The organism is Niabella drilacis, from assembly GCF_900101395.1.
Taxonomy (GTDB): Bacteria; Bacteroidota; Bacteroidia; order Chitinophagales; family Chitinophagaceae; genus Niabella; species Niabella drilacis.
Window position 1 is genome coordinate 1 of record NZ_FMZO01000018.1, and the last position, 57671, is coordinate 57671.

The following is a 57671-nucleotide window of genomic DNA, read 5'->3' on the forward strand; positions in this document are numbered from 1 at the left end:
CTAGTGTTACGACAATTTAATTTAGAAACATTGTTTATATTTGTGTTGAACAACCCCATTATTATGTCAACACAAGTAAAGTTAAGCGCAAAGGAACTTTCCTATTTAGATGAGCAAAAGCGATCAGGCGATTCAAGTTTACGCCGTTATAATCGGATCAATATTTTGTTGCTGCTAAATAAGGGAAAAAAGAATACGGAGATAGAAGATTTTCTGGATGTAGATCGGGTAACGATATGGCGAACGAAAAAGCGTTATTTAGAAGAAGGTATAGAAAAGGCATTGGAAGAAGATGCGCGTAGTGGCCAACCGGCTAAATACACAACCGACCATGAAACGGAGTTAGCGGCATTGGCCTGTGGCCCTTGTCCCGACGGAAGGAAGCGTTGGACAGTACGGTTACTGACAAAGGAAATACAATCAAAACGCGGTTTTGAGACCATCAACAGAGAATCAGTAAGATTGGCGTTAAAAAAAATGAATGTAAACCTTGGTTAAAGAAAATGTGGTGTATACAGCAAATAACTCCGGAATACAGAAAACGGATGTATCGTCTATTGGATTTGTATAAAGAGGGTTATGATCCTCTCCATCCGTTAGTTTGCATGGATGAGAAAAGCAAGCAGCTATTAGCAGACAATAGAAAACCCATAGCGGCACGCCCGGGAAGCCTTGAGAAATACGATTATGAATACAAAAGGAAGGGCACTTGTAACATTTTTATGGCAATAGTACCCAAAGAGGGCATGCGGTACACCAAAGTTACCGATACAAGGACGAAGCGGGATTTTGCTTATTTTGTTTTGGATTTGGTTGACGAGCATTTTTCCAAATCCGAGTATATTCAGTTGGTAATGGACAATCTTAACACCCATTTTGAGGGATCGTTAATTGAAACTTTTGGCAAACAGGAAACAGAAAGGCTGATGAAAAAACTGCGGTTTATCTATACCCCCAAGCATGCCAGTTGGCTTAACATGGCAGAAATAGAAATCAATATAATGGACAGACAATGTACCGGTACAAGAATTGAAAGCAAAGAAAAACTCGCAGAAGACTTAGAAAAATGGACAAAAGAGAGAAACGAAAATAAATGCACTATCGAATGGAAGTTTACAAGACAAGACGCTGACAAAAAGTTATCAAAACATTACGTTTCATAACTAAATTGTCACAACACTAGGGTACTCAAAGCTAAATTCACAACCCCTTCTCTTACGACCAAACAAGTGAACTTTAAACTACGAGGTGAGTCTTTAGCAAACTTCCATTGACTTATAGTAAGTAGATGTTTTATTTCTCGAACAATTTTTTCCAGGTAGATATTTTTATTATTGGAGGCAATACTTCGAACTTTCCCCCTATTATTGAAGTTCACTCTCATATTGACATAATATGAAACAGAATCGCCATTATCATCAAAAAAATTTAATAGAGATGGTTTAACTATCTTTTTGATTTTATTACAAAAATCAGAGTTGACTATTACTGGAAGAATCAACACTTTTTTATTTGGTATAATCTTAACACTTTTAAGCATCCCAGTATCATTTGATTGAGCTTCTATATTTGTAAAAAATAATATGCCAAATATCAAAAAAACAAATACCTTATGTAAATGCATATAGATTATTTAAATTCTACAGGTGACCCTGACAAATTTACTATAATATCCTTCACAGATTGAATCGCATTTGTGGGTGAATATTTTATCCAACCTCCAGGATACTGTCTCGTTCTAATAGTAAGTGCCCCCTCTACAGTAAATCCTTTGGGAGAAGCATAGCCCGACCCCGCATTAGGATCATCATATGACATCAAAGCAAAGCCTTTACTCAAATAGAAGTTCAACCTATTATCCGATAAATCCTGTAATGCAGCACCCATTCTCACTCCAACTCTATTATTATCAGCTAAAAAACAAGCCGCAAAAATCGCATTACCCCCATCTTTCACACTCCCTAACATTTTGCTTAAATATCCAATTTGTTCGTTCACCGCAGCTTTTTTCCCATCGTTATACGATTCTATATTTTCCGAGTATATATAAGGATCCTTCGATAGCGCTATCGCCTCCGAATATCGAAATCCACTTGAAACTGTTTTACCTGACTCTGTCATTTCAGTTCGCCCATGAGTAGAAACAATTAGGTTGTCTAAAGATTTAGATCCAAACTGGGACAGCGCACGAGATGCTAAAGAAAAATTCTTAGCACCAAATACAGCCCAGTTCCCATATGAACCTGCTTCATACGACTTTTTGGTTTGATCGATTACTTTTTGATTACCCGTAATACCAATAAACACATTAGTTGCCCTACGCGTTAAAAGAGCAAAGGCAGCCTGCGCATCACCTTCAGTAAAGCGAATGCCACCATTAATCTCCTCAATTGCCATACCATCGGGATCAATAAATCTTAAAGGATTGTTTATTGCAAAATTGTAAATAGAATACCGCCTAAACTTGTCACTTAAAGGGTCTCCTACATGCCATCTTCCGATCTGCGCATCATAAAATCGTGCTCCATAATCATAATGATCTAAACCTAAATCATTTTGCAACTCCTTACCATTGTACAGATATTTGTTCTGTAGGCTGGCCGTAATATTTTGCGTGGAGATACCTTTCATTGTCAAGCCGAACGGATAATAATGTGTCTCTTCCAATAAAGTTTTATTCTCATCTATCATCGACCGCACATTCCTCAAATGGTCCTTCAGAAAATAATCTGCGGTAAAGGAACTGCTATTGGGCCGGAAACGCCCTTCCTCCATCGCTACATGCTGCAATACATTGTTTTCAAAGATCATTCCATCCCAGACCAAAGGAAGCGGATAAACAAGTAACGGGATAGCACAGGTCAACTATCGCACCCAACTTCGCTACAGACCTACGCCAGAGGGAGGGGTCATAAGTTAAAAGACGTACTTCTTATTAAGCCCCCCTGACGTGGCTTTGTTCCTTAATGTATGGGTTTATCATTATCACCCTTCTTAGAATTATACTCAATACTATCTTGTTCAATCTTATTCTTAAACTCTTGTAATTCTTTTTGCTTAGCGTTTACTGCAAATACAAGGTATAGATAAACAAGTGTTATTACAACTATCAATACTATTACAACCCTTATGATTTTTTTTTTCATTGTTCTTAGTTGAAATTCATAAGCGCATCTGCTTTTAATTTTTCGGTATAGTCATTCTGTTGTTTATTATAAACAGCCCTCTGCTCAGGTGTCATGTTCCTGACCTTAATAGCCTCTTTAACCTGCGCGTGCGTACTTCTGGGTCCTCCGGTTACTGGCAAATTAAGTTTTGTATTAGTATTAAGAACCTTCATTGTGTTATGTGTGCTATTGTTTTTATAAAGATTGTATTTCTCTTTCCCATTCGCAAAATCTGCTTGCGATTGAATAGCGTTTGCTGCAATCATTTCATCTTGCTTTTGAGTTGTAGCGAGAACTACAGGATCAGAAATGTTCGCATTTCCTAACTTGTTCCCTGCCAAAAATTCTGTAATTTGGCCAGACGTCAGTACGCCCTCTGGCAAACCTTTAAAGTTTTCGGCCGTTAATGCTGTTATCGTCACTTCCCCTGAACCAGTTCTACCCGAAACCATATCTGCACCTTTTTCATCTTTTGCTGCCCCCATACTATAAACAAACCAGTTTTTGTCTTTATCTTGATAAATAAGAACCTGATGACCTAATCCTAATGCTGATCTATTATTAATGCCTAAAATGGCTGTATCTCCTAAAGGATCGTTGTATCTGATTGGATTATTATAACCAAAGGCATACAAACTTATAGAATCGGTCGGTTTTGGATCCATCTGCCAAAATCTTCCAATCTGCGGGTCGTGTGTACGGTAAATACTCTCATATAAATTCACTCCCAGTTCCGCAGTTTCTTCATAGCCGTTAAATTTCCTTTTATTTTGTAATGAAGTAGTTGTATTCTGATAGCTAATACCTTTCATCGTCAACCCGAACGGATAATAATGCGTCTCCTCCAGCAGTGTCCTATTCTCATTGATCATCGACCGCACATTCCCCAAATGATCCTTCAGAAAATAATCAGCTGTAAAAATGCTACCATTCGGACGGAACCTGCCCTCCTCCATCGCTACATGCTGCAATACATCATTTTCAAAGATCATCCCACCAACATAGGTGGTTATTTTCTGGGTGCTCCCTTCGCTGACCGTCTTACCCAGTTTGTTACCCGAAGCATCATACTGGTAAACGATCGTCCCTTTACCGGTCACACTGATTTGCTCCGGTAAATTTAAGATATTATACGTAATGCCGCTGATATTCTTGTTCTCATCTTTGGTAAGGTTCCCGTTTACATCATAGGCATAATCATCCCCGCTGTTGGTGCCATCATTAAAATCCCCCAACTGATAGCTGCGGGTATTACCCGCCTGGTCTGTTACCTTTGCCAGCTTGTTGCTGCCCGGCTGGTAGCTGTACACCAGCTGATCCATCAGCAGGGAGCTGCTGCCGGCCAACCCCTGCTGCGTCATGGCTTTAATATTACCATTGTAGTCATAGGCACTCTCCGGGTTGCCCGGGTTGCCATCACCCATCCGGCTGTTAAAGGAACCACTTGCCGTATAACTGCTCCCGCTGTACTCCTTAAAACCCGCATTCATCAGCCGGTTGGCAGGATCATAGCTGAAATCATATCTTCTTATCGGGGCACTCCTGTTCTGCCCCCGCCAGCTCATACCGGATATATTGCCGTTATAAAAAGCCGCGGCATAATTGTTCACTGCCCCGTTGCTTTCTGACGTCTTGTTATTATTGGTCTTGTCATATGCCAGGTCAAAACCAAAAAAGTTGGCCGTAGCGGCGGTAGCGCTGTTGACATAACCCCGGTTCATCCCCAATAGCCAGCCCCGTACATTGTATTCATATGCCTGCGTTTCAGCACCGCAAAGAATAATCAGTAACAATGCTGCACAGGTCATCTATGCACAAACCTGCTACAGACCTGCGCGAGAGGGGGAGGTAGCTGTAAGTCAGTTGGGCACTCTAACAACAGCAAAACAGGTAACCCCTATACTCTTTTAAATACATTTCCCTCCCGAATGAATTCTGAGCCAATCTCAGCGTTTAAATAGGGGATAATAGAGGGGTCATAATTTGCAATGGTATTGACATCATAAATCATTAAATTTTCAGGGTTATCAAGATACTCTTGTGATTCAGTCCCAGACAAAAAGCGCCAACCGCTGTCTTTCTCAAAATTTCCTTCCTCACGATACATATACTTTACAGGCAAACCTTCAACAGTAATCATATCTGACGCATAACACCCCCCCATGGGTGAGATAACTTTTTTTATATCTTCTTTTTTTATCCTAAATATTTTATTGTTCATTAAATTGAAGTTTAATTATCTTTTTTCTCGTATTTATGGCCTCGATTGTTACTCCGACCCTCATACTGATATAAGTCAGGATCATTTTCAGCCTCAATGACTTCTTTTCTTGAACTGCCCCTTTCTTTATGCATTTGCTGCCGCTTCCTCCATTCGTTCCCCGGCTTATGTCCTAAATCTGTCTCACCATCTACTAATGGTTCCCCCGTATTGGGGTCAACCATCTCACCAGCATCATTCCTCGGTTGATTTTCATTAACCTTCTCAAGTGTCTTTTTTCTCGGTTTTACTCTATTATAAGTATTATCCTTTTTTTCTTCTAAAATTTTATTCTCCTTTGGATCTTTACCTCCTTCTTTTACTTCACCTTCCAATGCTTCCTGCATAAGAACAACCATCGTCGTGCCTATAAGCAATATTCCTCCAGCAGCTAACCCCACCGGGCTTTTTGTTGTCAATGTTAATCCTCCCGCAAGTTTTAGTCCTTTGTCAAACGTCCTCATTGCGCCAGATCTTGCCCGTTGTGTTGATCGTTGTGCCGTAGCTTGTTGATTAGCTCTTACTCCCGCTTCATTGTATGAATAAGTCATGTACTCTAACCCTTCTAACTCTACACCATTTACAACTCGGTTTTCTGAAAACGCATATGTGCTATTATGCGGATAATCGTCTGCAAGCGGATCAAGCTGAATAAATCTCCCTATCTGCGGATCATGATTGCGGTATTTAAAACTGTAATAATTTACCCCCAAATCATCGTCGAACTTCTGCCCCTGGAATGTTTTATCCTTATTATGTAATGAGGGCGTAGCGTTCTGCGTAGAGATACCTCTCATCGTTAATCCGAACGGATAATAATGCGTCTCCTCCAGCAGGGTTCCATTCTCATTGATCATTGCCCGCACATTGCCCAGGTGATCCTTCAGGAAGTAATCTGCGGTAAAAACGCTGCCATTCGGGCGGAACCGCCCTTCCTCCATTGCTACATGCTGCAATACATCATTTTCAAAGATCATCCCACCCAGGTACGTGGTTACCTTCTGACCCTGGCCCGTCTCATCAACCGTTTTGCTCAGCTTGTTACCCGCTGCATCATACTGGTAGCTGATCGTGCCCTGGCCCGTAACATCGATTTGCTGAGGTAAATTTAAGATATTGTAGCTGATGCCGGAAATATTCTTGTTTGCATCTTTGGTCAGATTTCCGTTGGTATCATACGTATAATCATCACCACTGTTAACCCCATTATTAAAATCGCCCAATCCTGCTGTGGAGACTCCTCCATCCGTTACGGCAGCCAGCTTATTGCTTAAGCCATTTTCTTTGTACGTGTAAGACAGGTTGTCTATTAACCGTTTACTTCCCTGGTACAGGCCATACTGCTGCATGGTTTTGATATTACCGTTGTAGCCATAGGCCTGTTCAGGGTTAATACCATTTCCCATCTTTATATCAAAAGCGGTATTATTGGCGGTGTTTGTAAAATCTTTAAAGTCGCCTTTTAATATCCTGTTGGCGGCATCATAGTCATAATCGTACCGCCTTATCTCTGCACTGCCTGTTTTGCCCCGCCAGGTCATACCGGTGATATTACCGTTGTACATACCTTTGGTGTAGTTCGCTGTTCCGGGCAAATTATTGATCTTATCATAGGCCAGGTCGAATCCGAAGCTGCTTGTGTTTTGACTGTTGTTGACATAACCCCGGTTCATCCCCAATAGCCACCCCCGTACATTGTATTCATATGCCTGCGTTTCAGCACCCGCCGTACCATTGGCATCCGTGGCGCCCAGCGTCTTGCCCACCAGCTGCCCCAGCTCATCATATTTGTTCACCGCAATGATCTTATCCCCACTGCTCAGCCCGGTGCTGCTGCTTACATTCTTCGTCGTCTTTACCAGCCGGCCTAATACATCATAGGTATTTTTGGTGACCGTGGTTACCGCAATGGCCGCACCACTGGCCTTACTCTCCCTGCTCACGATCGTCAGCGGCTGGCCGCTCCAGCTGTATTGCGTCGTTACCAGGTCGATCCCCGTTGTTTGGTTTTTTGTCTTAACCTGGATGGGGCGTGCCTTATTGTCGTAGATCGTTAACGTATAGATATAATCGGGGGTACCCAGTATATTTACCCGCATACCGGTTACCAGGCCTTTGGTTCGGGTATCTTTCGTGTTCTTTTGTTCGTAAGGAAAATTGGGATTGTCTGCAGCGGCCAGGTTTCCCGCATCCAGGCTGTTATCATAATCGGAAAAGCCGGAAGGCAGCGCCGCGGAATGCGGACTTTGGGTTACCCAGTCGTAGCCATCATAAAACGTCTCTGTTAATACCGTCGCATTGGTCAGCATGCCGGCTTCGGGATACTGTATTGCCGAATTAGTATCACCCGTCTTGCTCATCGCTGCAGTCCAGTGGGTATTGGGAGTACTGCTGCCCAGGTTCACCAACCCCGTTCTTACCGGCCGGTTCAGGTTGTCGTATTGTGTATAGTTCCAGTTGCCCTGGCTCCGCAGGTTCCCGTCCTGGGTCATTACCAGCCGGTCCCGCACATCATACACCATTACAACCGCCCCTGCCCCCGGCACCTGTTTTACGATCATGCGCTGCCAGCCGTCATACTCATAACGGAAACACTGCTCAGCCAGGAGGGTGCTGGTGAGTGTCCAGCTTGCGGCATCGTTCATCGTCTTTACTCCCTCCGGCTGGATCACGCATCTTAAATTGCCCAGGTCATCATAAATATAATAAGTACATAACCAGCCGGCGTGGCCGCTCCCTGTGCCATTGTCTTTGGCTGCCGTAAGCTGTACTTTTTTCAGGATCACCTGTCCTTCTTTATCTTTAAACGCTATGACCTGTTTGCCCTGCTCATCTGCTGTTACATTCTTATACAGCATTCCGGCAAGATATGTACCGGAAGTGGTATAACTGCTGCTGATCGTTGATCCGGGCGTTCCGTTAGCTACCGTCCAGATCCTGACCGCATCGGCGGCCGTGTTGGCCCAATATTTATTTTTGATGCTGTGACGCGTCTCCTCCGTACTTCCCTGGTAACTGCCGGCCCAGCTCTTCCCCGGTGCAAACTGTTCCATTACCCGGCTTAAGGGAGAAGCTTCAAAGACCGTCTGGCTGTAATAATTATCCTCCCCCTGGCTGCCATATCTTCCTTCCATAAATTGCTGATGCTGCGCAAAAGGGTTTAGCTTGAACTGGCCATCGGACAGCGAAGTATTGCCCCCGGCACTATTTGCCGCAAAAGGCGCAAATTGATATTGCTCCCGCCCAAACGCATCATAGAGTACCGGCGTTACCAGGTCTTTAGCCCCGGAGGTATCCTGTATATCGGATCCATTCGTTGCCAGCGCCCCTTTCTTTAGCACCGTTTGTAACGGGCGCCCCAAACCATCAAAATACTGTGTGGCTTCCTTAACCTCGTTGAGCCCTTTTAATGGCAGGCCCGCAGCATCTGTTGTAGGTGCCGTGGCCGTCCAGGTGCGGATATAGTTGACGGGTGTAGATGAGTTGTAGACAGGCAAATTTGTGGGCTGCTGGGCGTATGTCTCCCTACTGCCCAGCAGCAGGAGGACTAACATATATATGTAATTCCGGTTTTGCATAATACAGTTTTTTGTTTTAAAACGTGTTTGCTTAGTTACAGTTTACGGGCTGACCGGCATAATTGTAACAGATCTTTTTGAGGATCCTGCCATTATCGTCTTTCACAAGGTTTAACCGGCCAAAGCTATCATACTCGTAATAAATCGTCCGGCCAGAAGGATCCGTCTCTGAAGTCATGCCTACCAGGGGCATATAGGTATAGGTGGTAACAAGTGCATTTTTAGTACGAGCGTCTATGCGTAATGTATTTAACAAGGTTCTCAAAGTTTGATCATTATTTATAGCAGCATCTATCTGGGCCTGAGTTATCACCGTCCCCACAATAGCATTATCACTGCCCACTATCTTCGCCACCGGATACAGGCCGTCATAACCCCATAAATATACTTCCCTAACATTATTGGATTTTTGCTGTTCGAGAATATTACCACGCGTATCATATTGATCAAATGATACCCGTTGCCTGTAACGATTATCTTTAACAACCGTACCAGAGGATACAGACGCTGATGAAAAATTTACAACCGGAACAACAAATTCGGCACTATAGATTCTATCCGGCTCCAGGTTTGACGCATTGTAGGAGTTAAATACAGAACTAACCGTGCCTATGTCGGTTTGGTTCACTTTCTTTCGAACCTCATGCTCTATCGGCCTATTCAGCGCATAAGCGTCTTGCAGAGCTTTTATACCCGATGATATTCTATCAACACCAGTTACTCCATTAAAGTCATTAGGATACTTTATCAGCATTACAGTAGTACCTGTAGAATTTGTAACAGTGGTTTTAGAAGGTTTTAAATTCTGTTCGTTGTATTCATATACCGTACTTGTCATTAGAGTATTATCCATATCATCTATTTCTTCTGTTACAACGGAAGACAATAGATCATATTCTGATTCGAGGTGGTACCGGCTGTATCTGAAGGCATCAAATTCCGGTACAGTAGCGGTAGAATTTTGACAGGAAACATAATTTTGATGCCGCGATGCAAATGAATAGCTTGCGACGAAGCCATATGTAACACCAGGTTTTTTTACATAGGTATAGGTAAATTTTTGAGATCTTATTTTTTTATACCCCCCAGTACTCTTTTTATATTCTTCAATTCTCAAAGGCTTACCTCGATGTGCAGCATTGCTTAATATCGGCTCCCAGGGATATTTATCGCTCCCAGATAGAAAAAAATAACTATTTCCCGCAAATGCAACATCTGCTCCTATCAGGTAATCCTGAAGGTTGGTATATTCATACAAAGTATACCCAAGGTCATTATTTTGGTCATCAACAGTTCTTTCAGTTACTTTAGAGTAGCCTATGGTATTATTTTGATTCGAACTTAATGGATAATTGGTAGTAGAGTTAACCGTGAGGTATTTACCAGAGCCTTCATATTGCCCCGCCCCTCCCACTTGACTTATACAGTAGCTATGCCAGCTAACATAATCGTTTCTGAATTTTGAGTAGGGCAGCGACGAACGTCCGGTAGAGACTTTATTACCATTTATCAGCTCCGTATAGTCATATAATTTATATGTTCTTTTATCTGCAACAGGATCATAACTGGTAATTTTTTTTACACGTAATCCCCCGTTATCATAATTAACCTGTGGCGTCGGCAGATCACTCCATGGTCGTATCTTTATGGTATAAGTGCATGGAAAGGGCGCGGGAGCATAGGAGAAAAGTCTGTACGATCCTGAACTTAAAGAAAAACTCATCTCTCCAGAGGTCTCAGACATCACCTGATTAGCAGAGACAACAATGGTATTACTATTCAGATCTTTTATATAAAATCCCACGGAAGGACTATTAGGCCCAAATATACATTTGGTAACCTCAAAGGATAATGTAACACTTTGTGTTCCGTTGTTTATTAAGATATCATCAAGCGGCTGATCCGAATTTGACCCGGATGTCGTATATGTTTTTTCCGGATGAAAAACTCTGCTGGGACCATATGTTGTAGGCAATGAGTTCAACTCATATTCAAACTCAGTATATCCTCCTGTTGGATAGCTTATTTTCTTTAATGATCCCTGTTTTGCATGTAAGAAACTGGAGGAACGCCCGTAAATATCACGACGGTTTATATTGTCAATTCGTTCATCGGTTATGTACAAATTTTGTAACAATGAGCTATAGCCATTTCCATTGTAAAAACCCCACCAATCCTGCTCCGACGAAAACCGATTAGGCAATCCAATTGAATTTTCATACTCAAAAGTGTAAGAGCCTAATTTATTATTATTCTGACCTATCTGATCCACAGCCACTAAAAACAATCTTCTATCCTTGTATGTGTTGGGAGACATATATCCTGGATACATTGCAGGTTCTGGCTCAGAAGAACAATCCACCTGTTCTGGAAGATAACTATTATTGCCAATAAAGTATTTATATCGCAGTATAACTTCCTCGATTTTTGCACCATTATTATCTTCCACAATAATTTTATCCAAAAATTTATCACCATATATATCACATCGACTAGCACCTGTGATAAACCGGATAGTGCCACCAGGAAAATCTATCGACTGCAGGCGTCTCCCCTGCGTTGCTTTCTGTACTTGATAGTTTTTCATCTCACTTACAGGGTCAACTGAGGGGGTAACGCCCCCCGGACAGGATTGTGATGCGTCCTGAAAGGTTTTCGTATCTGAATTATATATGTGATCTACAAAATAGCTAGATTCATAATTAAAGTAAATAAAATCCCCGTTGGTCATTTTTATCTTAGTCAACAACCAACTCTTCGGAGTCCCTGAAGGAATATCTCCTGGCGAACCATTATCAAGCACTGTCGCGCCACTTACTCGTCTGCTCCAATTTGTCATTTGTTCCTGCTCTTCGAAAATATATTGCGTGCCATCTAAGTCAGTAATTATCCAACTTGAAATATCAAGCGTAGGAACACCTGCAGTTGTTATTTTCAGCTTTTGATCATACATCTGTTGTATGCTTCTGGAATCGTCAAAAAAGAACTCACCAGACTTACCATTAACATTGAAGTAAAATATATCTGGCTCGCTATCCAAGCGACCATCGCATACAGCTTTTAGCTCACAGGCAGATGGAGTAATTAAGGCGTTTGTATTTGAAGGACTTGTATTAAACCTGCCATTGATAGATAAGTCACTAACACCACGAATAGATTGGCTTATGACTCCTCCAGAAACTAACGCCCAGGACATACCTACCCATGACGCGGCCTCTGTAACCTTAACCCCCCCGCTGTGATACATTAGCTTAATCGGGAATTCAACACCTTTACCCTTTATCGTATAAACGGGTAAAGAAATTTCAGGAAGCCCATTGAATTTTGACACCGGACTTTCTGTGAATTTTAAAAGACTTCCTACATTGGGCGAAGGGGGGATAAGTGTTCTTACGCCCACCGGCACTTGAGAAATGACAGTAACTGTAGTTAGCAGGATTATAGTCAAAAAGAGGGTTATTTTCATAAATATTTATATTTTGGTAAAGTTTGAAAAATCATACATCTTTCATTTCAAATCGTTTAAGCTCATAAAGATGCCAACATCGAACGGCAATCTTAGTAACAATAACCTTTCCCATTTTTTGCACTTTTATTGCGCATTTGCAATGCTTTGGTGGTTTTCTACATCTCAAGCTGGTTCGGCATTAACTTCCCCAATATTTTCAGCAATACCATTTGTTCCGCTTCAACTTTTTTCGACAACCTCCCTTACTGACAATACATCTTTAAACCGCCGTTTAAAGGCTCAAAACTTTCTTTGTCAAAACTAAACCCACCCTTATAAATAAACAATACGTATAAATGCGTAATTTTTGACAATTGCCCCCCCCCGCACATACCTGATCCGTTTTCATTATTAACTTTATCCGCAATCAAAGTATCCAACATTATGAATCGCCTGCTGCTGATCCTGCCGTTTCTTTTACTCCCAGCCTGTGCCCCCGCCCAATACTACAATGGACAGGTGCGGATCGATTCGCCCGACCGGTCTTTCATCTTCCAGGTTACAGATGCCGCGCCCCGCCTGCATTCCATCCATTTTTATACCTGGTTTAAATCGGGGCATATCTACACTATCGAGGGCAGTTACTATGGCAGGCTGCTGCACGGTTATTTTAAAGTAGTGGATCATGAACACCGCCTGGCGGAAGAAGGCAGGTATAAGCGGGGAGCAAAAAAAGGCAAAGCTATTCTAACCCGATTTTAACCGGGCAATAATGACACTACATTTTCAACCACAAGTCAGCAATAAAACCGGCATTCCCGGATTTCACCCTGTCACGAATTTCAATAACAAATCCCTCATCCGCCGCCCCGCGCTGCGCCTATTCTTCACAAGACAGTTTTACCCCCGGCATGACAGTACATGACGGCCTCTTATCCGGGATGCATTACCTTACGGTCCGGATCATTTGCCTTTGAACTTTAAACAATGATTGATATGTACCGGAATAGCGTGTTCCTCTTCTTCTGGCTTATGGCAACCGGGTGTTTTCAAACAGCAACCGCCCAGCCAAAGACCTCGGTGCTCAGCCATTTAAAGGCCGGGTTTGTTCATCCCCCTGACACCGCAAAACCAGGCGTTTACTGGTATTTCATGGATGGTAATTTGTCGGCCGAAGGGATCCGCGGGGATCTGAAGGCCATGAAAAAAGCCGGCATCGGGCATGTAATATTCCTGGAGGTAAACGTAGGCGTTCCCAGGGGAAAGATCAACTTCCTGAGCCCGGGATGGCTGTCCCTGTTTCAACAGATCGAACAGGAGGCCCGGAAACAGGAAATTGCCATTACGCTGGGGATCGGCCCGGGATGGGCCGGGAGCGGTGGCCCCTGGGTTGCTCCTGAATACTCCATGCAACACCTGGTGAGCAGCAGCACCACAGTAACCGCGCAGGACCCGGCACCGGTAACCCTGCCCGTTCCGCCCCCCAAGCCGCCGTTCTTTGGCGAAGGCGCCTTAACGCCTGGGCTGACACAAATACGGAACCAATTCTACAAAGACGTAGCAGTGCTGGCATTCCCGGCCCCGGTAGCAAAAACGCCTATCGCCGATGTGGATTACCGGGCGCTTTACTACAGGGCGCCATTTAGTTCTGCCAAAGATGTACCGGCCTATTACCCGCCGGTTACCGGCAGCAAAATACCCGGGAAAAATGCCGTTCAAAAAAATACCGTCATCGACATTACCGACCGCCTGACACCCGATGGCAAACTCAACTGGAAGCCGCGTTCCGGCACCTGGATCGTGATGCGCTTCGGGGTAAGGAACAACGGCGCCGTAACAAGGCCCGCACCACTGCCGGGGTTGGGTTTTGAAGCCGACAAACTTGACACCACCGCGTTGAACCGGCACCTGGATTTTTATGTAGGCAGGATCCTGGAGGCGATCGGCCCGGTTGACCCCAAAAGCAAAGGCGGCCTGAAGTATCTCCACATCGACAGCTGGGAAATGGGCGCACAGAACTGGACAAAGGATTTCCGGCAGGAATTCATAAAACGCCGGCACTATGATCCCCTTCCCTTTTACCCCGTGTATGCCGGCCAGGTTATTGGCAGCGCGGAGATCAGCGACCGCTTTCTCTGGGACCTGCGCAAAACCGCGATGGACCTGGTACTGGAGCGCCACGCCCTGCATGTAAAAAAATATGCTTACCGCAACGGACTGCGCTTGTCCATTGAGCCTTATGATATGAACCCCACGGCAGACCTGGAGCTGGGTGCCGTTGCCGATATACCGATGTGCGAGTTCTGGAGCAAAGGCTTTGGCTTTAACACCCAGTTCAGCTGTGCAGAAGCCACTTCCCTGGGCCACCTGCAAGGCAAACCTGTGATAGCCGCAGAAGCATTTACCGCCCAGAACAATGAAGCCTGGAAGCAGTACCCGGGCTCCATGAAAAACCAGGGCGACTGGGCTTTTGCCGCAGGCATTAATAAATTCTTCTATCATACCTACCAGAGCCAGCCGCTGGCCGATTCTTTAAAACCCGGTATGACCATGGGGCCCTACGGTGTACAATGGAACCGCAACCAGACCTGGTGGTCAATGGCCGATGGTTATCATCAATACATTGCCCGCTGCTCCTACCTGTTGCAGCAGGGGAATACGGTTGCGGACATCCTTTATCTTACACCGGAAGAAGCCCCGTTCGTATTTACACCTCCGGCATCGGCCTTAAAGGGAGATGCGGACCTGCGGGACCGCAGAGGATATAATTTTGATGCCTGTCCGCCCGGCCTGCTCGCAAAAGCCCGTGTGGAGAACGGCCGGATCTGTTTCCCCGGAGGCGCCTCCTATTATTTGTTGGTATTACCCCGTTACCCGGCCATGTCGGTTCCGCTGCTGCAAAAAATAACCCGGCTTGTACAGGAAGGCGCCACTGTTATAGGACCGCCTCCCCAGGAAGCACCGGGGCTCTCCGGTTACCCTGCAACCGATGCCACCGTCCGCAAGCTGGCGGCCGCATTGTGGGGACCCCTTCCTCAAAAAACAGCGATGACGGCACGCACTTATGGCAAGGGACGTATCATCTGGGGAAGTGGCCTGGAGCAACAAATGGATGATCTTTATTGTGACTACGAGGTACTGGCCGGCATCCTGCAATCCGGGAATATCAGCGAAAATTTCAGCAGCGATCAGCCACTGCGCTATACACAAAGACAGCTGCCCGGTACCGATCTTTTTTTTATCTCCAACACCACCGGGGATGCATTAACAGCGGAGTGCCGGTTCCGGTCGGCCAAAAAATATGCAGAGCTTTGGGACCCTTTGAACGGCAGCTTTATGCCGCTGCAGCCATTGCGGAGAGAAGGCCGGCAGGCAGTACTGAACATCCCCTTCGGATCCGCACAAAGTTATTTTATCATTTTTACCGATAATCCCGGCAATCCGGCAAATGCGCCCGGGAAAGGAACGGCGCAAACCGATACCCTTTCCGGGAGCTGGAGCGTTGCATTTGACCCTAAATGGGGCGGCCCCGCCCATACCCGTTTCAGCCGTTTATCCGACTGGAAGGAAAACGCCGATCCGGGTATCCGGTACTATTCCGGCATGGCCGTATACCGGAAAACATTTGATGCCCCGGCCGCAATTAACAGCAACAGGACTGTTTATCTTGACCTCGGGAACGTGAAACAGCTGGCAAGGGTACAACTCAACGGGCAGGATCTCGGCGTATTATGGACCGCTCCCTGGCGTGTAGATATAACCCGGCAGCTCCGGGCAAAAAACAACCAGCTGGAGATCACGGTGGCCAACCTCTGGATCAACCGGCTGATCGGTGATCAGCAGTGGCCGGATGACGGCGTTCAGAACGGGAAATGGCCGGCCTGGCTGCTTGAGGGCAAACCGAGGCCCGGAAAGCGTTATACCTTTACTACTTTCAATCCTTATAAAAAAGACGATCCGCTGATCAGCTCCGGGTTGCTGGGCCCTGTTACCCTCATAAAAGAGCCGTAGGGCATTTTTACTGGAGGAACTTTTTCTTAAAATGATTGGGAGAATAGCCCGTTTTCGCCTTAAAGATCCTTGAAAAGGAATAGGCCGATTCAAAGCCCAGTTCACCTGCGATCTGTTTAACGGAAGCCCCGGAGCTCAACAGCAATGCTTTGGCTTTATTCAGCTTCAGCTGCAAAAAATACTGGTGGGGCGACATCCCGGTGTATAGCTTAAATGCCTTTCGGAAAAGCGAATAGCTGATAAAAAACTCACCGGCCAGCTTTTCAAACGACAGGCAGGAATTGATATTCGAATGCATCACGGACATTGCCCGGTTGATCACCGCTTCGTGCCTGTTCTTTTCATCAAAGTTCAGTTGCCTGGAGAGGGAGAATATTTTACCAAAGAGGTGCAGCAGCATCCCGGATACCAGCTGCTGGTAACCGGTCTTTTCGGACCGCGTCTGCTCGATCACACCGGTAAATAAGTTAATAACGGCCTCATTGGTTCCCAGGTAGTAGGTAGGTCTTTCCTTCGGAAAAAAATGATGGTCATAGATATTTTGCAGGATGTTGCCTTTGCACCCGATCCAGTATTCCTCCCAGCCCGTATCACTATTGGGTTTAAAGCGATGCCACTCATATGGATACAACATCAGCAGGGTGCCTGGCTTCACCGGCGTCAGCGGGCAGCTTTTTGATTCAAACACCCCTTCCCCGTTCAATATATAGATCAGCTGGAACTCATCAAAAATGCGACCGTCCTCCCAGTTAAAATAATGATGCGGAGGGTGGTCCCCGGGCGGATAGCGCTGCGCTTCCACGATCTTTGTGCACCCGACGTTCACAACGTATAAGCCCCAGCTCTTATCCACCTCGCTGACCGGAAGGTATTTATAGTAGTTGTTCATGTGTTCTCAAATTTATCAAAAAATACCCGTCAAAGATCATTTTTGATATGGACTCTGATCGCCCGGCACCGCATCTTTGTACCGGGTCCCGAAAGGACCGCCGTTCACTCCCGTTTAGCTTTTCCGGGATCATCGGTGATGCGGCAGATCGCTCTGTCGGAACAATCAACATTAACGTTAAAAGAAATGACTACAAAGACACGGACCTCCGTTTGGAACGGACACAGGAGAACAGGCAGGTTTCTTTCATGGTTACCCCTGCTATGCGCTGCCGCCCTGCTGCCTGCCGGAGCAGCAGCCCAATCCCTGATGCCCACCCGCGCCCCGGTTTCATTTGCAACCGTCAGCCGTAATTTCTCCAACCCGGGAAAAGAATTTCAAACAGCCCCTCTTTGGGTATGGAATACCAAAGTTACAACCGGCATCATCGACTCCATGTTGCAGGAGTTTAAAGCCAACGCTTTTGGGGGCGTATTTGTACATCCCCGCCCGGGCCTGGTAACAGAATACCTGGGCAACGAATGGCTGTCGCTCTATAAGCATACAGTTCAGAAAGCGGCAGCACTGGATATGCAGGTATGGATCTATGATGAGAACTCTTACCCCACCGGGTTTGCCGGGGGACTGGTCCCCGACCAGATGCCGGCGTCCTATAACCAGGGGCAGATGCTTCAGCTCTTCAGATCCGATACGATCCCCAAGGACAGAAATGCTTATTTTATCTGTTTAAAAAAAGAAGGCGACCACTTTACAGATATAACCAGCCGGGCCGCTACCGGTAACAAAGGCGATTACTACCTGTTCCGTAAACAGCGCTATGCTCCGCAGGCCGGCATGGTAGGGCCGCCTAACTACCCGCTGGTTGACCTGCTTGTAAAAGGCGTTACCGAAAAGTTTATTGATGTAACTTTTACTCCCTACAAAAAAGCATTTGGAGCTGCATTCGGCAAAACAGTGCCCGGTACCTTCTCCGACGAACCCAGTATTCCTACCCACGGCAACCAGACCACACGATGGACCCCGGACCTCTTTACAGCATTCCGTGAAAAATGGGGTTATGACCTGGTGCCACACCTGCCTTCTCTTTTTGAAGAAACCGGCGACTGGCGGAGGATCCGGCACAATTACCAGGAAACCCTGCTCCAGTTGTTCATCGACCGGTGGTCGAAACCAATGCAGGCCTTCACTCAAAAAAATAATTTAAAATGGACCGGCCATTACTGGGAACACGGCTGGCCCGACCCGGGTGAAGGCCCCGATAATATGGCCATGTATGCCTGGCATGACCAGCCTGGTATCGACATGCTGTTTAACCAGTTCGATGAATCCAGTCCCAATGCACAGTTTGGCAATATCCGCTCGGTAAAAGAGCTGGCCAGTGTAGCCAACCAGCTGGGCAAAGAGCGCACCCTCTGTGAGACCTACGGCGGGGCCGGCTGGGATCTAACCTTTAAGGATATGAAACGCCTGGGCGACTGGCAGGCAGCCCTGGGGGTCAACTTCATGAACCAGCACCTCGCCTGGATGAGCATGGCCGGTGCACGGAAATATGACTATCCTACCACCTTCTCTTACCAGAATTCCTGGTGGCCTTATTACCGGCCGCTGAACGAATACTTTGCCCGCCTCTCCTATGCGCTATCCCGTGGCATACAAAAGAACAGCGTATTGATCATTGAACCAACCACTACCGCATGGATGTATCACAGCAGGGTTAAAAGCAATGAACGGTTCTTTGAAACAGGCGCCCGGTTCCAGTCTTTCATAACCCGCCTTGAGAAGGCCCAGGCCGAATATGATCTCGGCTCTGAGAATATCATCAAAGATCATGGCACGGTTGATAGAAACCTGCTCCGGATCGGCCATGCATCCTATACAACCGTGATCATTCCTCCCGGGATGGAGAACGTAAACAAAGCAACCTATTTATTGCTGAAACGGTTTGTTGCCAATGGCGGCAGGCTGGTCCTCCTGAGTTCCTTAAGCTACATCAACGGGGCAGCCATGACACCCGGTGAGCGCTTCTCCCCCAACCAGCAGGGCGTTACCGTGTATGCGCAGCCCGATCCTTCATTCATGGAGCAGGTATTCCGTTCTGCAGATTTTACTATCCATATGGCCGCACCTGCCCCCGAAGGCGGCAGCCTCCTGCATCACCGGCGGATCATCAGTGATGGCCAGCTGTTGTTTTTATCCAATGCCAATCTTGCGCAACCGGCAACAGGAGATATAGCTATAAAAGGCAACAAGCACATCCTGGTAATGGACCTGAATACCGGTGCTATTCTGAAATACCCGGCCACCCGGCAGCAGCAAAGCACCCGCTTTACATTTGATCTTCCTCCTGCCGGAAGCATCCTGTTCTTCATTGCAGACAGGGAACAAAAGACCAGCAGCAGCTACCCCATCCCCGGCAACAACACAGAAGTTCCGGGTAGTACAATACAGGTACAGCGCCCGGCGGAAAATACGCTGATGATCGACTTCTGCGATCTCCGGATCAGGGGAAAGGAAAGAAAGGACATCCATGTAAAAGATGCCACCCAGCTGGCGTTTACAGACAACGGTTTCTCCCGGGATCCCTGGGACCACCAGATGCAGTTCAGGACCGATTTTGTGAAGCGGGATACCTTCTCCCGCGGCTCCGGTTTCACCGTGTTGTATCATTTCAATATTGATAAAAATGTAATCACCAAAAATTTCAGGGCAGTCATCGAGCAGGGACATCTTTGGAACGATATCCGGATCAATGGTCAGAAAGCTATACCCGGTAACGACTGGTGGCTGGACCGGTCCTTTACTGTTTTACAGGTGGGAGCTTACCTGAAACCTGGAGCCAATACCCTATCCCTTTCAATTGACCCGATGCGCATCTATGCTGAGATAGGGCCAGTGTTCCTCCTGGGAGATTACAACCTGGAGCCGGATATCAAAGGCTGGAAGATCGTTGCCCCGCGGGCATTGGCTACCGGCAGCTGGCGAAAACAGGGTCTTCCCATGTATGGGCACACCATCGTGTATCAGAAAACCTTCACACTCCAGGCTCCCGGGAGCGGTTATCTGCTCCGGCTGGATTCCCTGAAAGGTTCTGTAGCCTCTGTAACCGTAAACGGGAAGGGCGCCGGCATCGTGTACGCAGAACCGTACCAGCTTGATATTTCAAAGCTCCTGAAAAAAGGAGCCAATACGGTTGAGGTAAAAGTAGCGGGCAGTTTACGCAACCTGATGGGACCTCATTACAAATCATATCGTCCCGGGTATACCGGCCCCGATAGCTGGAACGGTGTAACGGAATACCCTTCAGGCAGCCAATACCTCCTGTTCGACTACGGGCTCAACGACATCCGCCTGTTCCGGTATCAGCAGGATTAAATAATCATTCTTTTATTTTAACGTTCATCATAAACAACATATGCAATCTACTGTTTTAAAAATCGGGTTATTGGGTATTGGCCTGGATGCATACTGGGACCAGTTTGAAGGGCTGCAGCAACGGCTGGAAGGGTACCTTGGTATTGTAGAAGAAAAGATTACCGCTATGCATACCAAAGTCATCAATGCAGGGCTGGTAGACACTGCAGACAAGGCTTTTGCCGCCGGCAGCCTGTTCCGCAGGGAAGAAACCGAGCTCATCTTCCTTTACGTGACCACCTATGCTCTTTCTTCCACCGTGCTGCCTGCGGTACAGCGCGCAAAAGTACCGGTCATCATTTTAAATCTCTCACCCGGGGCACATATTGACTATGACAGTTTCAATGCCATGAATGACCGCACCCAAATGACCGGCGAATGGCTGGCCTGGTGTTCCGCCTGCCCCGTGCCCGAGATAGCGAACGTGTTTAAGCGCACAGGGATACCTTTTCACCAGGTAACCGGTATGCTGCACGAAGATGAAGCCTGCTGGCTTGAGATACAGGAATGGGTTGACGCCGCAAAAGTGGCGCATACGATGGCCCACAACCGGCTGGGCTGCCTGGGGCATTATTACAGCGGCATGCTGGATATTTATACCGACCTCACCCGGCAGTATGCCAGTTTTGGCGGGCATATGGAACTGCTGGAAGTAGATGAGCTGTCTGCATTGCGCAAGCATGTTCCGGATAAGGCCGTTGCCAACCGGGTAGCGCTTTTCAGGGAAGCTTTTGAGGTGCAGCCGGATTGCCTGGAGAGCGAGTTAGAACGGGCTGCAAGAACATCGGTAGCACTGGACCAGCTCGTAGCATATTACCAGCTCGGTTCTATCGCCTACTATTATAAAGGCACGGGAAATACGGAAAATGAAGACACCATGAGCTCCATCATCCTGGGCAACTCCCTGCTCACGGCCAGGGGGATCCCGGTTGCCGGTGAGTATGAAATAAAAAATGCCCAGGCCATGAAGATCATGGATAGCTTTGGCGCCGGCGGATCCTTTACGGAATACTATGCCATGGACTTTAAAGACGATGTGGTGCTGATGGGACATGATGGCCCGGGTCACCTGGCAATTGCCGAGGGTAAAACAAAAGTGCGCCCGCTGGTGGTATACCATGGGAAAGTAGGCAAAGGGCTATCCGTTGAAATGAGCGTAAAGCAGGGTCCAGTAACCTTACTTTCAGTAGTAGAAACAACAGAAGGAAAACTGATGCTGCTGGTAGCCGAGGCAGAATCCGTAGCCGGCCCCATTTTACAGATCGGTAATACCAACAGCCGCTACCGGTTCCCGTCCGGGGCAAGAAATTTTGTAAATAACTGGAACGCGCACGGACCGGCACACCATTGTGCCGTAGGAATCGGGCATATTGCTTCCAAAATCGAAAAACTGGGCAAACTTTTAAATATTGAAGTAACCAATGTGGCTACCTGATAAATTTGAAAATGCAGGTTCTGTAGTAAGTGTAACACAGGATCCAGGCGTGTCAAAAGGCAATGGTGAAGGCGCATTGGGCAGGAACATGAACTGGCCGGAAACATGAAACTTTAAACCAGGGACCAAAGAAAGTTCATCAAACATATAACCGCCCCCAGGCTGAAACCCCAAAAGAGTGCGGCGGGTGCAAATTTTATGCGGCTATTTTATATAAGAGCCCGAAACTAACGGTTTTCACCCTAAGAACAATTATTTTTGTTCCCTTTAAACAGGCTCTTAATCAGCATCAATATGAAAGTAGTCATTTTTGCAGGCGGATTGGGCACCCGTTTATCGGAGGAAACCGATGTACGGCCCAAACCAATGGTGGAGATCGGGGGAAAACCGATCCTCTGGCATATTATGAAGATCTATAGCCATTACGGGTTCAATGAATTTATCGTATGCCTCGGGTACAAAGGCTATGTCATCAAGGAATATTTTACACAATATTTTCTGCGCAATGCCGACCTTACCGTTGATCTTGCCAGCAACTCGATCGCCTACCATGCCAGCGCCAGTGAGCACTTTAAGGTAACCCTGGTCGAAACCGGCACCCTTACCAAAACCGCCGGCCGTTTGCAACAGGTACAAAAATATATCGGCAATGAAGATTTTATGCTCACCTATGGCGATGGGGTCAGCGATGTGAACATCCCGCAGCTACTCCGCTATCATCAGCAGCACCATAAAATTGCAACTGTTACCGCCATCCAGATGGACTCCCGTTTTGGCGGCCTGGAGCTGGATGCAAACGACCATGTAGCGGCCTTTCGTGAAAAAGCCAAGGACGAAAGTAAGTGGATCAACGGAGGCTTCTTTGTGTTGAAGCCGGAAGTTTTCGGCTACCTGCAGGGCGATATGGACAATATGATGTGGGAAGACGAGCCTCTGGAACGGCTGGCGGACGACGGACAGCTGGCCGCATTCCGGCACACCGGGTTCTGGAAACCGATGGACGCATTGAGGGATAAGATCGAACTGGAAACGCTCTGGCAAAACAACAACGCAAAATGGAAAGTGTGGTAAATAAGACAACCCTGACCACAGCCTACTCCGGCAAAAAAGTGCTGATCACCGGGCATACCGGTTTTAAAGGCACCTGGCTGGCTTTGTGGTTAAAGGAGCTTGGCGCCCGGGTAAAAGGATATGCCCTGGCACCGGAAAATGAACAATGTATCTTTAATGTAACGCAACCATTCGCAGCCAGTGAAAGTATTATTGCCGATATACGCAACAAAGCAAAGCTGGCGGATGAAATAGCGGCCTTTCAGCCCGATTATATTTTTCACCTGGCGGCGCAACCTTTGGTGCGCCGGAGCTACGACATTCCCGCAGAAACGTTTGAAGTAAATGTTACAGGCACTGCCAACCTGCTGGAAGCCCTGCAAAAAGTAAACGGGGAATGTACAGTGCTGATCATTACCACAGACAAAGTATACGACAATAAAGAGCAGGATATCCTCTATAAAGAAGAAGATCCTTTAGGCGGCTATGATCCTTACAGTGCCAGCAAAGCCTGTACAGAACTGGTAGTTGCCTCATTCCGGAATTCTTTTTTTAATACAGCCGCCTACAGCAGCCATCAGAAGGCATTGGCCTCTGTAAGAGCGGGCAACGTGATCGGTGGCGGCGATTTCAGCAAAGACCGCATCCTGCCGGATATTGTAACCGCATTAAAAAACCAGCAAACGATCCTGGTACGCAACCCCGCGGCGGTACGTCCCTGGCAGCATGTACTGGAGCCGCTGGGAGGCTACCTGCTGCTGGCTTCACAGCTGCACCGGGAGCCGGCTTATAGCGGCGCTTATAATTTCGGACCAGAGCCGGCTGATCATCTCACCGTAAAAGAGCTGGCCGAACAGGCCATTGCCGCATGGGGCGGCGGCACCTGGAAAGATAACAGCAACCCGCAGGCCGTACATGAAGCCCACCTGTTGCAGTTAGATATAGAAAAAGCGAAACGGCAGCTTCACTGGCGCCCAAAATTAACGGCAAAAGAAGCCGTTAACTGGACCATCGACTGGTACCGGCAGCCCGCCGCCGCGGCTGCGTCCTTTACATTCCACCAGATCAACCGGTACATGGCATTATGATATTTACCCCCACACCTTTGTCCGGCAGCTTCCTGGTTACTCCCAGGGTTTTAGGCGATCACCGCGGATGGTTCATGCGCACCTTTTGCAGGAACAGCTTTGCAGAGATCGGCCATCATAAAGAATGGGTACAGATGAACCATTCCTACACAGCCCTGAAAGGGACCCTGCGGGGCATGCATTTTCAGCAGCCGCCTTATGCAGAGATCAAGCTCGTGCGTTGTATAGCAGGCGCCGCCTTTGACGTTATAGTGGACCTGCGGGAAAACTCGGCAACGTATTTGCAGTGGTTTGGAGCCGAGATCTCCGCCTCCAATAAACAAATGCTCTATATACCGGAGGGATTTGCACATGGCTTTCAGGCGCTTACAGATGATGTGGAGCTGGTATACTGCCATTCGGAGTTTTATACACCGGCGGCAGAATCGGGCGTACGGTATAATGACCCGAAGCTCCGTATACAATGGCCGCTGAAAGCAGTTGAAATATCGGAGCGGGACCTGCAGCATCCCTTGTTATAAGAACGGGAACCGGAATATTTTTGAAAAAAGAAATTATGAATTGCAGATTTTGTAAAACTGAACTGAGCAACGTATTTATTGATTTGGGCAACTCGCCGGCTTCCAATTCTTTTTTAACAAAGGAAGCCCTGGATGAGCCCGAAACCTTCTACCCTCTTAAAGTATATACCTGCCCGGAGTGCTTCCTGGTACAGGTGGATGAATATAAAAAATCGGACGCCATTTTTGACAGCAACTATGTGTATTTCTCCTCCTACTCTACCAGCTGGCTGGCGCATGCGCGGGCCTATGTAGAAAAAATGCAGGAGCGGTTTCACTACACTACCGGGTCCCTTGTTGTGGAAATTGCCAGCAACGACGGGTACCTGCTGCAGTACTTTAAAGAGAAAAACATACCCGTGCTGGGTGTGGAGCCTACTGCCAATACTGCAGCCGCTGCTTCGGAAAAAGGGGTTCCCTCGGTTGTTGACTTTTTTGGCGTACGTTTGGCCCGCCGGCTGGTAGCCGAAGGCAGGAAAGCCGACCTCCTGCTGGGCAATAATGTGCTGGCCCATGTGCCGGATATTGTAGATTTTGTTGGAGGTATGAAGATCCTGTTAAAGGAAAACGGGGTGATCACGATGGAATTTCCGCACCTGATGCAGCTGGTAGACAACAACCAGTTTGATACCATTTATCATGAGCATTTCTCTTACCTCTCCTTTTATACGGTGAAAAAGATATTTGAAGCCGCCGGCCTGGAGCTCTTTGATGTAGAAGAACTGCCAACCCATGGCGGATCACTGCGCATCTATGCCCGGCACCAGGAAGACCATAGCCGCCCGGTTGGTGCGCAGGTAGCCGCACTGCTTGAAAAAGAGAGGGCAAAGGGATTGCAGGGCATGCCGTACTATTCAGATTTCCAGGAAAGGGCATTCGGCATCAAACAGCAATTGCTGCTGTTCCTGCTGGAGCAGAAAAGATCCGGGAAAACGGTTGCCGCCTACGGTGCCGCCGCCAAAGGTAATACCCTGCTGAACTACTGCGGTATAAAAAACGACCTGATCGATTTTGTGGTAGACGCCAATCCACACAAACAGGAGAAGTACCTTCCGGCCAGTCACATTCCCGTAGTAAATGAAACGCAGTTAAAACAGGCCCGGCCGGACTTTGTATTGATCCTGCCCTGGAACCTGAAAGAAGAGATCACGAAACAGCTGGCCTATATTAAAGATTGGGGCGGACAATTTGTAACCGCCATCCCTTCATTGCAGATCACATGAGAAAGGTACTCGTTACAGGAGCTACGGGGTTCATCGGCCAATACGTTGTCCGGTCCCTGCTGAAGCAGGACGTAGATATTATAGCCACATCCCGGCACATCAGCCGTACCGGCCTCTTTGATCATCCCCGCATCCGGGTTCAATCCTTTGACCTGCATCAGCAAAACGGGGAACGTGATCTTTACGCCTATTTTGAGCAACCGGACGCGGTCATTCACCTGGCATGGGAAGGGTTGCCCAATTATAAAGAAGCCTTTCATCTGGAGGAAAATCTTCCTGCTCACAAACAGTTCCTCTCCAACCTCATCAAACACGGTCTGGGCGATCTTACGGTTACCGGCACCTGTTTCGAATATGGGATGCAGGAAGGGCGGCTCGATGAGACCATGCCCGCCCGGCCGGGCAACTCTTATGCAATAGCAAAGGATCTATTAAGAAAAGAACTGGAAAAATTGCAAACCGAAAAACCATTTTGTATTAAATGGACACGCCTGTTCTATATGTATGGCGCCGGCCAGAACTCCCGGTCCCTGCTTCCGCAGCTGGATGCAGCGCTGGAAGCGGGCGCGCCGGTATTTAATATGAGCGGCGGGGAACAAACAAGGGACTTTATGCCGGTAACAGCAGTAGCCGAGGCCCTTGTAAAAGTGGCTTTGCAGCAGGAAGTTACGGGTATTATCAATATATCCGGCAACAGGCCCGTAACGGTAAAACAATTCGTTTTGGATCACCTGCGATCCAAAAACCAGAAGATTCAGCTAAATTTGGGCTTTTACCCATATCCTGATTTTGAGCCCATGCATTTTTGGGGCGACAACAGTAAATTAAAATCAATCAAATAAAATCGATGAGCAACCCGATACAGGAATTTATACAGGAATGTAAGGACAGAGTAAACAGTTATGAGCAGAACGAAGCATTAAGAACTGCCGCTGCTGCCTTTAATACGGAATCCAACAAAGCGCAGTACTCCTATAACTTTAAATGGATGGGGCGCCCCATCATCCAGTACCCCCAGGACATGATCGCCATGCAGGAACTGATCTGGGAAATTCAGCCGGACCTGATCATCGAAACCGGTATTGCCCATGGCGGGTCCCTGGTTTTTTATGCCTCCCTGCTGGAATTGACCGGCAAAGGCGAGATCTTAGGCATCGATATCGATATCCGCGAGCATAACCGTAAAGCCATCGAAGCGCACCCGATGTATAAACGGATCAAAATGATCCAGGGTTCATCCGTGGACCAGGCAACCGCAAACCTTGTATACGAGGCTGCTGCCGGCAAGGAAAAAGTGCTGGTGGTGCTGGACTCTAACCATACCCATGAACATGTACTGGAGGAGCTGCGCCTTTATGCGCCCCTGGTTTCCCTCAACTCCTATATAGTCGTTTTTGACACCATCGTTGAAAACCTGCCCGACAATTATATCCCGGGCATCACCCGCCCCTGGAGCACCGGCAATAACCCCATGACTGCTGTAGATGCCTTTTTAGCCGAAAACGATCAGTTTGAGATCAATAAGGACATCGACAATAAGATCCAGATCAGCGTGGCACCGCGCGGGTACTTAAAAAGGGTTAAATAACCGTGAACGAAATGGAACAGCCGCTGATCAGTTTTTGCATGAGCACGTATAAGCGTCCGGACCTGTTGACGGCGCAGCTGAAGGGCCTCCTCCGGCAAACTTATCCGCACTTTGAGATCGTTATTTCCGATAACGATACAGACCGGTCCGGGCAGGCCGCCGCAGCGGCGGTGGCAGATCCCCGCGTCCGCTATTTTTCCAATGAGACCAACCTGGGTATGGTGGCCAGCTTTAATGCCAGCGTGCAGCGTTCGAAAGGGGCTTTTATCGTAATGATCACGGATGACGACCCCGCTTACCCGCACATGCTTGAAGACCTGGTAACGCTCATGAATGACCATCCCGGGTTTGGCGTTTACGGCGGGTGTGGCGACTGGCTGATCGAAAATGAATTTGCGGCTCAAACACTGGCACTGCCGGTGGGTGTCACCTCTCACCTGCTGGGCACCATGGAAGAAAATACTGTAAGGACCATACCGGGAAAAGACTTTGCCAACGCCTACCTGGATGGCTTTTTCTCGGGCACTTTTCTTTTATGGAGCTGTTTAATGGTAGAGCGTTCGGTAATGCTCCAGATCAAAGGAATGCCCGATTACGGGAGCGAGCTGTTAACAGATCATGCTTTTGTTATTGCGGCAGGTTCAAGGCAGGGAATGGTTTTCATCAACAAAACAATGGGCGGGCAGGTTGTTCATGGCAATAATTTTGGGTACGACATTTTCAGGCTTGAGCAAAAATACATACACACCCCCCAGTGGTTTTATAACTACCTCGAAGGGCAGCTCAACGGCCTGGAAAGCTGGGAAAACCTAAAACCCAAAATATGGAACTTCTCCGGCCGGTCCTGGGTTGAGTACAGTTTACAGATCGCCCGTGCCATGAAAACGCCGGCCCAGAAAAAAGCCTTCAAAAAGTTGTTGAACAAAGGTTTTTTCAATAAAAACATCCGTAAATGGAAATATAAATTTTATATCAAATACCGGTACCCCGGCTTGTTTAAGCTGCTGCTGTCATTGAAAAAACATTAATACCCGTTATTACATGCAGCCTTTTATTTCCATTTGTATACCCGCTTACCAGCGCCCGCAGTACCTGAAAAGATTGCTGGATAGCATCGCCGCACAGGATTTTGAGGACTATGAAGTGATCGTTACCGATGACAGCCCGGATGATACGGTTCAGGAACTTTGCGCATCTTATGGCCGGATCAGGCATTTAACCTACCATAAAAACCCAATACCATTGGGCACGCCATCCAACTGGAACGCGGCTATCAGGCAGGCAAAGGGAGCATGGATCAAATTAATGCACGATGACGACTGGTTTGCAGGTGCAGACGCCTTGCAGCAATTTGCTGCCTGTGCAAAAGCAAATGATGGTGCATTTATTTTTTCCGCGTATAACAACGTATACGAGCACAATAATGAGGAGCGCTCAATGTTCCCGGGGAAAACCAGGATAATGCAAACAATAAAAGAGCCTTCTGTAATCGTAGCGCACAACTTTATTGGGCCGCCCAGTACAACACTGCACCGTAACGACGGCAGGCACTGGTACGATCCCAGGCTAAAATGGCTGGTAGACATTGACATGTACCAGCGGAGAATGCAAACCGACCGGCTCGTTTATATCAACAAACCGCTTATAAAATTTTACGTCAGCGATACCCAGGTAACCGCCTATACAAAAAATGTGGGGGACGTTGAAGTTCCCGAGCATTTCTATTTTCTTGAAAAAACAGGTATCGCCAAACTGAAGAACCTGCTGGTATATGATTATAACTGGCGGTTTATCCGCAACTTTAATATCACCAACCAGGATCGTATAAAGCAATATGGTTATAACGGGCCCATACATCCCGTTATTACTGCTATGATCCGCACACAATCAAAGATACCGCGTGCCCTGCTGAACAACAGCTTTGCATCAAAAGCGCTGATGTTCCTGCATTATATCCGGAATAGAAAAAAGATCCGGTAACGGTCATCCCTGCTTAAAAGCGATACCGCACAATCCGGAAAACATCTGGTTGTTCTTAAATTCCCGGATCTTTTTATTTTTACCGGAATACCAGGCCAGCATCATCACGGGCAGGGAAAGCAAATAAAGTAAAAAACGTATCGCTTTAGGCCATGAGCTTCTCTTCAGCCAAATAGCATACGCATGCATCAATGCCTGGGTGTTTACCCCGTAGGCGTATAATTCCGCTACAGACAAACGACAATCTTTCATCATTTTATTGATCGCATAGGGGGTATACCGGTAAAAGTCAAACGGCGCCTCATGCAGGTACCATACAAACGGAACGGTAAAAACAATTTTTCCGCCGGGATGCAGGACCCGGTATATTTCAGACAAAACTTTTTCCGGGTACGGGCAATGCTCCAGCACTTCGGTCAATAATACAGAGTGCACACTGTTGTCCGGCAATGGTATGGTATAACCATCCCAGGTAATATCGGGCTTTATCGATTTATAGGTAGTGGCATCTTCCAGGTCCATACCCATATACCGGTCGATAGTGGCGCTGGCTTCAATATACCTGCGATACGGCATATAGCCACAGCCCACGTCCAGCAAGATACCGCTGAATGCCCCCATGGCATGAGTGATATGGTCCAGGATATTGGTTCTCGGAATGAACCCGTCTACATTCGGGAACCACGGGAACGCCGGTCTGAATTCTTTGTATACAAGCTCTTTATTATACTGCATCATTGTACTTTGTTCTTAAACAAACAGGTTCAAATTTAACATGGATTGGCTAAAACATCATTGCCGGTTATTAAGCCACTCCCAGGCAGCAGTTCGCAATGGGTTTTACACGATACACTTCCGGGAAGATCTATAGTAACAACTGCCGGTACGCTTTATCAAAAACTTCTTTGCTGAAATGAGACTGGGTATAGGTATACGCATTATCCCCTATACGCCTGCGTTCCTCCGGATGGCGGATCAGCCACTCCAGCAGCTGTACACCCTGCTTCACAATGCCCGGCTCCGTTGTTTCTGTAATCAGCAACCCGTTCTCTTTATCGGTTATGTAATCAGGAATACCGTCCACATTTGTCGACAACACCACTTTGCCCCGGGCCATCATATCCATCACCACCAGCGGCAGGCCCTCGTAAGCAGAAGTAAGGATCAGCACATCTGCCTGCTGGTATTCCCGGTGCAGTGCAGCTGCATCGGTGATCTGCCCATGCAGGGTACAACAGGCGGCTACCTCAGGCGGAATGATGGCTTCCACATCCCCCACAAAAGAAAAATGTACCGCCGCCCCTTTCCGGTGCAGCTCCTTTGCTATGGCAGCGATCAGGTGTACCCTTTTTTGAGGAGCCCCCCTCCCTACAAACAATACCTGCAACGGGAGGCGGTCATTCATCGGCTGTAAAGCTGGAATGTCAATTTTATTGTCAATAAAAAGCAGCCGGTCATAATACGTTTGAGGCAACCGGCTGGCGGTATACTGCCGTTCCACATCCCGTTTAATTTTCGGCGTGCTAAAAATACGCTGGTCCATATCATCAATAAAACCCAGTGAAAAAGGGAACCAGGTATTCAAATGACAGAGTTCTATACGTTTTGTTCCTTTTTTTACATGCGGAATGATCTTATAAAAAAAAAGCGACTCACCTCCAAAAACAACCGGGTGCTCTGCCCTGTTGATCCAGGATGCCAGCACCCCCCTGAAAAAGAAGTTCACAAAATGGTATAGCTTATTGTCAATATACTTATGCAGGTCAATGATCCGCACACCCTCCTGTTGAAACAGTGGAAGGAATTTATTATTCCGGGGCTTTTTACTGAAAATGATCAGCGGTTTTTCATTTGCGATACACGCTGTTATATCTGCGTTGACTTTTATGGAGCCGCCGATATCTGCACTCGGGAAAAATAAAAAGTGCCGGTGCCGCGTCTTGAGCCGGAACAAATGACCGGCGATCTTTCCCAGCAGTACAAACGGGTACATCAGTACCAGTTCCCGCTGTTTTTTTCGTACGGCGGCCTGGTACTTGCTCATCCGGAATATTTTTGTAGTAACCGGACCAGGTAGCCGGGTCCGAAACCGATTTGAAGCTCCTCTAAAATTCCGGCAATAGCAGACACATCAATGTCAAACGAGCTGCCCCTTTCTACCAGTGTGTAGCTCCCCTCCTGCTGCAGGAACTGTTCAATGGTCTTTACAACAGCCAGCACCGGGTAACTCTCTTTGTTTGCAATATTCGTGGTCTGGTTCCGATAGAGGCCCTGTTTCAGGATATGGTCCGCCACGGCAAAAACATCATCCAGGTCAATCAGGTTACGGGAAGCATGTGCCCATACATCAAAATTGGTACTGGCCCGTATATGGTTGATATAATAGTTGAAAATAGTATTGGGATTACCGGAGGGGCCTACCACGTTTGAGACCCTGAAGATATAAAACCTCGCGGCGCTGCGGCGGATATAGTCCTCCACCCGGAGCTTATGCTGCACATAATGACCGGACTGCTCCGTTGGATCGTAGATACTGCAGGTACTGAAATACACCAGCTGTCTTTCCGGGTGCGCTGCAAGCGTTGCCCGCAGCAATTCCATCTCACGGGCATAATCTGCATCCCGCTGACTTTTTGAATTAGATACGCCCGACGCGAACACAACAAAATCGTCCCGCTCCTGATAAACCGAAAACCGCCTTGCGATCATACCATTTCCTACAATCATGTGTTTATCTTTTCTATTGTATCCATCGCCCGCCGGGCTATTTTATCCCAGCGAAAATAATCATAAAATACGGGGGGTATCACTCCGTTTTCCTGTTCCAGCACCGCCACCATCTCTGCTGCAAATTGCCGGTCATCCCTGTCCGCAACAACCCGGAGCTGCGTGCCGGCGACTTCCTGTGGCACCCCAAAAGCGCCTTTCTGATACGACACGGCCGGGGTGTTGCTGCCCAATGCCTCCACCAGCTTTGTTTTGATACCTCCTCCCTCGGCAACCGGGTTAATAAACAGGTCTGCCGCCGAAAAATAAAGCTGTATATCTTTCACAAACCCCCGGTACAGGATGTCCTTTTGCTCCTGTGCTTTCATTTCCTGTACCAGTGCATCAGGAAGCCCTTTTCCGCAAACGAGGATCCTGTAGGCCCCTGAGAACTGCTGCCGCAGCAAAGGATTGATCGATCTTAAAATAGCCGTTACTGCATCCAGGTTAGGGCCATAGCTGAGCGTACCATTAAAAAGTATCAGACGCGTGTCTGTATCAATACCCAGTTCGTTACATAAAGTACGCTTAGCTTCCCGCCTGGCTTCCGCAGCAACAGGAACCAATTCAATGCCATAAGGCACAACCATACATTTTTCCGGTAGCAGGGAGTAATACTGTAACGCAAAATCCCGGTCTTCCGGCGTAATAAAAAAGCTCAGATCCGCAAGCCGGTGTACCTGTTTTTCATAACAGGATAACAGCTTCCACCACCACTTTTTCAGATCCCGGAACCGAAGTCCTTCGATATTATGAGAGCGGACGATGAGCTTTATCCCCGCAAATCGTTGCAGTAATATGCCCAGCCAGCCAAAATAAGGATGTTCCAGCACCAGGTAGCGGATCCCCTGCTCCCTCAATAAACGCCGCAGCCTGAAAAAAAGCAGCGGGTTCAGGTACCGGAATTTATTCCGGCTGCTTCCTAAAACGGGGGCCGTGCTGTACAACGCGCTTAACGGCTCATTTTCCACTACCGTAAAGCAGGTCAGCGCACTACCGGCCGCAAGGTGTTTCCAAAAATAATAAACAGCCTTCTCCCCCCCTGTTACGGGAGGAACGATCTTATACGGAACCAGGGATGCGATCTTTATCAAACCACTGCTTTATTGCTTTTCCTTCGATCCGACCACCATTGCAGGGCAAAACCGCCCAGCACCAGGATCATTACCAAAATGGAGCTTATATAAGAAATTGTAAGACCTTTTTGAACGGTCTCCGGTGCAAACACCAGTTTCACCGTATGTTTTCCTGCCGGAACAGCTACTCCCCGCATAAAATAATTCGTTTTAACAATGGGGGCGTCTTTTCCGTCAATAGTGGCCTTCCATCCTGCCGGGTAGTACACTTCGCTGAAAACGGCAAACTGGGGTGTATTGCTGGTAGTGGTATATTCAGCCTCATCGTTGGTATACTTTGTAAGCTGGATCCGGGAGGTCGTATCGGCCTGTAAGGTTCCGATAGCAGCCACCGCAGCCTGTGGCACCACTGCCGTATCGCGTAATTGCGTGGAACCGATCGCCTGGAGTTCACTGGCCGCATCGGCTTCCGGTTTCAGCCCTTTTACAAACCAGGCTGCACCATAAGCACCGGGGTTGGGAATCGTTACCAGCTGTCCCTGCTGGTTCTGCGTAACAATATACCTTGTATCCAGCGCGTTCAACAGCTCCTGAGGAGGTTGCCCTGTGCTAAAATACCGGTCAATGATATCCTGGTAAATACGCAGCTTGGCCGCATGATACCCCAATACGGAACGATGATAATAGGCGGTATGATTCCCGTTCATGGCTTCCACAAAATTCAGCACCCGGAAGTGTGGGTCCTTATCCTGGAGGATCTGCTCATCAGCCGGCGTTTTTGCAAAAGCCATCGCATCACTGCTGTCCCTGGGAACATATACTTCATCCGGGAGGTATTTCTTGTCAACCGACCACAGGTCCACAAAAAGAACAAGTCCTAAAATAACCGCCGCAATAGCCGGCTTTAATGCATTTTTAAGATAGAAATAAAGAACGCCCAGCAACAATGCCATAAAAGCCAGTGTACGCAGCAGCTGCCCGCCAAACAGGGCCTGCCGGTCGGCTTTCAGGCCCGCTACCACGGCCGGATACAGGCTGGGATTGCTCTTATCAAAACCACTGCCGGTCAGTATGGTTTCCGCCAGCCCGGGGGTATAGCTCTGTCCCAGGTAAACCAGGACGATCACCCCCATCAGCCCGCCGAACACATACAGGATCTGTTTAAAATGCTGCTTTAAGATGTCCTTTCCATCTGCCGAGAAAAACAGCTTTTGCACGGCCACGGCCGCCATCACGGCTAATGCCAGCTGCGGAATAACAAGGGCCATAGAAGGAGCCCTGAACTTATTGTACAATGGCAGGTTATGTAGCAGGAACAGGTTTATTCCGGGGAAAAAGCTTCCCCAGCTCATAATGATACCCAGTGCTGTTGCAGACAGCAGCCCCCATTTCAGCGGCCCCTTTACGATCACAAAGCCGGCTAAAGCCAGTAAACAGATAAGGGCGCCCACATAGGGCGGGCCGTTTGTACCTACTTCTTTGGCGTTGATCATTCCGCCCCAATATATAGGTAAATTGGCAAGCTGTGCGGTAGCCTGCGCCGGTACGCCCTGCTCCGATAATTTTTCAATCACTTTGGAATTTTCACCGATCACCTCCGTACCGTCCCCGATGCTGGCGCCCCCCACTGCCTTGGGCATCAAAAGTACCAATGGCTCCTGCATCCGCATACTGTATGCAAAGGCATAGTCTTCATCCAGCCCGGAGGTTTTGTTATTAGTGACCTGGTCTCCTTTTATCTCCACCGTTTTTCCACCCCGGATGGTAAAATCATTATACTCTTTGGTAGCCGCATAACTCAGGTAGTAGGCTCCCAGCCCCACCAGGGCAGCCACCCCGCTCAGCACAATAGCTACACCGATCTGCTTAAAATCCTTTTCCCGGATCCACCGTGCCACATAAAACACAGTAACAAATACCGCTATAATAAAAAAATAATAGTTGATCTGCGGGTGGTTCGACATCAGCTCCTGGTAAGCCCCCAGGGTAGCCACCGCCAGCCCGATCCAGTACCGCTTGTTATAGATCAGCAGCAATCCTCCCAGCAACAGGGGCATAAATCCGATTGCGTACATCTTTGTTTCATGTCCTGCCTGGAGGATCACGGGGTTATAGGTAGCAAAACCATAAGCCAGTGCTCCCAGTACCGCTGTCAGCGGGTTCAGCCTCATTGCCAGCCCCAAAATGTAAAAACAAATACAGGCTATGAACAGGAAATTAGCCGGGTTGGGTAACCCCAGTCCAAAAACTTTGGTAAGATCGGGCAGCACCGATTTCCCAACCAGGTAGATCTGGTAATTGGGCATCCCGCTAAAAAGGTTGGTATTCCAAAGGGGTAATGTACCGGTTTTTGCCTTTACGTCCAAAGCGTTCTGCGCCGCCCCTTTCCAGCCGATAATATCATGCTGGCTCAGCACATTCCCCTCCAGCACCGGCTTGCAAAACACCAGTGATACCACTACAAAAATGCCGACAGCAATAACATGCGGAACTACTTTTTTTACCCAATTACTTTTCATGCGTTCTTTTTAATTGTTCATTGCCAGAAACTGAGGTTTCAAGATTCGGGAATTGAGTACCAGGATATAAAAATCCGGAACCGGAACGCCGCCCCGGGCATCCACCAAACCTCAAATCATAAACTTCAAACTTCAGACACTAAACCTTTTAAGTTTGGGCAAAATAATGCTATTTTACAAGAAATTAGTTGATGCGCTGGTTAATATTTTTATCAAAAGTCGGGTTTCTGTGTGGTATTACCGTGATTCTGGCCTTCTCCCTCCTGTTTAATGAATGGAATAAAGGCGAAACGGTCAGCTCCTCTATTATTACCTCCGGATACGCGCTGGGGCTGGTCCTGATCCCTCTTATCAACATTATTTATCTGATCTGCTGGATCACCGGCAGGAAACCAGGCAGCATTGTTCCCCGGTGGCTGATCTTTTTTAATATCGCCTGCCTCCTCCTTATTTTTGCATACACATTTTATATTAATGATCCATACTATCACCAGAAATAAGCCCACAAAGCTCTTTATCCTGCTGGGCTGTTTTTTTGTTGCCAATGCCATCATCGCCGAAGTGATCGGGGTTAAAATATTTTCACTGGAAAAAACGATCGGCATTCCTCCTTTTAACCTGAACCTCTTTGGCAACGCCTTTTCCTTCAACCTTACGGCTGGCGTGCTCCTGTGGCCGGTGGTCTTTATTATGACGGATATCATCAACGAGTATTACGGGATGAAAGGAGTCCGGTTCCTGTCCTACCTGGCAGCGGCGCTGATCGGGTATACCTTCCTGATGTTCCAGGGCGCCATATCACTTTCTCCCGCCGACTTCTGGGTAGCAAATTTCACCAAAAACAACGTTCCCAATGCCGACCATGCCTACAGGGTAATGCTGGGCCAGGGTTCCTGGATCATTATCGGATCGCTGAGCGCATTTTTGCTGGGGCAGATCCTGGATGTTGCCGTTTTTCACCGGATCAAAAGAGCGACCGGCGAAAAAGCCATCTGGCTCCGGACCACGGGATCTACCCTTGTTTCCCAGCTGGTAGACAGCTTCCTGGTGCTCTTCATTGCTTTTTACATAGGACCGAGGGTTTCTGCAAACCAGGGAGAGCCCTGGAGCCTGGTATTGGTGCTCAGCATCTGCGTGGGGAATTATATTTATAAATTCATCGTAGCCATTATCATGACCCCGGTGATCTACTGGGTTCATAATGCTATTGAAAAATACCTGGGGACCGAGCTGGCGGCTTCTATAAAACAGGATGCCATGAAACATTGATTTTGCCGCCATTGGCCTGTCAACTTTTCAACATATCCGTTTTTCAACCGGTCCACCTGTCCACGTTTCAACTTTTCGGCTTATCTTCGCGTGATTTTTTTAATCTCCAACTAATATAAATGTCTGATAATCAATCACCCGCAATTTTACTTTTAGAAGACGGAACCGTTTGTTCCGGAAAAGCTTTTGGCGCCATTGGCACTACTACCGGTGAAATCTGTTTCAATACCGGTATGACGGGCTACCAGGAAGTTTTTACAGATCCCAGCTATTACGGCCAGATCGTGATCATGAACGCTGTGCATGTAGGAAACTACGGAGTGATTGATGAGGACGTGGAGTCAGACAGCGTAAAGATCCTGGGGGTGATCGCAAAAAACCTGAACGAGAATTACTCCCGTAAAAGGGCCAACGGCTCACTGGATGAGTACCTGAAAAAAAACAATATTGTTTCCATCCATGATGTGGATACAAGGGCGCTGGTAGCGCACGTGCGCACCAAGGGCGCAATGAACTGCATCATCTCCTCCGAGATCTTTGATGTGGAGGAGCTTAAAAAACGCCTGGCAGCAGTACCTTCGATGGACGGCCTGGAACTGGCCTCCAAAGTAAGCACACAGGAGGTATACGAGTCCGGTGACCCGCAGGCCGGTATCCGTATTGCCGTGATGGATTACGGGATCAAACGCAATATCATCAAATGCATGACCGACCGGGGCGCATTTGTTAAAGTATTCTCGGCCAAAACATCTTTTGAAGAAGTAAAAGCGTTTAATCCCGATGGATACTTTATATCCAACGGTCCCGGCGACCCTGCGGCGATGGAATATGCCGTAGAGCAGCTGAAACAGATCCTGGACGAAGGAAAACCGATGTTTGGTATCTGCCTGGGCCACCAGTTACTGGCGCTGGCCCATGGTATTGCTACTTTTAAAATGCACCACGGGCACCGCGGGTTGAACCATCCTGTAAAGAACCTTATTACAGGCAGATCAGAGATCACCACTCAGAATCATGGATTTGGTGTGGACCCGGATTCAGTCAGGAACTCGGAACTGGTAGAGATCACCCATGTGAACCTGAACGATCAATCCATCGAAGGCATCCGGATCAAAGGCAAACCAGCGTTCTCCGTTCAATACCACCCGGAGAGCACGCCCGGCCCCTACGACTCGAGATACCTGTTCGACGATTTTATCAACCTCATCAAACAGTCAAAAAATAATTAAGACAGGCGCCCCGGAAACGGGGCGTTTTTATTGAGGATTGTTAATTTCCTTCCAGGGTCTGCTGTACGAAAGGGATCCAGCCGATCCCCGGAATACTTTCATCTATAAAATAATCCGGCTGGATGCCGGAAGCGTCAACCATAAAACCGGGCAGCCGGAGGCTTTTGGTAGTGGCATACGTAAGCACAAATTCATTGCCCGGAGATGCGGCTTCCGTCATGTTCGACATATCGAGCGATCCTAAAGTGGAAGTGCCAAAAAGTTTTACCTTTAAGCTTTGTTTGGCATCCACCAGCAGCTGTTCGGCAGAGCTCCCCGTTGCCCCGTTAATGATCATGGCAACTCTTTGCGGAAAGGGATATACCGTATCTCTGTGGCTGATGGATACGCTGCTTTTATTTAACAATACAAATTTCCCAACAGCCTGCTCCAGATCTTCATACTCCTTTAAAAAACTTTTTCTTCGCTGTTCACTAAAGTTGGTATCCCTGGCATATTCCAGCAGCCGCTGATTATTCAATGGTGTAGCATACGTTTCAACGGCCATTTCCCGCATGGGATTCGTATACAGGTACTTCATAAGCTCCGCATAAGAATCATCTGCGCCCCCGCCATTGTCCCTTACATCAACGATCAAATTCGGAACCGATCTGATAACGGGATCATTCGCTTTCAACAAACTGTCGATAGCGCGCTTCTGGCTGATATTAAACCCGGGTAGCCGCAGGTAAACCGTATGGGCTGAAAGCCGCTCCAGCAAAGGAGTTCGTGACCGTAAAAAATGATCATACTTTGCTTTTTCCGGCGAATCCGGGTAAAGAGGATCTAATTTCTGAAAATAAAAATTCCCCACCTGCATAAAGCGATCATTCAGCCATTTTACAGCGGCACTGTCATATTGCTTCAGATTCCCGCCGTATATCGTGCTCTTATACCCGTTACCCACGGGATAAATTTTCAGCTTAACAGCTCCTTTTTGCAACGGTGCTTCTTTGGGCCCTTCAAGAATGTAGCCCACATAATTTGTTCCTTTTTTTACGATCGCAACCTTGTAAAAAGGCGAAAAGAACCAAAGCCCTTCAAAGCCCGGCTCCTTAATATTTTTAAGGTACGTATTCCAGTAGGTATCGTCCCATTGGATCTTTTCATGCTGCTTTATAAGCTCCGGAGCCACCTGCCGAAACGCCTTCTGTAATTCGGCCTCCTGCAGCGCATCGGATATCCTTTGCACAGAATCGCCGAGGCTGATGCTCAAATGAAACCGGCGGAAGAAATTCAACCATTCCCGCATTACCTGCCGGCATTCCTCATAGGTTTTTGCCTTCGCCACTTTCTCCTGTATCTGCAGGTTATGATAATCATAAGCCCCCTTACCCTTTTTATCAATAATGTACTGAAAACCGGCATCGTTCTGTTCAAAGGTTTTCTTCATCCAATCAAAACCGGCCCTGCAATCGCAGGACTGTCCAAAAACGGCAACGGTAAAAAAAATGAGCCCGAAAGAAACAACAAGCTGTTTGAGTATCATAAAATATTTTTTAACTGCTTTTGGCAAATTAACCGCTTCCGGGGAACTTTAAATTGTAAAAAACGGACAGGGCCTATCTCAGGGCAACGATCACATCATTTTTAATATCATACAAGTCATCCGATAAATACCCGGGTGTTTTCCCGGTAAAGAATCTTATATCTTTTATAAAATGGCTTTGATCATAAAACCCTGCCTCATAGGCGATCTGTGTAAGCTTCATTCCGCGGCACCTGCTCATAAGCTGTAAGGCATTCCTGAAGCGGAGTATCCTGAAATAATCCTTGGGGGTAATATCAAATTGAGCTGTAAAAGTTCTTACGATCCGCTTTTCGGAACAACGAAGCCGGGCAGCCAGTTCCTTTAAGCTGCTGATCTTAACACCATGGATGTAATAAAAACACTGCTGCAGGAACGGTTGCGTAACAACCAGTAGCTTTTCTTTTAAAAAGGCTTCGATCATGCATCCTCTCTGCTGAAAATCCTGTTCTGAAAAAACGCCTTCAAAGAAACCATGAGCCGGTTTTCCCCATGCCTCCGCAAGCACGTCTTCCCCGAAAACATAGGTCCTGAGCGGGATCTTAAAATACCGGTAATAACCCAATGGTGTAAAGTCGATACAGATCTCATCAAAACTGCCGCACAGCCCAAAACAATGCGGCTGCAGGTACATGCCCGACAGGTAGGAATGGATGCCGGCTTTTGGCGCTGCCCGCTTTATACGATCGGAACTGCCGATCATCATCTTTTCTTTAATGATACCCAGGCAGATATTGTTATTGGCAAAAGAAGTGATCAGCTGCTGCTCCATCATATGATCCGAATAATTAAACAGCACATATTGTATATATGATGCAAGCTCCGGATCCTGTATCTTATAGGTATCAAACAGCATAACGCTTTATCATACCCCTAATTTATTGATTTTTTAAATAGAAGGCCCGCCCTGTTTTTCACCGGTCGGCCCGGCCAGGGCGCTGCCATCCGTAGCTTTCAGCCGGAGAAAGATCAGTCCGGCCAGTGCTGTAATACCCGCCATGGTAAGAAAAGTATACTTAAACACCATGGCAGCGTCCCCGGTCCTGATCCAGGAAGCGCTCCCGTATTTTGATAACAGGTAGGCACCTACCGAAACGCCCAGGCTCATCGACAACTGCTGCATCACCAGCAACAGGCTGTTGCCCATGCTCGCATTCTCATTGTTAAGATCCGATAAAGCCAGGGTATTCATTGTAGCCATCTGGATGGAATTTACCGCACCAAATAACACCAGGTAAGGGATCAGCAACGGCAAAGGGGTATGCACATCCGGGATGGAGAAAAGCGCAATCACCGCAGCAATAAGCATCGTGTTTACGATAAGCGTTTTTTTGTAACCAAACCGTCGTACAATAGGCACTACCCAGGGCTTTACCATAATGGTGGTGATCGCCGATGGGATCAGCATCATACCGGATACCATCGCCGTGTGCCCAAAGCCCACCTGGAAAAGCAGGGGCAGCAGCAAGGGCATACCGCCGATCCCCAAACGCGTAAGCAGGTTCCCAAAAACGCCAATACGCAATGTACGGATCCGGATCAGATGCAGGTCGATCAGCGGGTATTTTTGTCTTTTAAAATGCCGGTAATAGGCATGCATCAATACGACACCCAGTACAGCGATCCCTACCAGGTACCAGCCCTCTACCAGCTTTTCGGATCCCAGCTCTATTGCAACGGTAATACAAACCAGCGAGCCTCCAAACAGCAGCATTCCCACAGAATCAAAAGGCTTACCCCGGTAAATATAGTTGGGCATTACCTTCCATGCAAAGGCCATACCGATGATACCCACCGGTATATTGATCAGGAAAATCCAGTGCCAGCTGGCTACATCTACCAGCCACCCGCCCAGTGTGGGTCCGATAATAGGCCCCACCAATCCCGGTATGGTAATAAAATTGATAACCCCCAGCAGCTTATCCTTGGAATAGGTGTAAAGAATGGCCAGCCTTGCCACGGGCACCATCATAGAGCCGCCAATGGCCTGTACCACGCGGGAAAGGATCAATGCTGTCAGGCTGGTGGAAAAGGCACTGAGCAAAGAGCCCAGGGTAAACAATCCTACTGCCCAGATGAAGATTTTCCGGGAACCAAAATGATCCGACATCCACCCGCTGAGCGGGATCAGCAATGACAGGATCAGCACATAGCTCACAATGACAGACTGCATGCTCAGTGGCGACCGGTGCAGGTCTGCAGCGATGGAAGGCAGGGCGGTGTTGAGAATAGTGCCATCCAGCGATTGCATAAAGATCGCAAGCGCCGCTATCCAGGGCAGGAACCGGTAAACTACGGGTGAATTTTCTGTTGCCAAAACATAAGCATTTTATATGTTGCGGAACGTTATTTTCAGGGCTGCAATTTCTGATGTGCCCACCGGCCATCCTTTTGCTCAAAATAATTACGGTCATGTAACCGGGTGTCGGAAAAAAGCATTAATTCAATCCGCAAAGGCGTAATAGCATACCCGCCCCAGTTTGCCGGGCGTGCAACCACCGCATCTCCCTGCGCATCCAATGCTTTAAAAAACCGTTGCCGCATTGTATCGTAATCAGTCACAGGTTTCCCCTGTTCGCAAATCGCCGATACCAGCTGTGCAGCAATATCCCTCCCGGCAAAATATGCCGCTGCGGCTTCCGGGGATACGGGCGTTGCCACCCCCTGTATCCTCACCTGGCGCTGAGTAGCCGGCCACCAAAAAGCCAGCGCTACTTTGGGGTTTGCCGCAATCTCCTTCCCCTTCCGTGCATCCATCGGCCCTGTAATAATAAAACAGCCGTCTCTTACTTCCTTCAATGAAACAAAGCGGCTGTTCGGGAACCCATCCAGGCCCAGAGTGGTTAAACAGCAGGCCCCCGGAAGTACAGCACCTGAGGCGGCGGCTTCTTCTTTATACCACTCTTCAAATAATTTCAGCGGATCCATAACCGGTTATTTAAGGCCAGGTCAAACCTGCAATGCGCCCAGCCGTTGAAGCGCGTACAGCATACAGGTAACATGCATCGACTGGATAAACGCATTATCCCGGAACATTTGTTTAAACCGCTCCATTGATACCAGCTCCACCCCGATCTCCTCGTTGGCATCCAGCTCCTGCGCTCCCGTTTTACGGCCTCCTGTTGCAAGGAACATATGCATCCAGTTATTATTAGTAGAAGGATTTGCACAGGTTTTGCCCAGGTACTCGTACTTCGAAAACTCGTAACCGGTTTCTTCTTTTAGCTCTCTCCGGATAGCCGCCTCAAGACTGGCATCCGTATCATCTACACAGCCGCCGGGGATCTCATAATGCGTTTCCCCTATCCCATGCCGGTATTGGGTTTCCAGCAAAACCTGGTTATCTTCCGTAAGGGCAAATGCCGTAACCCAGGTAGGAAATTCATATACATAATAAGGGTCTACTATTTTCCCCTCCGGTGTTTCGCACCGGTCCCTGCGCACAGTAAACCAAAGATCTTTAAACAGGTATTCGGATGAAAGCGTTTTCCAGTTCATTACTGCCATTTTTGTTTTTCTCTTAAATAATTGATCTGCGCCACATGATGTTTGCCATGCCATGCATACAGCTGCAGATAATAGGATAAAGGCAGGGCGCTTCCCGTAGCCGGATGCACCAGCGCCCGCATCCATTGCGCATCATCCAGGTTATCCATTGCTGCATACCACCGCGCATGCAATGCATAAAGCAACGTAACCGAGAGATTCACGGGCAACGTTTGCACATCACCCAGCCCCGCCCAGGCTTTTTCATCATAGGGTTTAATGACCGGGCGCTCTTCCGTTAATCCCAATTTAAACCGGGTATAGGCATTTATATGACTGTCGGCAACGTGATGCACCAATTGATGCACGGTCCATCCCCCTTCCCTGTAAGGCGTTTGCAACTGCGCTTCATTGAGGTTCATAATGGCAGCCTCCAGCATATTGGGCAAATAGCGTATGGCTCCCAGGCACTCCCGCTTTACGCCGGCCGTAAACGGGCCTGCTTCAAATGTCCCGATCGGGTATTGATTTTCGATCATAAGCCGATATTGATGACAAAAAAATCATGAACAACGTATGGCCCTGTCAACATTTAACCCTGCAAATACACACTGTTCAGGGCCTCAATGCACCTGCAATAGTTCCACTTCAAACAGCAGGGTGGCGCCGCCCGGTATATCCCTGCCCGCGCCCCTGTCGCCATAAGCCAGGTCAGAGGGGATCCACAGCCGCCAGTGACTGCCCTCTTTCATGAGGGGAATAGCGATCTGCCATCCTTTGATGAGCGCCTTCAAAGGCGCCGTAAAGGGCTGGTTCCGTTTAAAAGAGCTGTCAAACTCGGTGCCATCCAGCAAGGCACCCCGGTAGTGCGCAGTTACCGACTGATGAACGGTTGGCTGCTTCCCGGTGCCTTCTTTGACCACCTCATACTGGATCCCTTCCGGAAGGGTTTGCACGCTATCCTTATCTTTATTTGCCTCAAGGAATTTCCGGCCTTCTTCTTTCTGCGCCTCAATTTTATTATTCATAAATGCTTTCAGTTTATCCTGTAATCCCATGGTATATTTTTATACTATCGAAACTAAATAACCCCAAAGATAACAAATCCCGTCCAAAGAGACCGGAACAGGCGCTGCCCGGCACCGGGGTATTTACGAAAAAAGACCTCGCGGCCGCTCTCCCGAATAGCAACCCGTTAAGAGAAATTTTATATTCCGCCAAAACTTGCTTTTTTATTCATTTTTGGCGAATTATAAATATCCTTCCTGCTCCTGCTCAAAAGCGTCCGGGCATCGCTACGCCGTAACTTCGAAGCATTTTACAGGAAGCCCGCTTCAGACAATATCATCAGCAGGCGTTGCCTGCTTCAGCCATCCGGCAAACATGATAGAAAATCATATTTCGCCAAAACTGTATTTTTTTTATACTTTTGGCGAAATATAGAACATGGGAGTCATCATCGGGAGAGCAGAAGAAGCCCAGCTCCTCTCAGACATTGCAGGCACACCAGAGGCAGAACTGGTAGCCATTTATGGAAGAAGACGGATCGGTAAGACCTACCTGGTTCATAACTTTTTCGAAAACGACATCCTCTTTGAGGTGTCCGGCCTGCACAACGCCTCCCTGCAGGAACAACTGGAAAATTTTAAAGACTGCCTCCTGAAAACGGTTCCCGGAAAGAAGATACCGATACCAGGGAACTGGCTGCAGGCATTTCAGCAGCTCATTAAATATATTCAACCTCAAATAAAAAAAAGGAAGAAGGTCCTCTTCTTTGATGAGTTTCCCTGGATGGATTCGCCCCGGTCCGGCTTTATGCCGGCCTTTGAGAACTTCTGGAACAGCTGGGCCTCCCGGCAAAAAAATCTTATTGTGATCATTTGCGGCTCTGCCGCTTCCTGGATGATCCGCAGGGTGGTGCAAAACAAAGGCGGCCTGCACAACCGGATCACCCGTCAGATACGCCTGCGGCCCTTTTCCCTGGCGGAAACCGAAGCTTTTTTCCGCGCGCAGCACGTTACACTGGACCGGTACCAGGTACTGCAACTGTACATGGCAATGGGCGGCGTGCCCCAGTACCTGAAGCAGGTAAAGCGCGGCGAAAGCGCTGTGCAGGCAATTGACCGGGTCTGCTTTTCAAAAGACAGCTACCTGGCCAATGAATTCAATAATCTTTATCGTTCCCGTTTCGACAGCGCCCAGCATCATATCGCTATTGTAAAAGCACTTGCAGGAAAACCCTCGGGGCTGACCAGAAACGAGATCATCGATACACTGCGGTTATCATCCGGCGGGGGTATTACACAAACGCTTGATGAGCTGGCAGAATCCGGCTTTATTACATCCTATGTACCATTTGGGAAAACGGTCAAGAACGGTATTTACAAACTAACGGATGAGTATTCACTGTTCTACCTGAAATTTATTGCCGCCAACAAAAAAACCGGCAGGGGCACCTGGCTCAAACTGTTCAATACCGCATCCTGGAAAAGCTGGAGCGGCTATGCTTTTGAAGCCATTTGCCAGAAGCACCTGGAACAGCTAAAGGCAGCCCTGGGCATTTCCGGCATATATACCAAAGACAGTATCTGGAGAAGCAGGGCAGCAGCAACAGCCCGGAAGAGCGCACAGATCGATCTTGTCATGGACCGCAGCGACCGTTGCATTAACCTTTTTGAAATGAAGTTCTCCGCCAAAACGTTTGTGCTTACAAAAGCATACCTTTCGGAGCTCTTAAACAAACAGGAACTTTTTATTGAACATACAGGTACAAGAAAAACAGTATTCCTGGGTATGATGACCACTTACGGGATCAGGAATACGGAAGACTTTGCCGGTATCATCCAGCACCAGCTCTCCATGGATGTATTGTTCCGTCCGGTTCAGCCGGCGCTCTAACCCTCCCTCAGGTGCTTACCCGTAAGATGAATAAACACATCTTCCAGGTTTGCCTTTTTTACTTCCCTGGGGCGTTCAAACCCCGTTGCTACCAGGTTATCAATTAACCGGTCCGGTGTATCCAGTGCCACAATAGCACCCGAGTCAATGATAGCGATCCGGTTACAGAGGTATTCGGCTTCATCCATATAATGCGTGGTAAGAATAATAGTGGTGCCTGCTGTATTGATGTTCCGGATCAGCTCCCACAGGTTCCTGCGCGCCTGCGGATCCAGGCCGGTAGTGGGCTCGTCCAGGAATATGATCCGGGGCTTGTTGATCAGCGTGGTGGCAACGGAGAACCGCTGCTTCTGTCCGCCGCTCAGGTCTTTGAACTTTGCCCGGGCCTTCTCTTCCAGGTTCACCATTTTCAACAACTCCATTGCATGCACCCGCTGATTGTACAGGCCGGCAAAAAGCTCAACCAGCTGTACCAGGTTCAGACCCGGATAATACCCGCTGGCCTGGAGCTGCACGCCAATAACCTCCTTGATCCGGTCCGGGTCCCGGTCCAGGTCATAACCCGCCACCACTACGCTCCCTCCCGTTTTCGGGCGCAGCGTTTCAATAATTTCCAGCGTGGTGGACTTGCCTGCTCCGTTGGGGCCCAGTAACCCGAAGACCTCACCTTCCTGCACTTCAAATGAAATACCTTTTACCGCCCTGAACTGATCATAATCCTTTACAAGATCATGTACGGAAATAATAGGAGTTGTCATGGCGCTAAAACTACAAATAAGTTGGCAAAAAAGGACGACCTTCGCTGCAAAACAAAAAAGATGAAGGTGTATAAATTCGGAGGAGCCTCTGTGAACAGTGCAGAACGGATCTCAAATGTTGCAGCGATCCTGGAGCGTTTCTCCGATGACGACCTGGTGATCGTGATCTCTGCAATGGGCAAAACTACCAATGCCCTGGAAAAAGTAGTGCAGGCTTTTTATGCAGAAAAAAAGGAGGAGGCCCTGCAGCTTTTTGATGAAATAAAACGGCAACACCTTACCACTGCCAAATACCTGCTGGTTACCCATTACCTGGCCTGCGAAGCCCGGCTGCGCGATTGCTTTACCGAAGTGGAATGGATGCTGCATGATGCGCCTGTACGTGAATTTGATTATTACTATGACCAGGTAGTAAGTGTTGGAGAACTACTGGCCACCTGCATAGTAAGCTTTTACCTTTCCGAGCGGGGCATTCAAAATGAATGGGTGGACGTACGCGATATTTTCCGCACTGATGATAATTTCAGGGATGCCAATATCAACTGGGCATTCACCCAACAACAGGTAGACCGCTATATCCAGCCCCTGGTTCAGCAGAAGAAATGGATCATTACCCAGGGATTCATCGGCGCTACTGACGAAAACGAAAGCACCACACTGGGACGCGAAGGCAGCGATTATTCTGCAGCCCTTTTTGCAAATATGCTCAACGCAGCAAGCCTCACGATCTGGAAAGACGTGGAAAGCGTAATGAGCGCCGATCCCAAACAGATACCCGATGCCGTTCCGATCCATTCACTCAGCTATAATGAAGTGATCGAAATGGCCTACTACGGCGCCCAGGTGATCCATCCCAAAACCATTAAGCCCCTGCAGAACAAGAACATTCCGCTCTACGTAAAATGTTTCCTGGATGCCGACCTGCCCGGAACCATTATTCATAACAGTGTCAATAAAGACCTGCCGCCGATCATTGTTATAAAAGAGAACCAGGTGATGATGGAGTTGAAAACAAAAGACTTTTCTTTTGTGGGAGATGCCCATGCCTACCAGCTGTATCAATGGTTCAACGAACATTCGCTGCGCCCCACGCTTACACAAAACGGGGCCATCAGTCTCATCTTTGCTTTTGACAACTGGGAGGAAAAGATCAGCCGGTTCTCATCGGCTGCTGCCGGGATGTTTGACGTGCATGTAACCCCCGGGTTAACGCTCACCACCATCCGGCATTACAACCAGGCAGCGCTGGACCGGTATATCAACAACAAAGAAATGCTTGTAAAACAACAAACCCAGCGGAATATAAGGGTGCTGCATCGTTCATAACAGGAGGTTTTTACGCCTACTCTCCGTTAACAGCAATGGTTTGGACCATCTTTTTAGCAACCGGTTTTTCCCGCAAAATAGCCGGGGACCAGGCGGGCATTTTTTCCAGTTTTGACAACAGCACTTTATCAAAATAGTCATCCACTCCGCCCTTCAGGATCTTGAAGTTAACAGGACTTCCATCTTTATCAATGATAAACTCCAGCTGTACATAAGCATGCGTTACGCTATCCGGCAACGCCTTTACCATTTCAGCGCCCACGCGCTTTACATATTCCGAAAATGCAGCGGCGCCACCGGGGTACTCCGGCCATTTGGCTACGGCATCGGCTATAAAATCCACTTTCCGGTGGCTGGGAACAAAATCCGATTTAGGGCGTTGCTTGGGCTGGAACCGGGGCGCCAGCACCGGCGCATCGTTGATCACATACTCGCCATTATCCTTTGTCATCACCACCGGCAGCTGCTTGTGCTGTTCAAAATATTCAAACGCCTCCTCCAGCTTTACGTTAAGCGCCTTGTAGGAAGGATCCGCCTCCAGCATCTTATTCAGATACTCATAGCTTCGCTTTACACTGTAATTGATCGGGAATATATGAACGGGTATATAATCCAGCCCGGCGCTTTTAGCTCCGGCCGTCAGGAGGTACAATTCGTCGATCTGGTCATTTTTAATAGGGATACATCCCACGGTAGCACATCCCCCGTGTATAAAAATATCCCCTCCCGGCTTTGCCTGGTCGGAAAGGATCCGGTCAGATGCGTTGGGATAATTCAGACCCAGCGATAAATAATAGGTGCTATTGGGGTTAAACTCGTTGATATAATAAAAGCCTTCCGGCACCTGGTAATCGCCCTCAAACCTTTTGGGGCCCAAGGAACCGGCCAGGGCGCACACCTTGTAAATCTTCAGGAGTTTGTATTCGTCTTTTATCGAATTCTTTACCCACACTTCCAGCTGACTGTCGTACTTGAACGAGCGGAGGTATACATATTTGGCAGGCCAGTCGAGCCCTTTCAGTTTAAAAAGATTCTTCAGGTATTCCCCCTTCTTCTGGAAGGACTCTTTAGGGCGGGGCAAACTGGTTTGCGCATCAAAAAAAGCGCCGTATGATACCGGCGGCGTATAAGAATTCTGTGCAGAGCTGAATATAGAAAATGTAAAAATGCTTGCAATAACGAAGTAACCCCTTTTTCCTCTCAGTTTTAAAGCCATTTTAAATCAATAATAATTCCCCGGATCTATGAATCGCCGTTTTAAATATTTATCAATACAGAACCTCAACCGTACCCGCCTTTCACCGCTATATAATAACGAAAAAAGGAGGCGTATATTTCGGTTAAGCGTTACAAATTATCTACAAATTTAGCTTTTATGTGTTAAAAAATATATAATATATCATTGTTCCCTGAATTTCATTCATTTAAAAACGGCTGTAAATTTCGGTGCCGGATGACAGAAGCTTCTTTCAATATCCTATTTTTGAAACCCAAATGATTGATCTACGTTCTGATACCGTAACACGCCCCACCCCCGGCATGCTGCAGGCTATGATGCAGGCAGCCACCGGAGATGATGTTTTTGGGGAAGACCCCGCTGTTAATGAACTGGAAGCCCGCTGTGCTGCGATGTTCCGCATGGAGGCTGCGCTTTTTTGTTCCAGCGGTACCCAAACCAACCAGATCGCCATCAAATGTCATACCCAGCCCGGTAACGAGGTCATCTGCGATGCAGACGCTCATATTTACCAGTACGAAGCGGGGGGCATTGCTTTCAATTCCGGCGCATCGGTCCGTTTGCTGCCCGGTGACCGCGGACGTATCACTGCTGCGCAGGTGCTGACCGCCATCAACCCGGACGATGTACACAAACCGGCGAGTACGCTGGTATGCATTGAAAATACCAGTAACCGGGGCGGTGGAAGCTGTTATGATTTTGAAGAGCTCAAAAAGATACAGGAAGTGTGCCGCGCTCACGGAATGGGCTTTCACCTGGATGGCGCCCGGTTGTTTAACGCGCTCATCGCCCGCGGGGAAACTGCCGGACAATACGGGACCCTGTTTGACAGTATCTCCGTTTGTTTTTCAAAAGGCCTGGGCTGCCCCGTGGGAAGCGTACTGCTGGGAAATAAAACCTTTATTGCAAGGGCACGGCGTTTCCGGAAAGTGCTCGGAGGCGGTATGCGCCAGGCGGGCATCCTTGCGGCCGCGGGAACCTACGCCCTGGAGCATCATATTGACCGGCTGCAAACCGATCATCTGCATGCAGCGGCAATTGCCGGGGAACTGCAGCACTGCCATTTTGTTGAAAACCTGTTACCCGTAGCAACAAATATCATTATTTTTGAAACAAGGGGCATCACGGCTTCTGACCTGGTTACGAGGCTTGGAGCACAGGGCATTCTTTGCAATGCTGTTGCTCCCAGCCGCGTCCGTTTTGTACTGCATCTCGATATTACAGAGCGCATGGTACAACAGGTGATCGAAAAGATCCGGTCCATTTAAAAACTACTAAAGAAAAGAATTATGTTACCAACCCAAAATCCATCCAAAACAAAAAGCTGGAAAAAATTGACCGCTCATTCAGAAACCATGAAGGCGGTACATATGCGGGACCTGTTTGCCGCCGACGATCAGCGTTTTCAGAAATATTCCCTCAGACATGGAGCGCTGCTCTTCGATTACTCAAAAAACAGGATCACGGATCAAACCCTTCAATTACTGGCGGAGCTGGCAAAGGAGGCGCAATTACCGGAGGCCATCCGGGCCATGTTCTCCGGTGCGCTGATCAACCAGACCGAGCAGCGTTCCGTTCTGCACATCGCACTCCGGTACTTTGGCAAAGAAGCCATCAACAGCAACGGCGAAAATGTAATGCCTGCGGTACGCAAGGTACAGCAAAAAATGAAGCGCTTTTGCGAGGCCGTACACAACGGATCGCATGTGGGATACACCGGTAAAAAAATCAAATCCATTGTCAATATCGGCATCGGGGGAAGCGACCTGGGGCCTTTTATGGTTACCGAAGCCCTGAAGCCTTATACCGTTAAAGGGATAGAAGCCTTTTTTGTTTCAAATGTAGACGGTACGCAGATCACAGAAGTGCTCAAAAAAGTAAACCCGGAAACCACGCTATTCCTGATCGCCTCCAAAACCTTTACCACCCAGGAAACCATGACCAATGCACATACAGCCCGGGACTGGTTCTTAAAAAAAGCCAAAGACATCAAACAGGTCTCCAAACACTTTGCTGCCCTGAGCACGAATGAAAAGGAAGTAAAAAAATTCGGCATCGATACAAAAAATATGTTTGAGTTTTGGGATTGGGTAGGCGGCCGCTATTCTCTCTGGTCCGCTATCGGTTTATCCATTGCCCTCACCATCGGCTACCACAATTTTGAGGCGCTTCTGAAAGGGGCTTATGATATTGATGAGCATTTCAAAACCGCTCCGTTTGAGCAGAACATCCCGGTGATCATGGCGCTTATAAGCCTCTGGTATATCAACTTTTTTGGTGCGCAAACAGAGGCCATCCTTCCCTATGACCAGTATCTTCACCGCTTCCCTGCTTATTTTCAGCAGGGCAATATGGAAAGCAACGGGAAAAGCGTGGACCGGAACGGGAAAAGAGTGACCTATGCCACCGGGCCGGTGATCTGGGGTGAGCCCGGCACCAACGGGCAGCATGCATTTTACCAGCTCATACACCAGGGCACGCCTTTGATCCCCTGCGATTTTATTGCCCCGGCACAAACACATAACCCGGTGGGCGATCACCATCAAAAACTATTGAGCAATTTTTTTGCACAGACCGAGGCCCTGATGAACGGGAAAACGCTGAAAGAGGTAAAAGATGAATTGAAAAAATCGGGCCTCTCCAGGGCAGATACTGACCGCCTGGCACCCTTTAAGGTTTTTGAAGGCAATAAGCCTACTAATTCCTTCCTGGTAGAGCGGATCACTCCGTTTACCCTGGGGCAACTGATCGCATTATATGAGCACAAGATCTTCGTTCAGGGAGTGATCTGGGATATTTACAGCTTTGACCAGTGGGGGGTGGAGCTTGGGAAGCAGCTGGCCAACAAGATCCTTCCTGCTTTGGAAGGCGATGCGCCGGTAACCGGGCACGACAGCAGCACATCCGGCCTGATCAATGCCTACAAAAAGATGCGGTGACCATTGTGCGCTGCAACCAGCTGACAGCACACTGTTAAAAAGCAAAGCTGTCAGCTGTTGCAACTCCCGGTACCCGAATGTTCCTAAACCGGTATGTTGACCGCAAAAAAGGTTATATTTGCCGGTTAAATACCCCGTATTTAAGAATTGGTGATATATGAAAAAAATTGAGTTAGAGATCGTCGCCTTATCACACAGTATTACGCAAACCCACTCATATGCCGTAGTATTGGGAGAAGTGAATGGCTTGCGGCGTCTGCCGATCGTGATCGGCGGGTTTGAAGCGCAGGCCATTGCGGTGGCCCTGGAAAAAATGAACCCCAGCCGGCCGTTAACGCACGACCTGATGAAGAACTTTCTTGTAGCATTTAATATCGACCTCCATGAGATCATTATTTCAGATCTGCAGGAAGGGATCTTTTTCAGCAAACTCATTTGTTCCTCTGACCATGACACCGTAGAGATCGACAGCCGCACTTCCGATGCTATTGCCCTCGCAGTACGCTTTGGATGCCCGATTTACACTTATGAGAATATCCTGGAAACAGCAGGGATCGTGATGGATGAAAAGGGAGAACCGAAGGCCACCAAAGAAGAAGCCGTAGGTGGCACCACCAGTGAGCCCAGCCGGGACGACCTGAAAGCGCTGAGCCTCGAAGAGCTCAACGTCATGCTGAGCGAAGTGCTGGAAAATGAAGACTATATCCGGGCAATTGCCATACGGGATGAGATCAACAGCCGCACCCGGGGATAACTGCTCCGGTTCACTATTTATACCGACAAAAAGTGGTATTCTTTTCCAATTGCAAAATAAATTTAGGGCTGCATATTATTGCCCGGAGGCCGGATGGATTTCACGACCTGGAGACGGTTTTTTATCCCCTGCCCATTTATGATGTGCTGGAGCTGCTGCCCGCTGATGAAACAGCGCTGACCCTCCACGGGCTTCCCATCCCCGGCAATAAAGAAGACAATAGTGTATGGAGGGCCTGGCACCTGCTGAAACAGGAGCTGCCACAACTCCCCCCCGTCCGGTTCCACCTGTTAAAAAACATCCCGGCAGGTGCGGGGCTGGGCGCAGGGAGCGCTAACGGAGCAACCGCACTAATAGCGCTGGATCGCTTTTTTAACCTGCAGTTATCGCAAAAACAGTTATTAAAATACGCCCTGCACCTCGGCAGCGACGCGCCCTTCTTTATCCTCAATACACCCTGCTATGCCACCGGGCGGGGCGAAGCGCTCCAACCCATTTCACTGGATCTCTCCGGCTACCACCTCGTGTTGGTGAACCCTGGCATCCACATCAGCACCCCCTGGGCGTTTAGCCGCATTATTCCCTCCACCCCGGCCCATTCCCTGAAAACGCTTACCGCCCCCCCTCCTTCATGGGAACATTTTGTAACCAATGATTTTGAGCCGCTGGTGTATGAAGCCTATCCCGAGATCAAAGACATCCGGAACCGGCTAAAAGCCGCGGGAGCCGTATTTGCAGCTATGACAGGGACGGGCAGCACCGTTTTTGGCTTGTTTAAACACCCTCCGGATATGCCGGTATTCCCGGCTACCTGTTTCATCCGGAGCGTTTCCCTGGATACCCCCCTGCTGCATTGAAAGCAGTGATGCGATTCCTGGCCTGGTGCCCGGTGCTCACGATACCATCATCATCAGGCGGTACGCCTCATTTCCACATTTTCAAATTCGGCATTCTTCAAAACTTTTTGCCCGGCCTGATTTTTAATCCGCCATTTTCTGTATCTTGCGGCTATGCTTACAGCAGGTACACTTCAACTTCTATTTTTGCGACAGCATCTTGATCTGTTGAACCACTGACATTCTTCAACGTGGTAAGCTGGCTTTAGCCCGGCAGTTACTTATCTCCTGATTCCTTATTTTTTATTCCTAATTTCTAATTTTTCTGTTTATGTCTGCAATTACTAAAAGTAATGATCACTATTTTATAGATCTGGAAGAAGCTTATGGCGCGCACAATTACCACCCGCTTCCGGTTGTTCTGTCAAAAGGAAAGGGAGTGTTTGTATGGGATGTGGAAGACAACCGGTACTACGATTTTTTAAGCGGCTATTCCGCCGTAAACCAGGGCCACTGCCATCCCCGTATTGTTGCAGCATTTACGGAACAGGCACAGCGCCTTACGCTTACAAGCCGGGCCTTTTACAATGACAAACTGGGTGATTTTGAAAAATATATTACCGGTTTGCTGGGCTATGATAAAGTGCTGCCCATGAATACCGGTGTGGAAGCCGTTGAAACAGGGATCAAACTCTGCAGGAAATGGGCCTACGAAGTAAAAGGCATTCCCGAAAACGAAGCCATCATTATTGTTTGTGAGCAGAATTTTCATGGAAGAACCACCACGGTTATTTCCTTCAGCAGTGACCCTTCTTCAAAAAAGAATTTTGGCCCTTTTACAGGTGGCTTTATAAAGATCCCCTACAATGACCCTGTGGCACTGGAAGAGGCGCTCCTGCAAAAGAATGTAGCCGGCTTCCTGGTAGAACCAATACAGGGCGAAGCCGGTGTGATCGTACCGGACGCAGGTTATCTCTCCACAGCAAAACGGCTTTGTGAGGAGGCCGGTGTATTATTCATTGCCGATGAGATACAAACCGGTCTTTGCCGCACCGGCTACCTGCTGGCCTGCGATGCAGAGGAGGTAAAACCCGATATTGTATTGCTGGGGAAAGCTCTGAGCGGTGGTATGATGCCCATCAGTGCCGTACTGGCCAATGATGCAATCATGCTGACCATTAAACCCGGCGAACACGGCTCCACTTATGGAGGCAACCCGCTGGCTGCGGTTACGGCTATTGCATCCTTACAGGTATTGATCGAAGAGGATATGGCCGCCAATGCCCTGGAGCTGGGGGCTTTTTTCAGGAAACAACTCCGGGAGCTTGGCTCCCCGCATATACGCACGGTACGGGGAAAAGGGCTGCTCAATGCTATCGAGATCAACGCGGCAGATCCTGAGGCGGCCTGGAAGCTATGCCTGGAAATGAAGCAAAACGGGCTGCTGGCAAAACCCACACATGGTGATAAGATCCGGTTTGCCCCACCTCTTTGTATAACCAGGGAACAGCTGGAAGAGGCGGTTGCAATGATCGGTCTTTCCTTAAACTGTCTTGATGTCTAAAATAACAACGCATTACTTTTCATCGGTCCTTATCGGCGTTATCGACGGTATCATTATTCCATTAACGGTATTTTGTTTCCTGAGTGGTTTGGATCATGCGGCATCCGATGTCCGGCAATACACCTTCTATGCAACGCTGGCAGCGGCTACGCTGATGGCGGCCGGCGGTTTTTTTACGCGGCGCGAGGAATTGTCCCATACCCATGATAAGCGGATCCTGAACGTATACAAAGGGCTGGATGTTGCAGATCATATAAAAGAAGATCTTATCAAAGATGCAGAACGGGAAAGCAGTGAATGGAAAACGGAATGGGAACAAAAGGGGACTGCGGGCGAGCCCCTGCCCCCCCTTAGCTACGCGTTGTGCATCTTTGCCGGCTGCATTGCCGGAGGGCTGACCATACTTTTGAATGCTCAAAGGCACTCGCTTCCCGGTTATCTATTCTTCCTGAACCCGGCAGTGATCCTGATCATTACCGGGTTCCTGAAATACCGGTTATTTGGCCGGCCGGTTTGGGGAGGGGTTATTTTAACCGCAGGTGGAGGCCTTCTTGCAGCAGCAGGCGCCTATTGGATTGGAACGCTGATCTGAATCAAAACCAATAAGGTTCACCCCCTGCTACTAATACAATTTGAAAATTTGAGAATGTGGGCCTGTAAAAACAAGCCTCCAGTTATCAGATCTCAGTCTTCAGCTGTCAGCCCCCGAAACTTCGGGTAGTTTTCAGCATCCTTTAAATAAGACTCAACCACATGCAACAATGTTCAACCAGGAACCCACCTGTTATCTTTGAAGGAGAAAACCGATATAACCTGAAACTTTATACCTCAAACCTGAAACAAACACAGGAGAGATCAGTCTCCGCCATAAATATTCCCCAGGCATCATCCCCTGTCGCCCAAAACACTGCAGGGCGGCAAGTATAAAACGCACGCTAACGGAAACCCTTAAACGGAAACTTCACCCCCCTATGCTTCCTGGTCTCCTTCATCCTTTAACTCCATCTTTGGAAAAAGGATCGTCAGCAGCAGGATCACGGAAGCCAGCAATACGAGATACAGGCCTATTTGCCGTTCCGGGCAATCGCCGGCTTCGCAGCGGCCAAAAAGAATGAAATTCCGGATCGCCCAGGCCAGGTTCAGCACCCCAAACAGGAGATTCAGTCTTTTGGCCCAGATCCTGGCAATAAGTGTAAATACGAGAATCACTGCCGTCAATATAAAATGGTTGTAAGCAGGCTTACCGTAACGGGTGCCGGTGGTATCTATTCCCGAAAGGGTAAGTCCGATGGAGTCTATCTGCGCCCAGGGCATAAAACAGGCAATTGTCAGAATGATCGCAGCCAAAAGCGCCAGCCACTGAGAACGACTTAGGATTTTCATCCTGCAAATAAAGAACAATCAGCCTTATAAAACAAGAGTGCTTCTTTAAAAGAGCACTCTTAAAATTTTATAGGATAAACGGTTGAATGGTCGCTTATTAAAAATCAGAAGAGAACTACCCTGATCTTTTGACCATATAAAACAGCAACGGCCTATCCTCTTATTTCTAATACTATGCCAAAATTCAAAAAGCCACTTATTTATCTACACAAAAAATCATGTGTCAGTATATTACAGGAAAAAATCGCCCGGCAACCCGTTTAATTCCCCGCGGATCAACGCTGCTGCAAAAAAAAAATTATCTTGCAACTGGTAAAAAAGGCCATACCGGGCCATTTTAATCCCGCTTGAGCAAAATCATCAGCATACCTGTAAC

At 48.0% G+C, this 57671-nt stretch carries 48 protein-coding genes and 1 pseudogene (1 of these 49 running past the window's edge); 26 read left to right on the forward strand and 23 right to left on the reverse strand.

Annotated features, from left to right (window positions below; all coding sequences use genetic code 11):
* The first annotated feature begins 63 nt into the window (after positions 1-63).
* A pseudogene (locus BLS44_RS22025) lies at positions 64-1163 on the forward strand (IS630 family transposase).
* 8 nt (positions 1164-1171) lie between these two features.
* On the opposite strand, the gene BLS44_RS22030 reads toward BLS44_RS22025, so the two are convergent.
* From BLS44_RS22030 to BLS44_RS22060, 7 genes are all read right to left on the reverse strand, one after another.
* Complete coding sequence (locus tag BLS44_RS22030; RefSeq protein ID WP_090392498.1) at positions 1172-1624, reverse strand: hypothetical protein; 453 nt, start codon at positions 1622-1624, stop codon at positions 1172-1174.
* Positions 1625-1629: 5 nt separating this feature from the next.
* Positions 1630-2826 carry an RHS repeat domain-containing protein gene (locus BLS44_RS22035; RefSeq protein WP_245729356.1) on the reverse strand — a complete coding sequence of 399 codons (1197 nt, stop codon included), beginning with the start codon at positions 2824-2826 and terminating at the stop codon, positions 1630-1632.
* 137 nt (positions 2827-2963) lie between these two features.
* Positions 2964-3146 carry a hypothetical protein gene (locus tag BLS44_RS22040; protein WP_090392502.1) on the reverse strand — a complete coding sequence of 61 codons (183 nt, stop codon included), beginning with the start codon at positions 3144-3146 and terminating at the stop codon, positions 2964-2966.
* Between the two features lie 5 nt (positions 3147-3151).
* Positions 3152-4657 carry an RHS repeat domain-containing protein gene (locus BLS44_RS22045; protein ID WP_176954518.1) on the reverse strand — a complete coding sequence of 502 codons (1506 nt, stop codon included), beginning with the start codon at positions 4655-4657 and terminating at the stop codon, positions 3152-3154.
* Positions 4658-5064: 407 nt separating this feature from the next.
* Entirely contained in the window at positions 5065-5388 is a 324-nt protein-coding gene (locus BLS44_RS22050; RefSeq protein ID WP_090392508.1) for a DUF2185 domain-containing protein, read from the reverse strand.
* Between the two features lie 11 nt (positions 5389-5399).
* Positions 5400-8981 (reverse strand): DUF6443 domain-containing protein, encoded by a 3582-nt coding sequence (locus tag BLS44_RS22055; RefSeq protein ID WP_176954519.1) that lies wholly within the window; start codon positions 8979-8981, stop codon positions 5400-5402.
* A gap of 55 nt (positions 8982-9036) precedes the next feature.
* Complete coding sequence (locus BLS44_RS22060; protein WP_090392513.1) at positions 9037-12471, reverse strand: RHS repeat protein; 3435 nt, start codon at positions 12469-12471, stop codon at positions 9037-9039.
* A gap of 426 nt (positions 12472-12897) precedes the next feature.
* Between BLS44_RS22060 and BLS44_RS22070 the strand changes: the two genes are divergently transcribed.
* Complete coding sequence (locus BLS44_RS22070; protein WP_090392518.1) at positions 12898-13215, forward strand: hypothetical protein; 318 nt, start codon at positions 12898-12900, stop codon at positions 13213-13215.
* 234 nt (positions 13216-13449) lie between these two features.
* Complete coding sequence (locus BLS44_RS22075; RefSeq protein WP_090392655.1) at positions 13450-16464, forward strand: glycosyl hydrolase; 3015 nt, start codon at positions 13450-13452, stop codon at positions 16462-16464.
* A 7-nt stretch (positions 16465-16471) separates the two neighbouring features.
* Here the strand turns inward: BLS44_RS22075 and BLS44_RS22080 are convergent, their stop codons facing one another.
* Positions 16472-17353 (reverse strand): AraC family transcriptional regulator, encoded by an 882-nt coding sequence (locus tag BLS44_RS22080; RefSeq protein WP_090392519.1) that lies wholly within the window; start codon positions 17351-17353, stop codon positions 16472-16474.
* A gap of 186 nt (positions 17354-17539) precedes the next feature.
* On the opposite strand from BLS44_RS22080, the gene BLS44_RS22085 reads away from it, so the two are divergent.
* The 11 genes from BLS44_RS22085 (at position 17540) to BLS44_RS22130 (ending at position 29688) form a co-directional block, all read left to right on the forward strand.
* A complete protein-coding gene (locus BLS44_RS22085) occupies positions 17540-20725 on the forward strand; it encodes a glycosyl hydrolase (protein WP_090392657.1) in 3186 nt (1061 codons plus the stop codon).
* A 40-nt stretch (positions 20726-20765) separates the two neighbouring features.
* Positions 20766-22199 carry an arabinose isomerase gene (locus BLS44_RS22090; protein ID WP_090392520.1) on the forward strand — a complete coding sequence of 478 codons (1434 nt, stop codon included), beginning with the start codon at positions 20766-20768 and terminating at the stop codon, positions 22197-22199.
* Complete coding sequence (locus BLS44_RS27050; RefSeq protein WP_262492878.1) at positions 22186-22308, forward strand: hypothetical protein; 123 nt, start codon at positions 22186-22188, stop codon at positions 22306-22308. The genes BLS44_RS22090 and BLS44_RS27050 overlap by 14 nt, the downstream gene beginning before the upstream one ends.
* A 185-nt stretch (positions 22309-22493) precedes the next feature.
* Entirely contained in the window at positions 22494-23270 is a 777-nt protein-coding gene (rfbF, locus tag BLS44_RS22095; RefSeq protein WP_090392522.1) for a glucose-1-phosphate cytidylyltransferase, read from the forward strand.
* Entirely contained in the window at positions 23255-24337 is a 1083-nt protein-coding gene (gene rfbG, locus BLS44_RS22100; RefSeq protein ID WP_090392524.1) for a CDP-glucose 4,6-dehydratase, read from the forward strand. Before rfbF ends, rfbG begins: the two co-directional genes overlap by 16 nt.
* Positions 24334-24858 carry a dTDP-4-dehydrorhamnose 3,5-epimerase gene (rfbC, locus tag BLS44_RS22105; RefSeq protein ID WP_090392526.1) on the forward strand — a complete coding sequence of 175 codons (525 nt, stop codon included), beginning with the start codon at positions 24334-24336 and terminating at the stop codon, positions 24856-24858. Before rfbG ends, rfbC begins: the two co-directional genes overlap by 4 nt.
* A gap of 35 nt (positions 24859-24893) precedes the next feature.
* On the forward strand, positions 24894-26120 hold the full coding sequence (locus tag BLS44_RS22110; protein WP_090392528.1) for a class I SAM-dependent methyltransferase: 1227 nt from the start codon (positions 24894-24896) through the stop codon (positions 26118-26120).
* Complete coding sequence (locus tag BLS44_RS22115) at positions 26117-26962, forward strand: NAD-dependent epimerase/dehydratase family protein (protein WP_090392530.1); 846 nt, start codon at positions 26117-26119, stop codon at positions 26960-26962. Before BLS44_RS22110 ends, BLS44_RS22115 begins: the two co-directional genes overlap by 4 nt.
* 5 nt (positions 26963-26967) lie before the next feature.
* Positions 26968-27708: a cephalosporin hydroxylase family protein gene (locus BLS44_RS22120; RefSeq protein WP_090392532.1), complete on the forward strand. Its 741-nt coding sequence runs from the start codon at positions 26968-26970 to the stop codon at positions 27706-27708.
* Positions 27709-27719: 11 nt separating this feature from the next.
* On the forward strand, positions 27720-28736 hold the full coding sequence (locus BLS44_RS22125; RefSeq protein WP_090392534.1) for a glycosyltransferase family 2 protein: 1017 nt from the start codon (positions 27720-27722) through the stop codon (positions 28734-28736).
* 13 nt (positions 28737-28749) lie between these two features.
* Complete coding sequence (locus tag BLS44_RS22130; RefSeq protein WP_090392536.1) at positions 28750-29688, forward strand: glycosyltransferase family 2 protein; 939 nt, start codon at positions 28750-28752, stop codon at positions 29686-29688.
* 3 nt (positions 29689-29691) lie between these two features.
* On the opposite strand, the gene BLS44_RS22135 is transcribed toward BLS44_RS22130, so the two are convergent.
* The 5 genes from BLS44_RS22135 to BLS44_RS22155 form a co-directional block, all read right to left on the reverse strand.
* Positions 29692-30426: a class I SAM-dependent methyltransferase gene (locus tag BLS44_RS22135; protein ID WP_090392538.1), complete on the reverse strand. Its 735-nt coding sequence runs from the start codon at positions 30424-30426 to the stop codon at positions 29692-29694.
* Between the two features lie 127 nt (positions 30427-30553).
* On the reverse strand, positions 30554-31732 hold the full coding sequence (locus BLS44_RS22140) for a glycosyltransferase family 4 protein (protein WP_090392540.1): 1179 nt from the start codon (positions 31730-31732) through the stop codon (positions 30554-30556).
* Complete coding sequence (locus tag BLS44_RS22145; protein WP_143019891.1) at positions 31729-32415, reverse strand: NAD-dependent epimerase/dehydratase family protein; 687 nt, start codon at positions 32413-32415, stop codon at positions 31729-31731. The genes BLS44_RS22140 and BLS44_RS22145 overlap by 4 nt, the downstream gene beginning before the upstream one ends.
* Complete coding sequence (locus BLS44_RS22150) at positions 32412-33548, reverse strand: glycosyltransferase family 4 protein (protein WP_090392544.1); 1137 nt, start codon at positions 33546-33548, stop codon at positions 32412-32414. The genes BLS44_RS22145 and BLS44_RS22150 overlap by 4 nt, the downstream gene beginning before the upstream one ends.
* Positions 33545-36049, reverse strand: a complete 2505-nt coding sequence (locus BLS44_RS22155) for a YfhO family protein (RefSeq protein WP_090392545.1) — start codon at positions 36047-36049, stop codon at positions 33545-33547. The genes BLS44_RS22150 and BLS44_RS22155 overlap by 4 nt, the downstream gene beginning before the upstream one ends.
* Before the next feature lie 191 nt (positions 36050-36240).
* Here BLS44_RS22155 and BLS44_RS22160 point away from each other — a divergent pair, with 191 nt between their 5' ends.
* From BLS44_RS22160 to carA, 3 genes are all read left to right on the forward strand, one after another.
* Positions 36241-36549 (forward strand): hypothetical protein, encoded by a 309-nt coding sequence (locus BLS44_RS22160; protein WP_090392547.1) that lies wholly within the window; start codon positions 36241-36243, stop codon positions 36547-36549.
* Positions 36524-37318 (forward strand): queuosine precursor transporter, encoded by a 795-nt coding sequence (locus tag BLS44_RS22165; RefSeq protein WP_090392548.1) that lies wholly within the window; start codon positions 36524-36526, stop codon positions 37316-37318. The genes BLS44_RS22160 and BLS44_RS22165 overlap by 26 nt, the downstream gene beginning before the upstream one ends.
* A 119-nt stretch (positions 37319-37437) precedes the next feature.
* Positions 37438-38547: a glutamine-hydrolyzing carbamoyl-phosphate synthase small subunit gene (gene carA / locus BLS44_RS22170; protein WP_090392549.1), complete on the forward strand. Its 1110-nt coding sequence runs from the start codon at positions 37438-37440 to the stop codon at positions 38545-38547.
* Positions 38548-38587: 40 nt separating this feature from the next.
* On the opposite strand, the gene BLS44_RS22175 is transcribed toward carA, so the two are convergent.
* The 7 genes from BLS44_RS22175 to BLS44_RS22205 all read right to left on the reverse strand — a co-directional run bounded on the left by BLS44_RS22175 (position 38588) and on the right by BLS44_RS22205 (position 44658).
* Positions 38588-40075, reverse strand: a complete 1488-nt coding sequence (locus BLS44_RS22175) for a S41 family peptidase (protein WP_143019892.1) — start codon at positions 40073-40075, stop codon at positions 38588-38590.
* A 73-nt stretch (positions 40076-40148) separates the two neighbouring features.
* Positions 40149-40970: an AraC family transcriptional regulator gene (locus BLS44_RS22180; RefSeq protein WP_090392553.1), complete on the reverse strand. Its 822-nt coding sequence runs from the start codon at positions 40968-40970 to the stop codon at positions 40149-40151.
* A 33-nt stretch (positions 40971-41003) separates the two neighbouring features.
* Positions 41004-42431: a DHA2 family efflux MFS transporter permease subunit gene (locus BLS44_RS22185; protein ID WP_090392555.1), complete on the reverse strand. Its 1428-nt coding sequence runs from the start codon at positions 42429-42431 to the stop codon at positions 41004-41006.
* A gap of 35 nt (positions 42432-42466) precedes the next feature.
* The gene (locus BLS44_RS22190; RefSeq protein WP_090392557.1) at positions 42467-43042 is read right to left on the reverse strand and encodes a pyridoxine/pyridoxamine 5'-phosphate oxidase; all 576 of its coding nucleotides are present in this window, start codon (positions 43040-43042) and stop codon (positions 42467-42469) included.
* Positions 43043-43063: 21 nt separating this feature from the next.
* Positions 43064-43612 carry an NUDIX hydrolase gene (locus BLS44_RS22195; protein WP_245729357.1) on the reverse strand — a complete coding sequence of 183 codons (549 nt, stop codon included), beginning with the start codon at positions 43610-43612 and terminating at the stop codon, positions 43064-43066.
* A complete protein-coding gene (locus BLS44_RS22200; RefSeq protein WP_090392561.1) occupies positions 43612-44139 on the reverse strand; it encodes a YfiT family bacillithiol transferase in 528 nt (175 codons plus the stop codon). Before BLS44_RS22200 ends, BLS44_RS22195 begins: the two co-directional genes overlap by 1 nt.
* A gap of 84 nt (positions 44140-44223) precedes the next feature.
* Positions 44224-44658, reverse strand: coding sequence for a BamJ family beta-barrel-assembly machinery protein (locus BLS44_RS22205; protein WP_090392563.1), 435 nt, complete (start codon positions 44656-44658; stop codon positions 44224-44226).
* A gap of 388 nt (positions 44659-45046) precedes the next feature.
* Here BLS44_RS22205 and BLS44_RS22215 point away from each other — a divergent pair, with 388 nt between their 5' ends.
* Positions 45047-46498 carry an AAA family ATPase gene (locus BLS44_RS22215; RefSeq protein ID WP_090392567.1) on the forward strand — a complete coding sequence of 484 codons (1452 nt, stop codon included), beginning with the start codon at positions 45047-45049 and terminating at the stop codon, positions 46496-46498.
* Here BLS44_RS22215 and BLS44_RS22220 read toward each other — a convergent pair.
* On the reverse strand, positions 46495-47256 hold the full coding sequence (locus BLS44_RS22220; RefSeq protein WP_090392569.1) for an ABC transporter ATP-binding protein: 762 nt from the start codon (positions 47254-47256) through the stop codon (positions 46495-46497). The genes BLS44_RS22215 and BLS44_RS22220 overlap by 4 nt on opposite strands.
* 60 nt (positions 47257-47316) lie before the next feature.
* Between BLS44_RS22220 and BLS44_RS22225 the strand changes: the two genes are divergently transcribed.
* The gene (locus BLS44_RS22225) at positions 47317-48582 is read left to right on the forward strand and encodes an aspartate kinase (protein ID WP_090392659.1); all 1266 of its coding nucleotides are present in this window, start codon (positions 47317-47319) and stop codon (positions 48580-48582) included.
* Between the two features lie 16 nt (positions 48583-48598).
* On the opposite strand, the gene BLS44_RS22230 is transcribed toward BLS44_RS22225, so the two are convergent.
* Entirely contained in the window at positions 48599-49798 is a 1200-nt protein-coding gene (locus BLS44_RS22230) for a L,D-transpeptidase family protein (protein WP_090392571.1), read from the reverse strand.
* A 278-nt stretch (positions 49799-50076) separates the two neighbouring features.
* Here BLS44_RS22230 and BLS44_RS22235 point away from each other — a divergent pair, with 278 nt between their 5' ends.
* From BLS44_RS22235 to BLS44_RS22260, 6 genes are all read left to right on the forward strand, one after another.
* The gene (locus BLS44_RS22235) at positions 50077-51087 is read left to right on the forward strand and encodes a threonine aldolase family protein (RefSeq protein WP_090392573.1); all 1011 of its coding nucleotides are present in this window, start codon (positions 50077-50079) and stop codon (positions 51085-51087) included.
* A gap of 21 nt (positions 51088-51108) precedes the next feature.
* The gene (gene pgi / locus BLS44_RS22240) at positions 51109-52758 is read left to right on the forward strand and encodes a glucose-6-phosphate isomerase (protein WP_090392575.1); all 1650 of its coding nucleotides are present in this window, start codon (positions 51109-51111) and stop codon (positions 52756-52758) included.
* 157 nt (positions 52759-52915) lie between these two features.
* Complete coding sequence (locus BLS44_RS22245) at positions 52916-53512, forward strand: bifunctional nuclease family protein (protein WP_090392578.1); 597 nt, start codon at positions 52916-52918, stop codon at positions 53510-53512.
* A gap of 32 nt (positions 53513-53544) precedes the next feature.
* Entirely contained in the window at positions 53545-54369 is an 825-nt protein-coding gene (ispE, locus tag BLS44_RS22250; protein ID WP_090392580.1) for a 4-(cytidine 5'-diphospho)-2-C-methyl-D-erythritol kinase, read from the forward strand.
* A gap of 310 nt (positions 54370-54679) precedes the next feature.
* Complete coding sequence (gene rocD / locus BLS44_RS22255; RefSeq protein WP_090392582.1) at positions 54680-55912, forward strand: ornithine--oxo-acid transaminase; 1233 nt, start codon at positions 54680-54682, stop codon at positions 55910-55912.
* Entirely contained in the window at positions 55905-56504 is a 600-nt protein-coding gene (locus tag BLS44_RS22260) for a VIT1/CCC1 transporter family protein (RefSeq protein ID WP_090392584.1), read from the forward strand. Before rocD ends, BLS44_RS22260 begins: the two co-directional genes overlap by 8 nt.
* A 377-nt stretch (positions 56505-56881) precedes the next feature.
* On the opposite strand, the gene BLS44_RS22265 is transcribed toward BLS44_RS22260, so the two are convergent.
* Complete coding sequence (locus tag BLS44_RS22265; protein WP_245729358.1) at positions 56882-57295, reverse strand: hypothetical protein; 414 nt, start codon at positions 57293-57295, stop codon at positions 56882-56884.
* A gap of 347 nt (positions 57296-57642) precedes the next feature.
* Here BLS44_RS22265 and BLS44_RS22270 point away from each other — a divergent pair, with 347 nt between their 5' ends.
* Positions 57643-57671 carry the start of an RNA polymerase sigma factor gene (locus tag BLS44_RS22270; protein ID WP_090392586.1) on the forward strand. 547 nt of this gene lie beyond the right edge of the window, so the window shows 29 of its 576 coding nt (coding positions 1-29); it begins with the start codon at positions 57643-57645; its stop codon lies off the right edge, out of view.

Bases quoted from the DNA above. Each gene is read 5' to 3' on its own strand.
- BLS44_RS22030 (WP_090392498.1), bottom strand. From the start codon at position 1,624: ATGCATTTACATAAGGTATTTGTTTTTTTGATATTTGGCATATTATTT.
- BLS44_RS22040 (WP_090392502.1), bottom strand. From the start codon at position 3,146: ATGAAAAAAAAAATCATAAGGGTTGTAATAGTATTGATAGTTGTAATA.
- BLS44_RS22045 (WP_176954518.1), bottom strand. From the start codon at position 4,657: ATGAATGCGGGTTTTAAGGAGTACAGCGGGAGCAGTTATACGGCAAGT.
- BLS44_RS22050 (WP_090392508.1), bottom strand. From the start codon at position 5,388: ATGAACAATAAAATATTTAGGATAAAAAAAGAAGATATAAAAAAAGTT.
- BLS44_RS22055 (WP_176954519.1), bottom strand. From the start codon at position 8,981: ATGTTAGTCCTCCTGCTGCTGGGCAGTAGGGAGACATACGCCCAGCAG.
- BLS44_RS22060 (WP_090392513.1), bottom strand. From the start codon at position 12,471: ATGAAAATAACCCTCTTTTTGACTATAATCCTGCTAACTACAGTTACT.
- BLS44_RS22070 (WP_090392518.1), top strand. From the start codon at position 12,898: ATGAATCGCCTGCTGCTGATCCTGCCGTTTCTTTTACTCCCAGCCTGT.
- BLS44_RS22075 (WP_090392655.1), top strand. From the start codon at position 13,450: ATGTACCGGAATAGCGTGTTCCTCTTCTTCTGGCTTATGGCAACCGGG.
- BLS44_RS22080 (WP_090392519.1), bottom strand. From the start codon at position 17,353: ATGAACAACTACTATAAATACCTTCCGGTCAGCGAGGTGGATAAGAGC.
- BLS44_RS22085 (WP_090392657.1), top strand. From the start codon at position 17,540: ATGACTACAAAGACACGGACCTCCGTTTGGAACGGACACAGGAGAACA.
- BLS44_RS22090 (WP_090392520.1), top strand. From the start codon at position 20,766: ATGCAATCTACTGTTTTAAAAATCGGGTTATTGGGTATTGGCCTGGAT.
- BLS44_RS27050 (WP_262492878.1), top strand. From the start codon at position 22,186: ATGTGGCTACCTGATAAATTTGAAAATGCAGGTTCTGTAGTAAGTGTA.
- rfbF (WP_090392522.1), top strand. From the start codon at position 22,494: ATGAAAGTAGTCATTTTTGCAGGCGGATTGGGCACCCGTTTATCGGAG.
- rfbG (WP_090392524.1), top strand. From the start codon at position 23,255: ATGGAAAGTGTGGTAAATAAGACAACCCTGACCACAGCCTACTCCGGC.
- rfbC (WP_090392526.1), top strand. From the start codon at position 24,334: ATGATATTTACCCCCACACCTTTGTCCGGCAGCTTCCTGGTTACTCCC.
- BLS44_RS22110 (WP_090392528.1), top strand. From the start codon at position 24,894: ATGAATTGCAGATTTTGTAAAACTGAACTGAGCAACGTATTTATTGAT.
- BLS44_RS22115 (WP_090392530.1), top strand. From the start codon at position 26,117: ATGAGAAAGGTACTCGTTACAGGAGCTACGGGGTTCATCGGCCAATAC.
- BLS44_RS22120 (WP_090392532.1), top strand. From the start codon at position 26,968: ATGAGCAACCCGATACAGGAATTTATACAGGAATGTAAGGACAGAGTA.
- BLS44_RS22125 (WP_090392534.1), top strand. From the start codon at position 27,720: ATGGAACAGCCGCTGATCAGTTTTTGCATGAGCACGTATAAGCGTCCG.
- BLS44_RS22130 (WP_090392536.1), top strand. From the start codon at position 28,750: ATGCAGCCTTTTATTTCCATTTGTATACCCGCTTACCAGCGCCCGCAG.
- BLS44_RS22135 (WP_090392538.1), bottom strand. From the start codon at position 30,426: ATGATGCAGTATAATAAAGAGCTTGTATACAAAGAATTCAGACCGGCG.
- BLS44_RS22140 (WP_090392540.1), bottom strand. From the start codon at position 31,732: ATGAGCAAGTACCAGGCCGCCGTACGAAAAAAACAGCGGGAACTGGTA.
- BLS44_RS22145 (WP_143019891.1), bottom strand. From the start codon at position 32,415: ATGATTGTAGGAAATGGTATGATCGCAAGGCGGTTTTCGGTTTATCAG.
- BLS44_RS22155 (WP_090392545.1), bottom strand. From the start codon at position 36,049: ATGAAAAGTAATTGGGTAAAAAAAGTAGTTCCGCATGTTATTGCTGTC.
- BLS44_RS22160 (WP_090392547.1), top strand. From the start codon at position 36,241: ATGCGCTGGTTAATATTTTTATCAAAAGTCGGGTTTCTGTGTGGTATT.
- BLS44_RS22165 (WP_090392548.1), top strand. From the start codon at position 36,524: ATGATCCATACTATCACCAGAAATAAGCCCACAAAGCTCTTTATCCTG.
- carA (WP_090392549.1), top strand. From the start codon at position 37,438: ATGTCTGATAATCAATCACCCGCAATTTTACTTTTAGAAGACGGAACC.
- BLS44_RS22175 (WP_143019892.1), bottom strand. From the start codon at position 40,075: ATGATACTCAAACAGCTTGTTGTTTCTTTCGGGCTCATTTTTTTTACC.
- BLS44_RS22180 (WP_090392553.1), bottom strand. From the start codon at position 40,970: ATGCTGTTTGATACCTATAAGATACAGGATCCGGAGCTTGCATCATAT.
- BLS44_RS22190 (WP_090392557.1), bottom strand. From the start codon at position 43,042: ATGGATCCGCTGAAATTATTTGAAGAGTGGTATAAAGAAGAAGCCGCC.
- BLS44_RS22195 (WP_245729357.1), bottom strand. From the start codon at position 43,612: ATGAACTGGAAAACGCTTTCATCCGAATACCTGTTTAAAGATCTTTGG.
- BLS44_RS22200 (WP_090392561.1), bottom strand. From the start codon at position 44,139: ATGATCGAAAATCAATACCCGATCGGGACATTTGAAGCAGGCCCGTTT.
- BLS44_RS22205 (WP_090392563.1), bottom strand. From the start codon at position 44,658: ATGGGATTACAGGATAAACTGAAAGCATTTATGAATAATAAAATTGAG.
- BLS44_RS22215 (WP_090392567.1), top strand. From the start codon at position 45,047: ATGGGAGTCATCATCGGGAGAGCAGAAGAAGCCCAGCTCCTCTCAGAC.
- BLS44_RS22220 (WP_090392569.1), bottom strand. From the start codon at position 47,256: ATGACAACTCCTATTATTTCCGTACATGATCTTGTAAAGGATTATGAT.
- BLS44_RS22225 (WP_090392659.1), top strand. From the start codon at position 47,317: ATGAAGGTGTATAAATTCGGAGGAGCCTCTGTGAACAGTGCAGAACGG.
- BLS44_RS22230 (WP_090392571.1), bottom strand. From the start codon at position 49,798: ATGGCTTTAAAACTGAGAGGAAAAAGGGGTTACTTCGTTATTGCAAGC.
- BLS44_RS22235 (WP_090392573.1), top strand. From the start codon at position 50,077: ATGATTGATCTACGTTCTGATACCGTAACACGCCCCACCCCCGGCATG.
- pgi (WP_090392575.1), top strand. From the start codon at position 51,109: ATGTTACCAACCCAAAATCCATCCAAAACAAAAAGCTGGAAAAAATTG.
- BLS44_RS22245 (WP_090392578.1), top strand. From the start codon at position 52,916: ATGAAAAAAATTGAGTTAGAGATCGTCGCCTTATCACACAGTATTACG.
- rocD (WP_090392582.1), top strand. From the start codon at position 54,680: ATGTCTGCAATTACTAAAAGTAATGATCACTATTTTATAGATCTGGAA.
- BLS44_RS22260 (WP_090392584.1), top strand. From the start codon at position 55,905: ATGTCTAAAATAACAACGCATTACTTTTCATCGGTCCTTATCGGCGTT.
- BLS44_RS22265 (WP_245729358.1), bottom strand. From the start codon at position 57,295: ATGAAAATCCTAAGTCGTTCTCAGTGGCTGGCGCTTTTGGCTGCGATC.